Origin of the sequence: Henriciella sp. AS95 (assembly GCF_038900055.1) — a bacterium.
In the GTDB taxonomy this organism is placed as follows: Bacteria; Pseudomonadota; Alphaproteobacteria; order Caulobacterales; family Hyphomonadaceae; genus Henriciella.
In genome coordinates this window covers 1803234-1857902 of the sequence record NZ_JBBMQM010000001.1, presented here as the reverse complement: position 1 = coordinate 1857902, position 54669 = coordinate 1803234, and the positions used below count along the sequence as shown (strand labels likewise).

Below are 54669 nucleotides of genomic sequence, written 5' to 3'. Positions count from 1 at the left end.
TACAGGCCAGGAACTGGCGGCTGATGGCACTCGGGTTGCTGGTCCTTCTGACGGCCTCTTCAGCCGCCCTTGTTTGGCGCAGCCTGCAATCCACGGTGACGCCATATGTGGTCGAAGTGGACGACACAGGCTCTGTGAAAGCCGTTGGTCCCGCGCTTTCCAATTACGACCCGACCGATGCGCAGGTCGCGCATCACCTTGCCAACTTCATCTCCGATGTCCGGAGCCTATCCATTGATCCCGTCATCGTCCGGCAGAACTGGCTTGCCGCCTATGACTATGTGACTGACAAGGCGGCCATCACACTCAGTGACTATGCGCGCGACAATGACCCGTTCGCCGAGATCGGTCGGCGCTCGCGCAGTGTTGATGTCGTCAGCGTGGTGCGCGTCTCAGACGAGTCCTTCCAGGCCCGCTGGCTCGAGAAGACCTATGAGAATGGCGCGCTGACGGGGGTCAAACGGTTCACCGGCCTCTTCACGCTTGTCCATTCCCCGCCGCGCGATGCCGGGGCGCTGCGCGCCAATCCGCTCGGCCTCTACATCCACAGCCTCAATTGGGGCGAAGACCTTGTCACAGGAGACAACAAATGATCCGCACTCTCACACTGGTATCCACATTGGCCCTTGCCACCGCCTGCGCCAGCGTTCCGGAGGCCGCGCCGATCCAGCCGGAACTGTTTGTCGCCGCCGCGCAGGTCGAGGACGCAGAGCCCCGTCCTGTCGAGATCGTCGAAACACCAACACCTTTGCCGCTTCCCGGCCAGATGAAACCGGTCGACGGGGTCAAGCGCACGGTAACCCGTGTCTATACCTCGCCCTCCGAGACGATCCGCAAGGGCACATCAGAAGCCCGGATCGAACCATCCGTGGACGGCTATGTAAATGCCATTCAGGTCTATCCCTATACAGAAGGGGCGCTGTACAGATTGTATGCCGCGCCGGGACAGGTCTCCGACATTGCGCTGCAGCCCGGCGAGACGCTGGTCTCTGTCTCGGCTGGCGATACGGTGCGCTGGATTGTGGGAGATACATCCTCCGGTTCAGGCGGAACAGCACGCGCACATGTTCTGGTCAAACCGATCGGCGCCGGCCTCTCGACCAATCTCATGATTGCGACAGACCGGCGGACCTATCATCTGGAACTGGAGAGCGGTGACGGCACCTATATGGCGGCGTTGTCTTGGCGCTATCCGGCCGACGAGCTCTCGCAACTCATCTCTCGCAACAGCGCAGCGCTCGCGCGGGAAGAGACATCAATCATGCCGGGTGTTGCTCTCGACCGGCTGGACTTTGATTACCTGATCGATGGTGACCGTCCAGACTGGCGACCCGTCCGCGTGTTCGATGATGGGCGGCAGGTTTTCATCCAGATGCCGGAAGGGTTGTCGACCATGGAGGCCCCGCCCCTCTTTGTCCTTGGCGCTTCTGGCGAGGCCGAACTCGTCAATTATCGCCTCAAGGGCAATTACTACATCGTCGATCGTCTCTTCCGTGCCGCCGAACTTCGGCTCGGTGAGAAACCCCAGACCGTCGTGCGCATCCGCAAACGCAAGCCGCGGTCGGGTTTGGTCAGCCTGTTCGGGAGCAAGGGATGAGCGAGCCAGCCCCTTTCCCGCAGCAGGCCGATGCCCTGAAACTGCGCGCGCGGCCGCGACCCGTCACACGGATCAACCGGAAAGTCCTGATGGTCGGCGCCGGGCTCGGTGTGCTGGGGCTCTTTGCTGCCGCCTCCATTGCGCTCGATCCGCCCAAGGCCGTCGATCCCGCGGATCGCCAGGAACTTTACAACACGGCCACGAAGCGCGCGCCGGATGGACTGGCAGAACTTCCCTCGTCCTATGCGACCTGGACGCCGTCGCCCGGAACGCCAAAGCTTGGCGCACCCATGGCCGGCGACCTCGGCGGGACAGTGGTTTCGGAGGAACGCGAATGGGGGCTCGATCCGGAGTGGGATGTCGCAGCCTCGGATGATTTCAGGCCCTCGCCTGAAGATGAAGCCCTTCGGGCCGAACGTCTTGTCGCGGCTAAGCTTGCCGACGCAGCGGGCAAATCCTCCGTATTCTTTGACATTGGCGCTGGGCCGAGCATCGGGCCGGCATCCCTGCCGTCTGCCGGAGTTCCGGCCTCGTTCGGCTCTGAGCTGCTGGCGCTCGCTAGCCAAAGCGCCGGTGCCTTGCCGACAGGTCCAGGTAAGGATGACAACTTGCAAGCCCGCAAGATCGCCTTCGCGGACGAGGCACGCGATGGGGCGATTTACAACCCGCATGATCTCGAGACACCGGTCTCGCCCTACCAGGTCATGGCGGGCACGCTTATCCCGGCTTCGCTTGTGACAGGCCTCAACTCGGATCTGCCGGGTTCGATCATCGGACAGGTCACCCAGCCGGTCTATGACACCGTCACCGGAGCTTATCTTCTCATTCCGCAGGGTACCCGGCTGATCGGGCGCTACCAGTCCGAAATCTCATTCGGCCAGCAGCGCGCACTATTGATCTGGGACCGAATGATCTTCCCGGATGGCAGTTCTGTGCAGATATCTGAACCTGCCGCAGACAAGCAGGGTTTTGCGGGCCTTTCTGACCGCACAGACCATCACTGGGACCGGGTATTTGTCGCCGCTGGTCTTGCGACCGTTCTCGGCATCGGCGCGGAACTAGGATCAGACGAGGATGATATCGAACGTGCCATACGGCGCGGGTTCGGCGACAGCGTGTCTGAGGCCGGGGAGCGCGTCGTTGATCGCAACCTCGGCATCCAGCCGACCCTTCGTATCCGGCCCGGCTGGCCGGTGCGGGTCATCGTGACGCGTGATCTTGTCCTGCGGCCTTATTCTCAGGGAGGCCGCTGATGAGCCTTCGCATTGCCCAACTGCCGGATCGCACGCCGGTCAAACTGACCCTCTCTGTTGAACCCGATCTCGCGTCCGCGCTTGCCGACTATGCGGCGATCTATGCCGAGACCTATGGCACCGAAGAGAAACCCGAAACCCTGGTTCCTGTCATGCTGGAAACCTTCCTCGCATCGGATGCCGGGTTCAAGCGGGCCCGCAAGGCCCTTCATGCCAGAGCCAGCAAAGGAGACTAGAGATGGCAACAATTGGTACCTTCAGCCAGAAGGACGGAAAATGGACCGGGACGATCCGGACCATGACGATCAATGTGAAAGCGCAGATGGTGCCGGTTGCCGAACCGGCAGAAGGCGGGCCGGCTTACCGCATCTTCGCAGGCGGCGCCGAGCTAGGTGCGGCCTGGCAGGAAGAGAGCAAGGATGGCGAAACCCCCTACCTCGCCGTGAAGCTGGATGATCCGGGGTTCGACAAGCCAATCCGGGCTGCCTTCTTCGAGAAGGAAGAGGATGGTAGCGGCGTGCTGGTCTGGAACCGGCAGAAGCTGAACTGAACCGGAGACGTGTCGTCATGGGATATGAATTGCGGACAGGCGGACTGGAGTCGCTCAAGCACCTCGCAAAGGATGTCTATTCCTTTGGTCCGGGGCCCGGGTCCAACGCGAAATCGTCCCGTGACGACACGTTTCGCCAGCTCATCGCCAACAACAGGACTGTGCGGCGCCCCGAATTGCGCAAACTGGTTCCCCTGTCTGACACGACGATCTACGAACTTGAACGTCGGGGGAAATTTCCAAAGCGCTTCTACCTAACACCCAAATGCGTCGTCTGGCCGCTCAAGGACGTGCTCGAATGGATCGAGGAGCGTCGGCGTATTACTGAAGACGGGCGGCCCGAAGACACGCCTGTTCCCGACGTTCATCAGCGGAAGAGCCGCCCGACATGTAATTGAGCGCCACAAAACAGGTAGCGGCCTGTTTACAAAATATTTTAAATAAGGATATAGCCTGTTTTTAGAATCGTAAAAAACAGGTTGCAGCCTTATGAAAAAGACCCGCCAACGCTCGCGCCAGGCCCTGGACCAGCGTTTCTCGACCATTCGGGAAGCGGTAGATTTTGCGCGGCCAAAGTCAGGTTGGGTACGGACGCTTCGGGAGGCGCTGGGCATGACCCGTATCCAGCTCGGAAAACGCATGTCGATCACGCCGCAAAGTCTTGCTGACATCGAACGCTCTGAAACCGAGGGGAAGATCCGCTTGGAAACGCTTGAACGTGCTGCCGACGCGCTTGATTGCGAAGTTGTCTACTTCCTCCTGCCGCGGGACCGGCTAGAGCAACGCGTCATGAACCGCGCCCGTGAAATCGCGGCGAAACAGATCCGAGCCATCTCTCATACAATGGCCATGGAAGATCAGGCTGTGCCTGACAAGGAACTGAATGAGCGGATCGACCGGTTCATACGAGAGAGCCTCGATGAGCGCGACCTCTGGGAGTCCTGATGACTGACCTGTTTCAGGAACCAGACGACGCAACGCCCCTCGATCCTGACGAACGGGCAGGACTTCTGCAGGACTGGATCGCAACACGCGCTGAACTGAACGCTGCAGAGCAGGACAATATCGATACCGCCGCCGCCTGGGTCTTCCGGCGGCGGCGCGCACCCATCCTCAGCGTCGAATTCACGAACGACCTGCATCGCCGGATGTTCAATGACGTCTGGGCGTGGGCAGGCACTTACCGCGCGACCGAACGCAATGTCGGCGTCGCGCCTTATATGATCGGCGTCCAGATGGCCCAGCTATTCGACGACGCAAATTACTGGGTCGACCACGAGACCTATCCCGCCGACGAGATTGCAGTTCGCCTGCATCACCGGCTCGTCGCCATTCACCCTTATCCCAATGGGAACGGGCGCCTTTCTCGCATGATGGCCGACCTCCTGATCCAACGCTTGGGCCAACCAGCCTTCAGCTGGGGCAGCGAGGTCCTGGGTGGCCAGATTGCTGACATGGGCGAGCTCAGAGGCCAATACATTGCAGCCCTGCGTGCGGCGGACCGCCATGACATCACTGCCCTGATGGAATTTGCACGGTCATGAGGCCAACATTGGCGCTTGCGAGCAAGATTATGGATCGAATTTAGGATCAAGCTGGAGATCAAAACCCAATTCAGCCGATGCCGGCGGCGTAAGCACCGGTTGCCTTTGATGCCCTTGTGACCACGCATCGATTGTGTCCGCCCATTCCTGCATCATGTGACGCCGGCCATCGGCATACTCGGCCTTGTTATAGACACCGCGTGACGTGCGACGGTCTTCATGGGCGAGCGCCTTTTCGACCCAGTCCCGATTGAAGCCGAGCTCATTCAGAAGCGTAGAACCGGTGCGCCTCAGATCGTGGACGGTGAACCGTTCCAGCGGCAACCCCGCCTCCTGAGCCGTTTCCCAGGCCGCCGAGGTTAGTCGATTGAGCGTGGCGTTTGAGATCGGCTTGTAGCAGTCGTAGCGGGACGGAAAGACATAGCGCGATCCTCCAGCGCAGGTCTTGAGTGCCACAAGAATATCAAGCGCCTGACGTGACAGATAGACATTGTGAGGCAGTCCCGTCTTCATCCGCTCCTTCGGGATGGACCAGACCGCGTTGTCGAAACTGATTTCGTCCCAGGTCGCCAGGCTGACTTCGGATTTCCGCTTCATGGTAAGCAAGATGAATTTCAGCCCGAGCTTGAGCGTTGGGGTCGCGATCAGCTCTTCGAGCACGCTGTAGAAGATCCTGATCTCGAGCGGTGAGAGAGACCGGTCCCGCGGGCGCACTTTGGCGATAGAGGCCGGCGCAACTTCGTCAGCAGGATTATCGACCTTCACGCCATGCAGCCTGGCATATTTGTAGATCAGATGGACAAATTCCCGAACGTGAAGCGCCGTAGACGGAGCGCCACGCTTCTTCACCTTCCCGCACAGGGCCCGGAGATCCTCCGGTGTAACCTCACTCAGCAGGTAGCTCCCAAAAGCGGGAAGGATGTCCCTGTTCAGAATGTGCCGGCGCATGTCGCGCGTGCTCTCGGCCATGTCATCGCTGTCGATCCATCGATTGGCCATGTCGGAGAATGAACCCGCTTCGGACAGGCGCGTCTTTGACCGCTTCTTCTCCTTGGCCGGCGAAACACCAGACTCTACGAGCCGCCTCGCATCCATGCATTTCTCGCGAGCCGCTGCCAAACCGACGCCCCCGCTCCCGTAACGCCCGATGGTCAGCGTCTCTCGACGCCCATTGATCCGGTAGTCATACCGGAACGTCACAGTCCCTACAGGTGAGACGGTTACATACATGCCATCCCGATCCGCGACCTTGTAAGTTTTATTCTTTGGTTTCAACGCCTTGATGGCTACGTCTGTCAGCATCCTAACCCTTTCCGGTCATTTTTACCGTCACTCGAAATGGCGACGGTAAAACCTGACTTTTCCCTGTTCTTTCAATTGCCTAGCTCTCTATTTTTACCGTCAGGGGCAATTTTGGCTTGACGGTAAATGGCAATTTAGAGGGATAGGCCGGGAACGCATACCGTCAGCTTTACCGTCACCGGCTCGCATTTGGCGGTAAAAAATGGTGATAGGAGTCGAAAGAAATACGCCACTAAGCGTTTGAACCTAATGGCGTTTTTAAAAGATTTCGAAAGATCATGAGAGTGATGAAATCATTCCCACTCAATCGTGCCGGGCGGCTTGCTGGTGACGTCGTAGACCACCCGGTTTACGCCGCTCACTTCATTGATGATGCGCGTCGCGACGCGGCCAAGGAAAGCGTGCTCGAACGGATAATAGTCTGCCGTCATGCCATCGGTGGACGTCACCGCGCGCAGCGCCAGCACCGCCTCATACGTCCTGACATCGCCCATCACGCCAACCGTATTGACCGGCAGCAGCACCGAGAAGGCCTGCCAGATCTCGTCATAGAGCCCGGCGGCCTTGATCTCTTCAATGTAAATCGCGTCAGCCTTGCGCAGCGTATCCGCCTTTTCGCGGGTGATCTCGCCCGGAATACGGATGGCGAGGCCGGGCCCGGGAAACGGATGCCGGCCGACAAAGGCTTCAGGCAGGCCAAGTTCACGGCCAAGCGCGCGCACCTCGTCCTTGAACAGCTCGCGCAGCGGCTCGACCAGCTTCATGTTCATCCGCTCGGGCAGCCCGCCGACATTGTGGTGGCTCTTGATGGTGACGCTCGGCCCGCCGGTCGGTGACACGCTCTCGATAACGTCCGGGTAGAGCGTCCCCTGGGCGAGAAAATCGGCACCTCCGATCTTCTTGGCCTCTTGCTCAAAGACATCGATGAAGAGCTTACCAATCGTTTTGCGCTTTTTCTCCGGGTCGCTGACGCCAGCCAGCTCACCCAGGAACAGTTCGCTCGCGTCCACATGCACGAGCGGGATATTGTAGTGGTCTCTGAACAGACCCACGACCTGCTCACTCTCGTTCAGGCGCATCAGGCCATGATCGACATAGACGCATGTCAGCTGGTCTCCGATCGCCTCGTGGATCAGAACCGCCGCCACAGAACTATCAACGCCGCCGGACAGCCCGCAAATGACTTTGCCCTGGCCGACCTGGGCCCGGATTTTTTCAATGGCTTCAGCGCGATAGGCCGCCATCGTCCAATCCCCCTTCAAACCAGCGACATCCATTATGAAGTTGCGTAGAATCTGCTTGCCATTGGTCGTGTGGACGACTTCCGGGTGGAACTGAGTGCCATAGAAGCGCCGTTCCGGGTCCGCAATGATCGCATAGGGCGCACCCGGCGATTTCGCGATCACGCCAAATCCCGGCGCCATCTCCGCGACATGGTCACCATGGCTCATCCAGACCTGCTCATGTTCACCGCTTTCCAACAGTCCGGTCAAAAACGGATCATCGACAACCTTTTCGATGAAGGCGCGGCCGAACTCGCGGCTTGTGCCACCTTCGACACGCCCACCGAGCTGGTGCATCATCACCTGCTGGCCGTAGCAAATCCCGAGCACGGGAACGCCGCGCTCGAAAACAGACTGATCTGTCATCGGCGCGTCGTCCCAATACACTGAAGCCGGCCCTCCAGACAGGATGATTGCCTTCGGCTCAAACGCATCCAGCATCGCTGTGTCGACACGGTTGAAGGGGTGGATTTCGCAGTACACGCCAAGCTCGCGCAGTCGCCGGGCAATGAGCTGCGTCACCTGGCTGCCAAAATCGACGATGAGGACGTGTTCGTGCTTGTCTGCAACGGAATCAGAAGGATTGGCCATGGCAGCCTCCTAGCCGCTATTGGCCAATGCTGGAAGAGCCGCGCTCGCTGAAAACGCCGCGAACGGTGCCCTACCCACCGATCTTGCTTTGACCCTCGCCGAGAATACGCCGCCTGCTGCGCCGCGGACGGTCACCGCGCGGCGCTGCGCCAGCCATGCATTCCTGGAATCAGGAGCGAAAAATAGCAGTCGTCGGTAAAAGCTCACCAGTTTTCTTAACACAAAGGCAGGATCCGTTAATGCATTCAAACCGTCTTCTGAGGAACAAGTGCTGAACTGGCCTCTTCTTTTTTTGTGAGACACCCGAGTATCCCCTTCATGAATTGCATGCCTTCACTTTCTGCGATGTGCCTCGCTGCGGCGTTCAGCCCGCTGGCGGCAGCATCCGAGATGCAGAATGAGCTGGATGCCTGCGAAGCGTACTCACCGCTTCTGGCGACCTTGTCGACGGTCCGCGCCATCCAGGCCAGTCCGCCAGAACACATGTCGGCGACAGAATACCAGGCGCTGGGCGCTGCGCTCGAGAGCGTCTCGCTGGCGGAAATGTACGGAGATGCAGCTCAAGCCGAGCTGGCGCAGGAATATGCGCGCACCTCCACCTTCATCGAGAACCTGTCAACGGCGATCGGTTATTATGATTTCGGTGATGCGAAGGTCGCGGGGATTCGCGCGAATGCGACCGTGCCGCCAGAAGTCGGCTCCGGCCTCGCCGAACTGATGCGGCGCGAGGGCTGCAGCCTGAAAAACTCGGTTGAGGTGTTGGAACGGCCGCCGCGAAGCAGTCTGCCTGTGGGAACCGGTCATACGACCGCCGCCTCACCCCAGCCGCTGATACATAGAAGAAACAAGACGGTAGGAGCCGAAACTTCCTCGCACACCGACCAATCCAATCTGCAACGAGGCCCCGTTCAAGAAGGTCGGAGTATTTTCGATTACACGCTGGCGAATGCCGCCCTGATCGGTTGCTTGTTGTGTCTAGCCTGGATTGCGCGATTGGTGTTTCACAGCCGGAAGAAATCCGGCACCAAGAGGCGTCGGGCGCGCCAGGTATGCCATAAGCCCGTGCCCGTCCGGATGAGCGGGCGAACCGCTATTCTTACGATCGTAGACATTAGCAATAGCGGGATGAAGCTCAGGCACGACAATGATCTGGAAGGTGAAAGCCGGCTCGAATTCAAAGTGCAAGACAAGTGGTTGCGCGCGACGGTAACGTGGCAAAACAACATTTATGCAGGCGCCAAATTCGCACGTCGGCTTAGAGGCAGCGAGTTCCGCTTCATTACCGGCCAGCAAAAACGCAATGCCACTTCGGAAATCCCATCAAAGGCGAGTCCGGCAGCAGCACGCTAGGCCTCGTCCATCAATGCCGGAACCATCCGTACCAGTCGAATCTCGGCCAGGAGTGTCGTAAAAGAGCTCCTCGCATCGTCCCGTTACCCAGCGCATGAAACGCTGCTCGAAGGGGCGGTGCCAAACCCGCTTCGGTCAGAGCCGCCGCATCACCGCAAAGAAAAACCCGTCCGTTCCTGCACTGCGGGGTGTGAGGCGCACCGAAGTGCCCGCCTTGCACCCTGCCTTTACGGTGGCCGCGCCCTCATCGGTCAGCAGCTCCGACGCGACCGCCTCCTCGGCGGCGTTCAGCTGCTCAAAGCCATCATGACGCGAGAGGAAGTCCGCCACCCGGTCTTCATCCTCCTCGATCAGGAAGGAACAGGTGGCATAGACCAGCTTGCCGCCCGGTTTCACAAAGGCTGAGGCCGCCTCAAGAATTTCGGTCTGCTCTTCGGTCCGTTTTTCAAGCTGCTTGGCCTTAAGGCGCCATTTCGCATCAGGCCGCCTGCGCCAGGTGCCTGTTCCGGTGCACGGCGCATCAACGAAGACAACATCCATTTGCCCTTTCAGCGCCTCAAGCGCTTCGGGTTCGCGCGGATGCACAAGCTGGACGTTGTGAGCGCCGGAGCGTTTCAGCCGTGGGATAAGCGCAGACAGCCGCCGACCATCAATGTCATAGGCGTGAATTTGGCCTTTTCCTTCCATCATCGCGGCAATGGCGAGCGTTTTACCGCCCCCGCCTGCGCAATAGTCGAGCACTTGCTCGCCAGGCTTTGCGTTGGCCGCAGCCGCTGCGATCTGCGAGCCCGCATCCTGCACTTCGACCCAACCTTTCGAATAAGCCGGAATGCTCTCCAGCGACGTTTCACGCTGAGAAGGATCTCGTGCTGGGATATGGAAAGCGTTTTTGAGGAGCGTTGAGGTCTGGGCATCGGCAGACCGCATCGGCCCGCCAGCTTTCTCAGCATCAACTTTCAAAGTATTGACCCGGATATCGACATCGGCGCGCACCGCCATGGCCTGCGCTTCAATCACTTTTTCCTCACCGAAGACGCGGTCCATCATGGGTTCCATCCACTCCGGATAATCGCCGGACACCCATGGCTCCGCCATCACATCCGGCGCCATGACGAGGCGCTCGCGTTCATCGAGGGTGAGTTTCGACGGCGCATGGTCCTCATCCATGGCACTGTCGATCTTCATGATATCCCAGCCCCAGGCATGCGCCAGTGCGCCAAGGATCAGCGCGCGTGGCTCATCAGAGCCCATGGCATGCGCGATGGAATTCTTCTTGCGCAGCGCGTCGAGCACCAGGCCCGACACGAAGGCCCGGTCCTTAGACCCGGCATACCGCGCCCGCTTGCCCCAGTCGCGCGCCGCCGACTTCACCGGTTGATGCCGGTTGAGAACATCCGTCAGGACGTCGATTGCTGCTGCTATTCTTCCGCCATCGCGCATGTTCGAAATGTCTCTCTTGCTGAAAGCGTCGTGTTAGCGTCCAATCACAGCTGAGGAAACCGGGGGGCGCACATCGCATGAAAATCCAGCTGCCATCGCACATGCGCCGCGCCGGCAGAGGCGACTGGCGAGACGTTGGCGAGATAACTGCAGAAGCGTTTCGGGACGATCCGGTCAACCGCTACCTCTTCGGCACGGCCGAAGGCGTGCGCGCCGCGATGATGGCGCTCGCCCACCATGTCTATGTGCCAGTGGGTGAGAGCTTCCTCATCGAGGACAAGGGCGCGACCATGTGGCTGCCGCCCGGCTCCGCCCCGACATTCGGCCTCTGGCCGCAGATCGTCTTCGCCATCGGCCAGCTGCGCCACGGCTCGAAAGGCGCGATGAAGCGCGCGCTTCACCTCGCGGACCTCATGGAACAGCACCACCCGGCTGAGCCGCACATGTACCTCTTCTCCATCGGCACGACGGCCGCGGCCCGCGGCAAGGGTGTGGGTAAGGCGCTGATGCGCCCGATGCTGGAGGCCTGCGACCGCGCGGGCCTGCCCGCCTATCTGGAAAACTCCAACCCGGCCAATCACGGCTTCTACGCCGCCCATGGCTTTGAGAAGATCAACGAATTCGCCGTCGGCCCCGACGGGCCCCCCATGGCGCCGATGTGGCGGGCGCCGCAACCTGCCTCATGACCTTCCTCATCGATGAGAGAGTGTTCAGCGCCATTGCTGCGGCGCTGACCTTTCTCGCTTTCTATCCCTATATACGCGCCATTCTGAAAGGCAGAACGCGCCCGCACGTCTTCTCGTGGTTCATCTGGGCGGCGGTTACGTTCACTGTCGCCATCGCACAGCTGGCGGGCGGCGCCGGCGTCGGCGCCTGGCCGATCGCGCTCTCTGGGCTCATCACCGGCGGCGTTGCCCTGCTCGCCCTGTCGAAGGCGGCCGACACCTCGATCATCCGTATGGACTGGGTATTCCTGATCCTTGCCGCGACGGCCCTGCCCCTCTGGTGGCTAACTTCGGACCCGCTCTCCGCCGTGCTCATCCTGACCAGCGTCGACCTCCTCGGCTTCGGCCCGTCGATCCGCAAGGCGTGGGCGCTTCCACACGAAGAAAACGCGCTCTTCTTCACCATCGGCGCCATCCGCAACGGCTTCGTCATCCTCGCCCTGGAGCACTATTCCTGGACAACAGCCCTCTTCCCCGCCGCCGTCGGCATAGCGTGTCTAGCATTCGTTGGCTTCGTACTGGTCAGGCGGTCATCACGCACCTCAAGCGAGAAGAGCTGGCACCGTCAGGATTCTGCTCGTCGCGGCTTGTGACCGAACTCTTCGACAATGCTCTCTGCAGTCTCGTAGTCGATCTCATCATGCGCCCGAAGGAACTCGCCGCGCCGGATCAAGGCCTTGACCACATCGGCCACCCGCGCGCCCATCAGGGCAGCAAGCTGGCCAAGCCTAATCCGGTCCGGCAAGGCAATATCCAGGACGACAGGCTCAGGCTTCGGGTTGAGCGCTTCCCGGCGAGCTCTTTCTCTCTCACGAGCGGCCTTTAGCACCGCTAGCGAGCGCATATTCTCGGGTCTAAGAGGTCCTGTGGGGCATTTAGCCATGGTCTCTCCTTCAAAGCCGGATGTATAGGCGCAGTGAGCGCGGCATGGCCACTGGCGAAGCCATAGAAAAGCACCACCCGAAAGAGCCGCACGTCTATCTATTCACCATCGGCACATGCCAGGCCGTGCGCGGCAAAGGCCTCGGCAAGGCCATGTTTCCCCCTGTTCTGGCGGCTGCAGACAAGGCAGGCTTGCCAGTCTATCCGGAAAACTCAAATCTCGCCAATCACGGCTTCTACTCCACCCATGGCGCCCATGTGGCGAGAGCCACAGCCAGCTCCATGACCTTCCCCATCGATGAGAGAGTGATCAGCGCGATTGCCATGGCGCTGACCTTCCTTGCCTTCTATCCCTATATTCGCGCCATTCTGAAAGGCGGAACGCGCCCGCCCGTCAGCAACGCACCGGTCTGGAGCCGGGCGTTTTTGGAAGGGTCCGCTTTCGCGCGCAAGTGAAGTTCTTGGGCTTCAACTCGGTCGTGCCCGCCAGATAGCATCAGCCAGTTCCACCAATCCGTACCGGTCCGGCGTCTGCCAGGGACGACACCCCCAGGCTAACAGGGCTGCCGGCGCGCCAATGACCAGCGCGCCGATCGCATAGAACGGCCCACCTGGTTCAGGCAGAACCAGTATGCCGAATAGCAAAACGAAAAATGCTGGAACGCCCATGATCAAAAACATCGCCAGACTGGTCGCGACGCTGGTCCCGTAGCGCACTTGCAGCTCGGGTCGCACTTCGGCCAGCTTCCACAGGACGCCTGACACTGCTGCGCGAAATTGGGTCTGGTCCTCGTCCGGAACGACATCAGATGAGCTGACAACAAGTTTGCGCCGTGCGCCCTGCACCACAAGGCCAAAATCGGTTCTGTTCAGCGATGTCGTGCGATGCCAGCGCACGCCCGTCACATCCGTCAGCGCGATCGTCTTCGTCGACTTGCCAACCCTCACAGTCACGCGGTCGCCCTCCATACCAACCTTCATTTTCGGTCCGATTTGTGAACGGGCAAAAACGTGATGTTCCATGACTTCCGCCTTGTCGCTGCCTATCAGAAGAGGCGCGGCGAAAGGTCAAATCGGGTCAGGCAGGCATCAATGTCGGTTCAGCAAGGGTCTCCCGTACGCACCCATCTGGACCGCGTGTGCACTGTCATTTCGCCACTGCCGGTATCGATCGTGAAGAGGCTCGATACATTGACCAGCACATTGGAATACTTGACCACGAGCGTTCCGGTGAGTGGCCCGCACGTCAATTGCCCGTTCATAGCGGTCAGGTTTTCCGTTGCGGCTTCGAATGTCAGATCGGAGATCGTGCACTGACGGTCGGAATACACTTTGAGGAAGGTGTCTTCGATTGACGAGACCATATCGTTGCCCGCATCGATACAGACAGAGCCGACACTCGTTTCCCGCTGGGTCTCAGATCCGTCCGGCATCGTCCGCGTTTCGAACGTCTGGTCAGTCCACTTGCCCGTCCAGAAATCACCATCGCCCTGCGCGACCGCCGCTCCCGCGAACATGGTTGACGTGATGGCGGCCAGACAAAGGCCGGCGTATGCGCTTTTCATTTCAGTGTCGCCTTCAGCTGATGCGGGCCTACCGCCCGATCGAATAGTTCGGCGCTTCCCGCGTCATCGTCACATCGTGGACGTGGCTTTCTGAAAGTCCGGCGCCGGTGATCTGGACGAATTCGGCCTTCTCGTGCAGCTCGTCGATCGTTTTCGCGCCGACATAGCCCATCGCCGCGCGAAGACCGCCGACCATCTGGTGAAGGATATTGCCGATCGGGCCTTTGAACGGCACCTGGCCTTCAATGCCTTCAGGCACGAGCTTGTCGCCCTCGATATCCTTCTGGAAATACCGGTCCGCCGAGCCGCGCGACATCGCGCCGAGCGAGCCCATGCCGCGATACGCCTTGTAGCTGCGCCCCTGGAACAGGAACACCTCGCCCGGTGCCTCCTCGGTCCCGGCAAAAGCCGAGCCCATCATCGCCGTCGATGCGCCGGCGGCCAGCGCCTTGGCAAAGTCGCCAGAGAATTTGATCCCGCCATCGGCGATGATCGGCGTGCCGGTCTTGGACGCAGCATTCGCGCAATCCTCAATCGCGGTAAGCTGTGGCACGCCGACGCCCGCCACGATCCGCGTTGTGCAGATCGACCCCGGTCCGATACCGACTTTCACGCAGTCTGCGCCCGCATCGATCAGGGCCTTGGTTGCGTCGCTCGTCGCCACGTTACCGGCAATGATCTGAACCGAATTGGAAAGCTTCTTCGCCCGCGTCACCGCGTCGAGCACAGATTGCGAATGTCCATGCGCAGTATCGATCACAACCGCGTCGACCCCCGCCTCGATCAGAGCCTGGGTCCGCTCATACCCGGCATCGCCCACCGTGGACGCCGCCGCAACACGAAGCCGCCCTTGCGCATCCTTGGCCGCATTCGGGTTGAGTTGCGCCTTCTCCATATCCTTCACGGTGAGCAAGCCGACGCATTTGCCAGCGTCATCGACGATCACCAGGCGCTCAATACGGTGCTTGTGCAGCAGCTGGCGCGCGTCTTCAATTGGCGTATCCATCGTCACCGAGACGACGTTGCGCGTCATCAGCTCGGCGACCTTCGCATTCGGATCATCAAGGAAGCGCGTATCGCGATTTGTGATGATGCCGACCACGGTGCCATCGGCCTCGACGACCGGCACGCCCGAAAAGCCGGTGCGTGCCTTGATGTCGTTCAGCTCTTTCAGGCTCGCTGTCGGCGTGATGGTGATCGGGTTCATCACCACACCGCTCTCATACTTCTTGACCTGCATGACCTGTCCGGCCTGCTCTTCGAAGGTGAGATTGCGGTGGATGACGCCAATGCCACCAGCCTGCGCCATGGCAATGGCCAGCCGCGCCTCGGTCACCGTGTCCATCGCCGCAGACAGCAGCGGGATATTGAGAGGAATGGACTTCGTCAGAAACGTCGAGACGTCCACATTCGCAGGCATGACCTCGCTCGGGCCGGGCTGCAGAAGCACGTCATCGAAAGTGATAGCTTGTCGGATTTTCATGTGGGGAGCTCCCTTTTCGGCCTAATAAGGGAGTCGCGGCGGTTCGAAAAGCCCCTTTTTCTTGAAGTTTCAGATGAAGCCACCGCGCCTAGTCTACACAGAGCATACCGTCAGCGCGGCCATCTTTGACCAGTTGGAAACAGCCGAACGGATTGTCTGTCGCCGCGCATTGTCCGGTCGTTTCCGTACCCGGCTCGACCGACTCGCCGGATATCATGCAGCGGCCGACGCAGTCTGAACTGTCAGAACAGACCATCCCGTCGTCTGGCAGCGCCTGAATGCAGTGCTCCGCGCCCAGCAAACCGGCTTGCTTAACTTCGCCGCCCACCGCCTCACAGGCACTGGTTTCTGCTTCGGTCGCTTCGCGGTCTTCGAAGGTTATGCGCTGATACGTTTCGCCATCTGCCGTCTGGACAGTGTCTTCTGTGACCTCTCCAGGAATTGGGCCGGTGCAGGCCACGATACATCCGAGGGCGATAGTCGAGAACAACAGTTTCATCCGATCGGTCCTTCAAATTGAGACAAACTCAATGATTTCAGAAGCTTCTGGTTCCGCAGCTGTCACACCCTCACGTGGCGCGCTCCTGCTCATTCGTCGCGCTCTTCCTTGTAGCTCGGCGTCTCTTCGGCCTGGTCAGCGGGCCGCCCCGGAATTGCGTAACCGCCCTTGAGCCAACGCGACAGATCAACGTCGGCGCATCGTTTGGAGCAGAACGGCCGAAACTCCGGATCTACCATTCTGGTTTCGCAGACGGGGCATTTTGCTTTGCTCATGTGCGGACCACCTTGCTTGTCTCGCTCATCTCATCTGAAATTGTCACGCGACCCGAAAATCCATTCTTCAGGATCGTGTCACATTCGGCTTTGCGAAGTTTATAGGCCCCCATGGCCGCCTTAGACAGCGCGAGACTGAAAAAGCTTGTGCGATCTGCGGCAGCTTCGCGCTGTAACGCGCGCAGCACAGCCAGCAATTCCGTTTCTGGTGTTTGCGCTCCTGTGCTGTCCAGCATCAGATCACTGAGCGGCGTCCTTCCCCAGGCGACCTTGGCTTCAAGCAATCCATATTTGGAGGGTCGTAGCGCATCGATTGCATCGTTCGAACACGCCTTGTAGCCGGCCAGGAAGTCTGCCTGCAGTTTCTCGCCCGCGTCTCGATTAATTGGGGCGACGCAGTCGATGACGATCAGCCCCCCCAAGCGCCGCAATGCTATGTGTCTCGCTGATTCTGCGACCGCCTCGCGATTGATAGAATAGGCTCGGGCTCCCGCGCTGCCCCTGCCGGTCCTGCCTGCGCTATCAACATCAATCGCCGTCAAAGCAGACGTTCGATCGATATGAAGCGCCCCGCCGCCAGGCAATCCGACCGTGGGTGAAAGTACCTCATCAAAGACGCGTTCGACATCATCCGCAGCCTCAGGCGACTCATCCACGTCGTCGGTCGTGTTACCTGGCAGAGAGGTACGCCAGCGCTCAAAGCCTGGCTGGCTCGGATCAGTCGACTCTACCACCCGAGCTCGCGCCAGTTTTTCGTGACGCTGTTCCGCGACGATCAAAAGACAGGTCTCAGCCCCCAGTGTAAGGCCGTCCGGAATGGCGCCGCGCACAAATACGTCTTCGCCGCTGGCAAGCTCAAAAAAACCGCCGCCATCGGATGGCGAAACCTTTCGAAGCCGCCCAGTCATCGTTTGGCCGAGCGAAGCAGGCTGCCCCTGACCATCCCAGCGCTCGATAAAAGTCGACACGGCGCGGTCTTCGGAATCGAAAGCGACTGCGCGCACTTCACCCGGCGCATTCAATCGGGCAATTCGCGAAATGCTCATGCCTTTCCGCGGAAGCCCTGAGCGACGACGAAAAGCTCTGGTGAGCCGGTGCGACTCGCTGGCGGCTTCACATGTTTGACAGTCTTGAACATCGATTTGAGCTGTTTCTGCATGTCCGGCGTCGCGCCGCCCTGAAAGACCTTGCTGCAGAAACTGCCGCCCGGAACCAGATGCTCCCCCGCGAACCAGAGCGCCATCTCCGCAAGGGCGGCCGTGCGCAAGCTGTCAGTCTGCTTATGCCCGGTCGTGTTGGCAGCCATGTCGGAGAGAACAAGATCTGGAGGTCCTGAGAGGCCTTCCATCATCTTCGCGACGTCGTCTGGTTCATTGATGTCGCCCTGGACGATGTGGGCTCCCGGGATCGGATCCACGGCAAGCAGATCGATACCGACAATCTCTTTCACACCTTTTCGAAGGCAGACCTGAAGCCAACCGCCCGGTGCGCTCCCCAAATCAACAACCCGGCTTACACCTTTCAGAAGGCGCGTCTTTTCATCAATTTCGAGCAGTTTGTAAGCGGCGCGCGCACGGTAGTTGTCTTTTTTGGCCTGCTGGACATATGGATCCGAGAGCTGCCGCTCGATCCAGCGTTTGGAGCTTTCATCCTTGGCGTTGTGCGCAATGATTTTCCGCTCGGTCATCCGGCGACCGGAGGATTTTTTCTCCTCCTTCGGCGGGCCCTTCCAGCGGCGCTTTCCATCATCGGTCATTCTGCCACCTTCTGTGCCTTTGCTGAGCTTGAGCTCGACTTGCCTTTGCCTCGCCCACCTCGGCGACGGCGACTTTTCTTTGGACCACGCATCATGGACAGGAGCAGGCCTTCACGAAGCCCTCTATCTGCCACTCTGATCCGCGCATGCGGCGCCAACGACCAAACGGCCTCCATCAAGGCACACCCGGCAAGCATCAGACCAGCGCGGTCTTCTCCGATCGTCGCAAACTCGGCGCGTCCCTCCGGCCCCGCCTCAATCAGGGCCTGCATCGTCTCAAGCCCCCCTGCCCGATCCATCCATTTTCCATCAACGAGATCACGGCGGTAGCGCTCAAGGCCAAAATGAACCCCTGCAACGCACGTCACCGTGCCCGACGTCCCGATGATGTGAGATGTCTCGGACTCCAGCGCAGCTCGGATGTTATGCTGCTCCGCCCAGCGTTCCACATGGGCTTTGACCGCGTCCAGCATTGCTGGGTATGATTCGGCTTCGCCAAGATGCTGAAATTCCTCGGTCAGCGTGACAACGCCATAGGGAATACTTGTCCATGCCTTTATGGGAGCGTGCTTGAGCATACCGGCCAGGCCATTCTCGCGCGCCCGCTTTGCATCAACGAGCGACAGCTCTGTCGAACCACCACCGATATCTAACACGAGGACATGTTCGGCCGCCTGATCAATAAGGTTGTGGCAACCGATCAGCGCCAGCCGAGCCTCTTCCGAAGGACCAATGATCTTGAATGTAAGACCGGTCCGTTTGCGAATTTCAGCGATGAATTCAGCGCCGTTTTCTGCTTTGCGACAAGCCTCCGTTGCGATGCAACGAATACGCCCAACGCGTTTGGCCTTGAGCTTCTTGGAAATCGCTTCCATCGCGCTGAAAGCCCGGTCCATCGCCGCGTCCGATAGACGGCCGGTTTCGGCGAGGCCTTCTCCAAGGCGCGCAATCTGCGAATGTGAATCGACCACGCTAAAGCCGCCACGGTTGGGCGCGGCGATCAGCAGTCTGCAATTATTGGTCCCAAGGTCCACCGCCGCGTAGAGCGGTGCCCCTCCGGTTTTGCGCGCCGGCTGTCCCCTGGGCCGCCGGCTGCGCGATTTTTTTTCAGCCATGTGTGGCCCAAATCTTGTCGGTTGACGAAACCTCTATCACATTGGTTACCAATGAGCCAAGAAAGAGGCATAGCAAAGCGCATCGCAGCGCTGTTCAAACGCCGCAAGGCGTCGACGGAACCCCAAAAGGAGTCTCCGGCTTCCAGCAAACCGGAATCCGTTTCTTCAGAAACGCCGCCCGCTTATGGCGAAGACGGATACCCGCATTACGCCATTGATCGGCGCCAGGGGCAATTTCAGATCGGGCAGATCGTTCGTCACCGGCTGTTCGACTTTCGCGGTGTAATTTTCGATGTCGACCCAGTCTTTGCCAATTCCGACGAATGGTATGAGGCAATCCCGGAAGACATGCGCCCCTCAAAAGACCAGCCCTATTACCACCTCTTCGCCGAGAACGACAAAACCCATTATGTTGCGTACGTGTCGGAGGGAAATCTGCTGCCGGATGACACAGACACACCGGTCTCACATCCTGACATTCTGGATTTTTTCGACATGACGGCGAGCGGCTACATGCTGAAAAGCGTTCACGCGCATTAATTAGCCTGGCTTGACCGCATCCGGCGCAGCCTTCGCAAAAGCTGGAACCTCGCGGCATCTTGCATCCACTTCGCTCAATTTCGGAAATGGCGTGAGGTCAACGTCATATCGTCGCGCATTAGAAACCTGAGGTACCAGGCACACCTCAGCCAATGTGGGCTGATCACCGAACAGAAAGTCGCTTCCCGGGTGTCTTAGCGCGATCGCTTCCAGGGCTGTGAACCCGTTGACGATCCAGCTTCTATACCACTCATTGATCGCTTCCTGATCTGCACCGAAACTCTCCCGCAACTTCGAAAGAACGGACAGATTGTTTAGCGGGTGGATGTCGCAGGCAATGGTGTCGGCAAAGGCCCGGATTTCCAACCGGCGCCAGGCATCGCCGATAAACAATGGCGGCTCGGGATATGTTTCCTCCAGCCATTCGATGATCGCCATGGACTGGTTTGAAATGCGATCATTCAGAGCGATCGCCGGAACGCGCATTTGCGGGTTCAAAGCCCGATACGGTTCCTTCAGCTGCTCGTCCTCGCCCGGCGCGATGTTCACGGGAAGGGTGTCATATTCGACACCCTTCCAGTTCATCGCAATCCTCAAGCGATAAGAGGCCGAAGAGCGCCAATAGTCGTATAGTTTGAGTTCGCTCATACGCTGACAACTTCCTGCTCGATGGCACCGAAGATGCTGTGGCCTGACTTGTCCAACATCTCGATGCGCACCGTGTCACCGATATCCATGAATGGCGTTTTGAACTCTCCGCTCGCAATTTTTTCGATCATTCGAATTTCAGCGATGCATGAGTAACCGAGCCCGCCTTCTGCGACGGGCTTGCCTGCCCCGCCGTCAGCGCCCTTGTTCGACACGGTTCCCGAACCGATGATTGAACCCGCGACCAATGGCCGTGTCTTGGCAGCATGCGCAACGAGTTGAGCCATGTTGAAGGTCGCATCCACGCCTGCCTCGGCGCGGCCGAAAGCTTCGCCGCGATAGTCCACATGCATGGGCAAATGAATGAGCGTATCCTGCCACGCATCGCCCAACTCATCGGGCGTCACGGCCACTGGCGAGAAAGCGCAAGGCGGCTTCGACTGGAAAAAGCCAAAGCCCTTGGCGAGTTCCGCGGGGATCAACCCGCGAAGTGAGACGTCATTGCAAATCAGGATGAGCTGGATATGGTCCGCCGCGTCGCTGGCGCTCACGCCCATTGGCACGTCATCTGTGATCACGCACACCTCCGCTTCCATATCGCAACCCCATGCAGTGTCGCCGAGTGGAATGGGATCGCGCGGCCCCAAAGTCGAACCACTCACGCCCTGATACATCAGCGGGTCGGAGTAGAAACTCTCAGGCACTTCAGCGCCGCGAGCCTTTCGAACGAGTTCGACATGATTGATGTATGCTGATCCGTCAGCCCACTGATAGGCGCGCGGCAGCGGTGACGCGCAGTCATGCTCATGAAACCGCTCCGTGGGGACGGAGCCAACTTCGATTTCCTGCGCCAGAGACTGGAGCTTTGGGGCCATCACCTTCCAGTCATCGAGCGCAGCCTGCAGTGTCGGCGCTATATGGCTGGCGTCGGAATAGCGCGTGAGATCTTTCGACACGACAACAAGGTGTCCGTCCCGTCCGGATTTCAGGCTTGCAAGTTTCATGAGTGTCCTTCCTTTGCTTTCTGGCGCTGCTGAACCTCACGAGGCTCCACGAGACTGCGCCGACAATTATCATTCTATTCAGCGCGTATTGCGCTATATTAGTTGCATGAGCAACCAATTGCAGAAACCTGAACACGCTCGGGACGATTGGACCATCGACCAGGGCTGGTCAAATTACTCTTCAGACGAGCATGCCGTCTGGGACTTGTTGTACAAGCGGCAGATGGACGTGCTTCCGGGCCGGGCTGCGCCCGAGTTCATCGACGGTCTGAGAGCGCTGGACCTCGGCAAAGGTGGCATTCCCGACTTCAAAGCCATGTCTGACGAGCTGGAATCGCTGACGGGCTGGCGCGTGGTCGCGGTGCCGGGGCTGGTGCCGGACGACGTCTTCTTTGATCATCTCGCAAATCGCCGGTTTCCGGCCGGCCAGTTCATTCGCACGCGCAACCAACTCGACTATTTGCAGGAACCAGACGTCTTCCATGATGTCTTTGGCCACGTGCCGATGCTGACGAACCCTGTCTTCGCAGATTATATGGAAGCCTATGGCAAGGGCGGGCTGCGGAGCCTCAATTTCGCGGCTCTGAAGAACCTCGCCGCCCTGTATTGGTACACGGTTGAGTTTGGCCTTATCCGGACCGATGAGGGGCTCCGGATCTACGGTGCCGGCATTGTCTCATCAAAGACCGAGAGTATTTTTGCGCTCGAAGATGCTTCTCCAAACCGCATCGGATTTGGATTGGAGCGCCTGATGCAGACTGATTACCGCATCGACGATTTTCAGCAGACCTATTTCGTGATCGATTCCTATGACCAGCTTTTCCGCGCTACAGTGGATACCGATTTCGCGCCCTTGTATGACCAAATGAAGGGCAAATTCGCGTTCAGACCTGAAGATGTTCTGCCCGATGATGAGATCATCCATCGCGGCACTCAAGCCTACGCCAAAGCAGGTGGTCGTCTGGCTGATGCAGGGCACAACGGTTGAGACTTTTCGTCGGACTCCTGCCGCTTGTTCTGGCGCTTCCGGCCCTTGCCGAGTCTTCCATCGCAGACGACTGCACATTCGAAGGGATCGACCTTAGAGGCGAAGTGAAAATCGTCGAGAGCTTTGCCGACCTGGACGTGAAGATCGTATCCAGCTTTCCAGATCTCGACGTAAAGACTGTGGCGAGCTTTCCCGACGACTGCGGCGAATGGCAGTTCGTCGAGAGTTTTCCCGATTTCACGATCCGATATGTCGACAGTTTCCCGGACATCGAAATCAGGATGGTCGAGAACTTTCCAGGGCTGCCTTAGACGAGTCCGCTGAGCCCCAACGCCTCCAGCAAAGCCTCACGGGCCAGTTGGCACTCGCTTGCAAAGCTTGGATCTCCGAAATCATTCGGCGAAAGCCGGTCGCGATAGGTCCGGCGTACGATATCCTGCAGAGCATCAATCTTCTCTTCGGTCAGAAGAACCCCCTGATGACAGGCCGCGATTTCCTCAGGCGTCATCACTACCCGCAAGCGAAGACAGGCTGGACCGCCACCGTTGCGCATCGACTGGCGCACGTCGACATACTGCACCCGGCCTATCGGTCCGTTTCCAGAGGTCATGCGCTCACAGAAGGCCCGCGTTGTGTCCGTTTCCTGGGTCTCTAACGGCGCGAGCAGAACCAGCCGGTCTTCGCCGGGCCAATGCAGCAGCTGGGAATTAAACAGATAGGACTTGATGGCGTCTTCTATCGGCACTTCAGCCTGCGGCACCATCACGGGCTTTACCTCAAACCGGCCATCCGCCGCCTGAGAAAGGCTAGCCAAAGTTTCATCGGTATTCTCAAATGCGAGCTCATGGAAAAACAGCGTGTCCAGCGATCCCACACAAACAACATCGTTATGGAAGGCCCCGGCCTCAATCGCTGCTTTGGACTGACGCGCGAACACTGCGTTTTCAGCAACCAGCCCGTGAGCGCGGGCAATGCTCTCGCTTGCCATGCGGGTCTGACGGGCAGGAAAGCCGACTGCACTTTCGCCAGCCTCACGCCCGTAAACAAACAGCTCAACGCCCGATGCCCCATGCTCAGCGCAAAGGCGAACATGATTGGCTGCCCCCTCGTCCGAAAAATCGGCATGTGCCGGCAGGGCACCGTGCACGCCAAACGCCTCTTCATTCTCAAAAATGGAAAGCAGCGTCGCGGTGGTATCAGGCGCCTCGATAGACCGGTGGAGCATCGTCGACAGGTTTGCGGTTGTCAGATGAAGCCGGCCATCTTTCGTATCGGCAGACGGAGACACCGTCGCCGCGTTCGCGGCCCACATGGAGCTTGCACTATAAGCGGCCCTCAGAAGGCCGGGCGCCGTTTTTGCTGCCGATTCAATTATCTCAGCGTCGGATCCTGAGAAACCTGCCGAAACCAAGAGATCGAAATTGGGCCGAGGCAGCGGGGGAAGGATGCCTTGTACGAGGCCTGCCTTCATCAGAAGACGCATCTTTTCAAGCCCCTGGAGCGCCGCCTCCCGCGGGTTTGAGACCTCACCTTCATTGGTCGCGCTTGCAAGATTGCCATGCGACATGCCGCCATAATTATGGCTTGGCCCAATCAGACCATCGAAATTGACTTCAACTGCCGTGCTCATCAGCCGGGGAATCCCTGTGCCTTGAGGCGCTCGGCCTTGTCCGAGACCTGACTTGCCTGCGGCCATGCGCAATAGTCGGCGGCATAGTAGGCACCGGGGCGGAAATTGCCTGACAAGCCCGGCCCGCCGAAAGGCATGTTGCCAGCTGCGCCGGCCGTCGGACGATTGCGATTGAGAATGCCAGCTTTCAGTTCTCGGTGCGCCTGCAACCAGAGAGCGTCATCGTCACTCACAAGGCCACCAGACAGGCCGAAACGCGTATCATTCGCTCTCGCGATAGCGGACTCGAATGTCTTGACGCGGCATATCTGCATTAACGGCCCGAACAGCTCTTCGTCCGGGACATCGCTGGCGGAAGTGACATCAATAACGCCCGCGGTAACAAAACCGCCGCCGCGATCCATACGCTTCAGCCGGCGAAGTGGCTTGCCGCCGGCTTTCGACAACATCATCTGGAAGTCCGTTGCGGCTGCAGCGGCCTTTTCAGAAACCAACGGCCCCATGAACACATCGTCTTCGTCCCAGGCACCGATCTTCAAGCCCCGCGCACGCTCTACGATTGCCTCGACAACCTGTTCGCCAAACTTGTTGTCCGGCACAAAAACGCGCCGGGCACATGAACAACGCTGACCGCTAGTCAAAAACGCGGATTGCGCCGCGATATCGGCCGCCGCGTCGACATCGGCTGGGTCCCAGATGATCAACGGGTTATTGCCCCCCATCTCAAGCGCCAGAATGACTTCTGGCCGGCCGGCGAAGTGCCGATGGAACGCTGTGCCCGTCGCAGCAGAGCCAGTAAACAACACGCCATTGATATCGCCATCCAACAGGGCGGATCCAGTTGATCGCCCGCCATGCACGACATTCAGAACGCCCGCCGGCAGTCCCGCTGCCTCGAAACATTCCACCATGATATCAGCGACGGCAGGTGCCAGCTCGGACGGTTTGAACACACAGGTGTTACCCGCCAGGAGGGCAGGAATGATGTGCCCATTCGGGAGGTGTCCAGGAAAATTGAAGGGGCCGAACACGGCCATCACGCCGTGTGGACGGTGGCTCAGGATTGCAGATCCGAAAGCTGTTTCATCATGCCGCCCGCCAGCACGCTCGACCTGCGCAGCGATTGAGATAGCGATCTTGCCCTTCATGGCGCCTGCTTCGCCCATGGACTCCCACCGGGGCTTGCCCATGTCGCGGCTGATGGCCTCAGAAATGCGTTCGGCGCGCTCTCCCACCGCTTCGGCATATGCCTCCAGAACCGTCGTGCGGTCATGCTGAGGTAATCTGCGCCAGCTTTCGCCAGCCGCGCGGGCGGATTCTATTGCCTTGTGGACCTGGGAGGGGCTGGCCGCCTGCCCTTCCCAACTCGTATCGCCGGTTGCCGGACAGGTTTTCTCAAACCAGTCACCTTCGCCAGCGCTCCATTTCCCGTCGATGTAAGACCCTTTGGCCATAATCAGCTCCTCAACCAGATTCTTGCCCGGTCGCCTTCCTTCAGATGCAGGCGGTCAAGCGTCGCTTGCGATGTGACGAATAAGTCGTCGCTTTCAAGGGCCCCTTCAGCCATCGACACGCGGAACTCACCGAACCGGTCATTGGACATGATCCCGGCCGCGCCGCTTGCTTCACCAACTTTGACAGTCACTTCGCGACTCTCGCGAATGGTGCGGATCATGTTGCGCGGCGCCGCAACAAGCGGACCGCCATCGAAAATGTCGACAGTGCGCTCAAACCTGAACCCCTCCCACTCGAGGAGTTTCATCGCGCCAACACCATCAGAGTGACAGCGCCCGATGACTTCTCGCGCTTCAGGCGGCAAGAGATCGACATAAATGGGGTATTTCGGCATCAGGTCGAGAATGAACTGATTGTCGGTGATGGCCGACAAGATGTCCGCTTCGGTAAATTCCATGCGGAAAAAGTGCTGACCCATCGCGTCCCAGAACGGCGTTTTGCCCTCCGAATCCACAACGCCGCGCAACTCAGCAAGCACCATGTCCCCGAACCGTTCTGGATCGCTTGCCATGAGCAAGTAGCGCGATTGCGCAAGAAGGCGCCCTGCACCGCTGCCTCGATGCGTCTGACGCAGGAAAAGGGTACCAACCTCGGTGTAACCGACGAACTCATTCGTCAGAACCAGCGCATCCATGTCGAACCGTCTGTCGGCTGCCTGGCTGGCCTGCGCCAGAGTGATCACCCGGTAATTGAAGAAAGGCTGGTCGATTCCGACACCGGCTTTCACCGCGCTGCATCCGCCGATCTCGCCGGTCTCAGCGTCCTCAAGCATCATGAGATACTTGCCGTACTGCGGCTCTGGCAGAGCGCCGGCAAACGACTTCACGGATTTTTCCAACCGCTCACGAATGATGCGCTCATGCACAGGTAGGCTGGTGAATCCTGGACCCGATTCTTCAGCCAACTGCATCAGCACTTCGAAATCATCCAGCCTCGATGGCCGCATGACATAAGACGAACTCATTCCATTAGTGCCTTGATTTTCTTCGCATCGATACGACCATCCGCGAAACGATTAAGAAGCAGGCCCGACAGACTCGCGCGTTCCACGAACGAAGACATGACGACATATTCCTCGTGCGAATGGATGCGACCGCCCATCACGCCCAACGTATCAACATTGGGAACGCCAGCAGCAAAGATATTATTGCCCTCGCAAACGCCACCAGTGTCGACAAACTCCAACTCAAGACCAAGGGCCTTGCCAGTGTTGGACACAGCATCGAACAGAGCATCCTGTGCAGCATTTCGCGGCTTCGGAGGGCGGTAGAAGCCCCCATGAATATGTCCTGAAATTCCGTCCCGCGCTTTCGCTTCGCGGAAGAGGCGTTCAACTTCGCCCATGGCCCACTGCGCTGCATCTGCATCGGGTGCGCGGGCACCGAAACGAACAATGGCGAGATCCGGCACGATGTTCACGGCGCCGCCACCGTCAATCGCTCCGACGTTGAACGAAACACCGTCCCTGCGATTATTCAGGGCTTCCAGATCCACGACCATGTGAGCAGCGGCTTCTATCGCGCTTCGACCGTCTTCCTTGGACCGCCCGGCGTGGGCCGATCGTCCATGCAGAACAATATCAAAGACGGCTGAGCCTTTGCGTCCGCCGGACATGGCGCCCGTTTCCATGCAGGGCTCGTACGTCATGCCCACCATAGCGCCAGATTGCGCGGCTTCCTTGAGCGCGCCTGAGCTTGCAAAATTCCCAATTTCTTCATCGGGCGTAATGACGATTTGATAGCCAAGATTGTCCTTTAGCGGGCCAGCTTCGAACGCCTCAAGAGCGCCAATCATGACAGACAAGCCGCCTTTCATATCCGCGAGCCCAGGCCCATTCATCCGGCCGTTGCCAAGGTCTTTGATCTCCGTGAACGTGCCGTCCGGAAACACGGTATCATAGTGACCACTCATGATGACCTGCACCGGCGCGTCCGGTCGAGATTTGACACGAATGACGGGGCCTGTCTCGAAATCGACCGTCTCGCCCTTATCGTTCACATTTTCGAACGGCAGGGACTTGTCCATCCGCACGTCTGCATCGAGCGCCGAAAAGGCGTCTGCCAGCATCGGGGCCAACTGGTCGAGACCTGCTCGGTTGTGGCTGCCCGTGTTGATTGACGCCCACTCGAGCGTACGTTTCTGCAGCCGCTCTTCGGACGCGGCAATGCGCTCGCAGATAGCCTCATCTTCAGGGGTCTTTATCGCTAAATCAGTCATGCCCTTTGGTTTCACGGGAAATCAAATCCTGCAAGCCCGACTCATGCACAGAAGGCGTGTCACCACAGGCTTTCTGGTTAACGAGTTGTTTCCAGTGATTTGAGAGGAGGTGGGCAAAAGCAACCAAGAGACTGACCATGACCAAGCGTATTTCCTTAATCCTCACCGCAAGCATCTGCCTTGCCCCGTTCGCAGCGGCTGATGATGGCTGGACAGGTGAAGGCTCGTTTAGCGCAGGATACACGACTGGTAATACCGAAACGACCGACCTCGGCCTCGCAGTGAAACTGAATCGGGACGTCGGCATCTGGACGTATACCGGCGAAGCGGCGGCTGATTACGGCGAAACAGAGTCCATCGAAACAAAGAACCGTTTTTTCCTTGCGGGTGAAGTCGACCGGCAGCTTGGCGACAAGTTGTTCGGCTTTGGGCGAACTTCCTATGAGCAAGATGAGTTCTCCGGCTTTGATTCGCGATTCTTCGCTGGCGTCGGCCTGGGTTATCCGCTCATCGAAACGGAACAGACGAACTGGAGTGTACAGGGTGGTCCGGGCATCAAGATTGACGAGGTCCGCGACAGATTCGTCGACGTCAATGGCGTGCCGACACTGGTGCCAGGCTCAACCGAACAATCCTTCTCTGTTATTGCGAGTTCGGACTTCAGCCATAAATTCAACGAAGCGGTCAGCCTGACCAATTCCACCAACGCCATCTACGCCCAGGAATCGACCCAGCTCGGTAATGTCATTGCGCTCACCGCTGCTTTGACCGACACATTTTCAGCACGGTTCTCGTTTGATGTGCGCCATGACACAAACCCGCCTGAGGGCTTTGAAGCGACGGATACAGTGACCCGCGCTTCTATTGTCTACGCCTTCGGCAACTAGACTTTCTCAAGCGCCTGGGTGAGGTCGGCGATGAGGTCTTCCGGGGCCTCAATGCCGACCGAAAACCGCACCAATCCATCGGTAAATCCGATACGTTTACGGATGTCCTCTGCCACCCCCGAATGCGTCGTCGATCCCGGGTGGCACATAAGGCTCTCAGTACCGCCGAGACTGACTGCAAGTTTGACCAGTTGGAGAGAGTCGAGCAATCGGAATGCCGCTTCCTTTCCGCCCTTCACGTCAAACGAGAAGGTTGAGCCAGCCGCTTCGCACTGCTCATCAAACACCTTCTTTTGCGGATCACCCGCCTCCAGGAATGCCGGGTACATCACCTTGCCGACCTTGGCGTGGTCGCGCAGAAATTCTGCACAGATGCGCGCATTGTCGAACGCTTTCTCCATGCGCAAACGAACGGTTTCCAATGACCTTGTCACCAGCCAGCAGGTGTGAGCATCGAGCGTCGTACCGAGATAGTTTCGCACGCGCCTGATCTTGGCGATCGCATCTTCGCTGCCAATGGCCGCGCCAGCGACCAGATCAGAGTGACCACCGATATATTTTGTTAGCGAGTACAGCGCGACGTCGGCGCCGTGCTTCAACGGAACATGACCGATAGGCCCCATCATTGTGTTGTCGCACATGATGATGGGGCGATTGCCGGTTTCCTTTTCAATCGTGTCTGCGACCCGTGCGCAGGCCTCGATATCAACCAGCGCACAGGTGGGATTCGCAGGGGATTCTGTGAAGATCACACTGAGCGGCCCTTCCGCGGCGGCCTTCCGAGCCTGCTCCAGAATCTGATCCTCCGTGGCCCACGCGTCCATCTCGAATGGCGTAACACCAAAATCCGGCATGAAGGTCCGCATGAAGACTTCGGTACCGCCATAGAGCGGGCTGGAGTGCAGAATCGTCGTGCCTGCACCTGCGCACGCCAGAAGCGCGGTTGTAATCGCCCCCATCCCGGATGAGAAAACAAGCGCGTGTTCGCCAGCATCGTACAGCGTCAAGCGATCCTCGAGCACTTCCATATTCGGATTGTTGAAGCGCGTATAGATAAGGTCAGCTTCGTCCGGATCGCCCTCTTCTCTCTTTCCGGCAAGTTGACGGAACAAAGCCTCACCGTCGCGCGCAGATTTGAATGCAAAAGTCGACGTCATGAAAATTGGTGGCTTGATTGAACCCTCAGACATGGCCGGATCGAAGCCGTAGCCCATCACCAATGATTCTGGCTTGAGCTCATGTTCACCGATCTTGCGCTTGCGATAGGACTTGTCTGGTTTCGCCATCAATATCTCCCGAACTTTGGTTGCAAGTGAAACCATTTGACAGGCAGATGCAAGCAGACTTGCGAGCCGAAATAGAAAAACCCCGGCGCCAGGGCCGGGGTTCTCCGTAATTTAATTAGGCTGAAAGATCAGCTGCCGCCGAGCTTCGCCAGCTCTTCTTCTGCAGCTGCCAGTCGCTCGTCAACTGTGGCGCAAGCCTCTGGAGCGTTGCCTTCACCAAGAACTGCGAGTTGAGCACAACGCTCTTTCTCATTCTTGGTGTCCTGAACGAGGCTCTGAGCTTCAAAGCGAACCAGGGCAACTTCGGTGGCTTCCTCGGAGTCCATAAAGGCGAGCCAGCCGCGGCCACCGCGATTGTTTGCGTTCCTGAAGGCTTCGCGGGCACCAGCACGGTCATCGCGTTCATAGCGCGACTGTCCGATCAGCACCCAGGCGAGACCTTTGTCTTTCACGCCGCCCGTATTGATCGCCTTGGTCAGCGAGTCTTCCGCCTTTGCCCACTCCTGTAGCTCGGCGTAGGACCGACCCAGACGCTCATACATCGCGCCGCTATTGTTCATGCGGGCGGCTTCTTCGATGACGGGGATCGCTTTGTCGAACTCGCGAGCCACCTGATAAAGGTTGGCCAGCAATTCCATACGCTCATACGTCTTCGAGATACGACCGGCGTTCATTTCCTTTTCGAGGATACGAGCAGCCGGATAAGGCGCATTGAAGCGGTTGTAGAAGTTCACGATCCGCATCAGTTCGTCTTCGGTCTTCAGAATTCCGCCAAGGTACATGGCTTTCTGGACTTCGAACGCCTTGCGCTCTTCTTCAGCCTGGAAGTAGTCGCCAGCGATCGCATCCCAGAGTTTCCGCTCATTCGGATTCTTCGCGAGAAGCTGCTCAAGCAGCTGCGCCTTTTTAGCGCGCTGGTTGGTGGCGTCGTAGAGATAGATCAGGAAGTCGTAGACCTGACGGTCCGCATTCGGGCCGTCTTTGGCAAAGACCTGCTCTGCCCATTTGAGCGACTCCTCGTTGCGGTCCAGCTTCTGGTTGATAACAGCCAGTTGCCACATACCGTCACGATCGGGTTTGCCGCCCGCTCTGATCCACTTTTGCGAATACTCAAGCGCCTTGTCCAAGTCGTTCTGGCTGAGATAGATTTGGAAGATATTGTAGTAGGTGTTCTTCGCCTCACTGGCAGGAATGTAGCCTTGGTCGAGAGCTGCCTCGAGGTCACGCACAGCACCAGCCGCGTCGCCTGCTTCAATCTTGATCGCCGCACCGAGTTTCAGGGCAGCGCCCTGCTCATAGCAGTTAAGCTCCAGATTGCGCAGCTGGTTTAGAGCCTGAAGGGCTGCCTGGGCATTCTTGTTCTGCAGCAATTCCGATTCAGCTTTAAGATAAAGCTCGCCAGTTTTAGAGCCAAATTCAGTCGCTTCGCAGCTTGCTGCCTGAGCAATCGCTGCACCGGCGCCAAAACAAGAAATGGCGCTAGCAATGACCGCCCCTTTCAAGATCGCCTTGATAGTCATGGTGTCTCACTCCTTTTGCCGTCACCGGCGGGTCGTCGTTGGCAGACGCTGTAACTGCAACAGCGACTACGATTTGTCTGAAAGGTCCGCCCTCTTTTTATAAGGGTTATAGGCGATCACTTTCGCGAAATAATGTTCCATTAAGATATGAGCGGTCAGGCTCGCCGCGTCAACGCTTTGCGCCCGACCTTGTGCATCAAACTGCCCTCAAAGCCGAAACTCGATCGGATAGACGACATTTTGCCTTTCAACTGCCTGTCCACGACGCACCATTGGGGCGAATTGAACACGGGAAACGGCTCTGGTGGCTTCACGTTCGAATCCTGAATGGGAACAGATTGCAGACACATTGTAGGGTCGCCCCCGCGTGTCGACATCGAATCGCACTTCGCATTCACCCTCCACGCCGCGCTGAGCCAAAGACCTCGGATAATCGACAATAGGGGGACTGATCGGCTGGATGTCCCGATTTCCGATTACAGCTGGCTCGACATCGAGGCCGCTGAGAATATTCGTGTCGATGGTCGCGGGGACCGCGCCAGAAAAAGGCACAACCGGAATATTGATTGTCCCTGGCGCTGCTGCAAACTTGGGTGGCGGCGTCGGCCGTTCCGCTATCGGCAGGAGTTCGGGTCTCGTTGACGGCGCCGGGTCGTCTTTTGAAGTCGGCTTGGCGATAAACGCAGTCAGGTCACGTTCCGGCACAGGTTCTGGCGGCACATAATCTACCGCAATCATAGACTGCATGAACGAGTAAAGTCCGAAGACGATCAGACCCGCCAAGGGAAGACCGAAAGCCGGACGGAAGAACGCATTCTGAAACATGAGCTAGCCTCCAATTGTTGTTATTATGTAATAATATTACCCTTCATCTTACGTTACGTCAATTCAGCCGCTTCCACAGAATGACCAAGGCCAGTCACTGAGAATCGCTTGCGTTGATCTCCGAACAGAAAAAGGGCCCTCCAGATCTGAAGGGCCCCTTATCAATTCGTTGCTTGCGCTGCAGACTAGTTGTCGAGCTGAAACTCCAGCGGGTAAACCACGTTACGGCGTTCAGCTGGTTGTCCACGCACAATCTTCGGCGCGAACTCCACACGGCTCACAGCACGCTCGGCTTCGCGCTTGAACACGCTGTCCGAACAGTTCGCCTGGACGTTATAAGGACGCCCACGCGTATCCACATCGAAGCGAACATCACAAGTACCTTCAATCCCCCGCTCAGCAGCGCGTGACGGATAGGTCGGCACTGGTGGGCGGATCGGCTGCGCATCACGGTCCGAAATCGCCACTGGGTCGATCGCAAGCGAATCGAGACGCTGGATGTTCAGTTCGGTCGGCGCGGACCCCTGAATGTTCGGGGTTGGCAGATCGATATCTGAACGCGTCGCCGACATTTTCGGCGGTGGAGGCGGCTTGTCGGCCGACTGAATTCGCTGCGCCTTGTTACGGGCACGCGTGCGAACTTCAGTGTCTTCCTCGGACGGTGTAATCCGCGCAAGCACCCGCTCTTCTTCGACCTCAGGCTGCTGATAGTCCTGATTGATCATGGAATACATGAAGGTGAAGAGAAGATAGACAACGATCGCGGCGAGAGGGATGCCGATGACCAGTCTAATAACTGGATTGGTTAACATAGCTGTCTCCTATTCTCGCTCAACCGACACGTTGATGGCGTTTGAGCCGTCGACCTTGTTGATGACTTCCATCAACTCGATCAGAACCCCAGCCTCAGAATCCCGGTCAGCCTGAACGACGAGTTCACCCTTCGGATTATCCTCGCGCAGCTCTCGAATGCGGAAAGTAACCTCCTGCATCGGGATCTGCTCCTTGTCGATATAGATATCGCTATTGTCATCAATGGCGATAAGGATACCGAGAGGATTCTGACGCTCCAGATTATCAACGTCCTGACGAATGATATCGACGCCAGGCTCCTTGATGAACTGAGCCGTCACAATGAAGAAGATAAGAAGGATGAAGACGACGTCCAGCATCGGCGTGAGGTTGATATCCTCATCGCTGCCTTCAGAGACCAACATGCGTTTTCTACGGGCCATACTGTCTCCTACTCTTCGCTCTGAACGATGTTCACGCGATCCATCTTGGCGTTGTACGCCTCGTCACGGATCTTCACGATAATGCCTGTCCGAGCGCGGGGGTGCGCCTGGATGATAAGAGCACTGTCGGGGTTTTCCGCGCGCAGCCGCTCCATGTTCGCCCGCACACCAGCAAGTTCGGTGTAGCGACCGTTCACGGTAATCAGATTGTCTTCACCCACATAAACAAGGATCGACTGTTGCTGATCTTCCGGCGGCGTGTCCGGTGATGGAGGTGGCGGTGGCTCGAGTCCGATCGCCTCCTCCTGAATGAACGTCGAGGTCACGATGAAGAAGATGAGGAGAATAAACACCACATCAAGCATCGGCGTGAGATCGACACTGGCCTCTTCAGGCGCTTTGCCTTGTCTTCCGCGCATTAGCTGATCTCCATTTCGTCTTCGACCTGCTGGACAAGGCGGTTGACCTTACTGTCCATGCCCGAGGTGAAAATGATGCCGGAAATCGACGCAACCATGCCAGCCATTGTCGGGATGGTGGCGCGAGACACGCCGCCCGACATAGCCTTGGCGTCAGCACCATCGGTGATGGCCATGACGTCAAACACAGTCACCATGCCTGTCACCGTGCCGAGCAGACCCAGCAATGGCGCAAGGGCGACCATGGCTTTTGTCATGCTGACATTGGCTTCTGCTTTGGCGCGAACCTCAGATACCAGCTTGTCGCGGACCCAGTGAGCCAAGACGGACTTACGGTCCGCCCGGGCATTCCACTCAGCAATCGCATCTTCAGCGACTGCCTTGTGAGCGAAGCGGAAGTAGAACAGCCGCTCCAGGATCAGTGCCCACATAATGAATGTGGCCACCATGATGACAAGCAGGACTGGTCCACCCCGTGCCAGAAAGGCCTCAAGATCGTTTAGTCCTAAGTCCATGTACTAACCTCCCGAAGGAGGGAGTGGCGTTACGCCACTCCCGTGTTGGACTCTGCACGCTCGGCGACGAGGCCGGCTGCTTGCTCATCAAGGATCTGCTGATTGCCGCGAGCCAAAGAGGCCGCAACAGCGTGGAGCAGAAGCAGCGGAATAGCTGCAACCAGACCAAGAACAGTCGTCATAAGAGCAACGGAGATACCGCCTGCCATCAGCTTCGGATCGCCGGCACCAAAGTTGGTGATGGCGGTAAAGGTGATGATCATACCGATAACCGTTCCAAGAAGGCCCAGAAGCGGTGCAACAGCAGCAAGCACTTTAACGATGTCGTTGAAGCGCTCGATCTTCGGCGACTCACGCAGGATCTGTTCGTCAAGCTTCAGCTCGAGCGACTCGATGTCCTGATGACGATTGGTCTCGTAAGCTTCGAACACGCGGGCAAGCGGATTGCCCGTACCGGCCTGACGGGTTTTCGCCGTCTTGCGCATCGCTCCACCCATGAGGAACAGCGTGACAATCTTGAAGATTGCGAATGCTGCACCGATGGCGAGCAGGACGAGGATCACATAACCAACGATACCACCCTGATTAATCCGCTCACCGATCGACGGCATTTCACCTTCGACGGCGAAGAGCTGACCTTTGGTTGGATCAACTGGCGTGATGACCACTTCGCCTTCATCGGCGTTGATCAGCTTTTTCATGGCAGACGCAAAGTCGCCGCTGGGCTGAGCTTTCAGGACACGCAGATAAGGCTCATCGGTGTTTGCCGTGATGATCTCCAGGAAGCGTGTGTCGTCAGTGGTTGCAGCGGTGAAAACACCGACACGCATAACTTCGACATCAGCAACGGTTGCGTCCGGACCAGCGCCGGCAACCGACCCCGTGAAGGTTTTCACCTCAGACTGAGCGACCATTTCCTGAAGCATCGCCTTTGGCAGTGCGTCGAGGTCTTCGCGGGTCGGAAGCGACCGGGCTTCGGACACTTCAGCCAGCTTTTCAGCGCGACCGCTATACTCATAGTTTGAGAGCGATTCACGAATGATCGGCATTGTTTCACCAGCCGCCGTACGGAACTGGCCAAGAAGCTCGCCGAAGTCACCGGCTTGCGTTTCCAGCTCTGCGGAAAGCTCGGTCAGCTGACGCTCATTTTCGTCGAATTCGGCGGAGAGCGTACGGCCACGGGCTTCAGCTGCGTTGAGCTGCCCACGGGCTTCGCCCATCAGGCGAGCCTGTTCATCACGATCAGCCTTGAACTCTTGCAAACGACGCTGGTCTTCAGCGGACATCTGCTGTGAATCCTGCTGAACGCGGCGAAGGATATCGGCAAGCGACACATCCTGAGCCACCGCAGGGGCGGAAAAGGCAATTGCAGATCCCATGACCAGCGCTGTCGCGCCGAGGGCCTGCAGAGATTTTTTGAATACTTTCATCTGTATAATCCTCTGGCGCTTACTGGGCAGACACATTCAGGCGCGTCGCTGGAGCGTAAAGAACGCTCGGCGTCGTGGTGCCTTTGGCGACCTTGATGGCCTGTGCAATGTCTTCCTTGAACTTGCTTTGCACGGGCACCCAAGCGTTGGATGCACGGTCATAGCGAGCGGCGTACTTGTTGTCTGGCGACAGATAAACGAGGGCAACGCGGCCGTAGAGGAACATGTCGACCATCACCGGTTTACCGTCGATGTCGATTTCTTCCGGCCAGGTTTGGATCGTCCGACCGTACTCCATTTCACGCTTATAAGCTTCGATGATGAGGCGGTACTGCTCAACGATCGGAACCTGCGGGTTTTCCATAGCGGCCCGCAGCTCATTGATCGCTTCGGTACGCTCATTGATCTTGAAGGGAAGATCAGCCTGAAGAAAGGCTTCGAGATCCGCGATCATGTCGATCAGCATTGGCGTCGTCTGAGCCGTGATCTCATCCACGCGGCCGAGCTGCTGCTCAAGAGAGGCCAGTTCGCGGCGTTGGCTCTCGACCACTTTTTCCTGCTGGCGCGCATAGAGCTGAGCAGCCTGGGTCCGTTGAAGGAGAGTCCGGAACTCGCTGACCATATCGGAACGCTGATCGTCCAGCTGGTTAATCTGCTCCTGTACTCGCTCGGCCTTGCGAGTCGCCTGCTCTCCCGTATCCAGGGCTTGGCGCAGTTGGCCCTGGGCCACCGCGGGCATTGCCATGCCGGCAACTAGCGCCGCTGCCACGGCACCTCGCGCCGGTGTCAGTACTTTTTTCATGAGGTTTGCCTCTCACTCTCCGAATGGTCGTGCAATCAATGCACGGTGAAACTTCAATTGCGGCCCTGCCCCCTGATAATTTTGCCGGGCCGCCACTCTGCTAAATCGGACACACACACAAGTCCGCAGTCGAAGGAGGAGATGTGGAAACACCTCTGACCTCCCCCAAATTTTCCGGAGTGCTTGTTACACTCTCTTATTCTTCAGATTTACGGCTAACGCCTGAAGGTCGCCGAAGCGACCACCGCACCCGACGCTAGCAACAGCTAAGCTCCGGATCAATGGCCCTTTAGAAACCGTTTAAAAAACTTACCGAATTGTAGCGCAAGCACAATCACGCATCACAGTACTGATTTTCATGACAAAATCACGATGACAGCACAATAAGGGCCGAGTCGATGCAGGAGTGATCGATTATTGGACGGCTTGAATAGTCGAGGCACAGCGACGCGACTGCGTAAGCGCTACACGACATTTCAATGTGAAAGAAGAGTGGCTGGGGTGCCAGGATTCGAACCTGGGAATGCCGATACCAAAAACCGGTGCCTTACCACTTGGCGACACCCCAACAGCGGAAGAAGGCCGGGACATACTCAATCCGGTTTCAGCTTGCAACTCCCAAACTGAAGCAAAAGACAGCTGCGAAATCCTGTAACTCGTCAGACGGTCCGCCTTGTCAGCTGTAGCCCTCTATTATATAGGCGCTCGCCTCGGCTCGGAATATAGCTCAGCCTGGTAGAGCACCGTCTTCGGGAGGCGGGGGTCGGAGGTTCGAATCCTCCTATTCCGACCAATCTCCCTTCTTCAGGTTCCATAGCAATCCCATCGATGAGTGACATCCGCTCTTTACTTTTATTCGATAAAGATCATATCGATTATTGATAAACGTGACGGTTCGGAGGTTTTTGGTCGTGCGGACATTTTTTGTGGCACTTGGAGGCGCGGTTCTTGGCGCGCTGCTGGGAGCAGTCCTACTTTTCTTTATCGCCTCTGCTGCCATAGGCGGATGGATCAATTCAGCTGGCGCCTCGTTGTCGGGCGGAGATGAGACCCCCGCTTCAGCGGTTCTTTCCATAGATCTTCGTGACCAGCTTGCTGATCAGCCCGCAACAAGCGGATTGGGTGCGCTGTTTGGTGAGAAGGGATTCGTCAACGTTCTGACGCGCCTCGATGCCGCCAAGTCCGACCCATCGGTCAAAGGCGTCCTGATAAGAGCGAGCGAATACTCTGTCGGTTCGTCGCGTGCCGAAGAATTGCGCGACGCTATTCATGAGCTGCGCGATCAGGGCAAGTTCGTAATCGTGCATTCACAAGGCACTTATGCGGGCGGGCCGTCCATGATGCGCATCATGGCAGCAGCCGACGACATCGTTGTCCAACCGGGCGGAGATTTCCTGCCGGGCGGCATCACGTTTGAAACCATGTTCCTCAAAGGCCTTTTCGACAAGCTCGACGTCCGGGCGGAGATTGAACAGTTCTACGAGTACAAGAACGCCCCCAACGTCTACAAGCAGACCGACTACACGCCCGCGCACCGCGAAGCGATGACGGTGCTCGCCGAATCGCTCTGGGAATCGACAGTCGCGGACATCGCTGCAGATCGCGGCCTCACGGTCGAAGCGGTCAAAGACGCCTTCAATGCGGCACCGCTTAGCCCCGATACGCTTATCGACCTCGGTCTGGCTACGGAGCTCGGATGGCCGGAAGACGCAATGGACATGGCTAAGGAGCGCGGCGGCGAAGGCACTGAAATCATCGATGTTCTCTCTTACACCCCGAAATCGGCGCCGATTGGCACGCCCGCAATCGCCATCGTCGGCGGCGAAGGGGCAATCGTGACCGGCGGAAGCAATGGCGACCTATTCAATGGCGGCCCTGCATTCGCATCCGACCAAATCGCCGGCGCGATCCTCGAGGCTGGGCGTAACGACCGGGTCAAGGCGATCGTGTTCCGCGTTGACAGTCCCGGCGGCTCTCCGACCGCATCCGATCAGATCTGGCGCGCCGTGCAACGCGTTCAGGAAATGGACAAGCCGGTCGTGGTCTCTATGGGGTCAGTCGCAGCATCAGGTGGATATTATGTTTCGACGGGCGCCGACTGGATTGTTGCCAACCCTTCGACGATTACCGGTTCCATCGGCATTTTTGGCGGCAAGTTCGCCCTCGCTGACGGCCTTCGTCAAATCGGCATCAATACCGAAGCGATTACGGTTGGCGGCCCCTTCTCTGGTGCGATGACAACGCTCGAAGGCTTTGATGAAGAACAGCGCAGCCGCCTCCACGCCTGGCTCGAACGGGGTTACGACCGCTTCATCAGCCTCGTCGCGGAAGGTCGCAATATGAGCGAAGCGGATGTCCGCGAAATCGCCAAGGGGCGGGTCTGGACGGGACAGGACGGCCTGGAAGTTGGCATTGTGGACCAACTTGGCGGCTTGATGGATGCAATCGAAAAAGCCCGCGAACTCGCTGGAATTGCTGACGATGAAGAAAGCCGCATCATGTTCTACCCTGTGCCACAGGGCGGACTCCCGGGCTTCGGTCCGATGGCAGAAGCGTCAGCCAGTGATCTCGGCACGTTGGCCCGAGCCGCAGAGGTCCTGGAGGATGAGCGCGTCCAGATGCTGATCGAGCAAGGAGGCGTACTCAATGGGTCGCCCGTCCAAGCTCGCGGACCGGCCTTCATTGAGCGCTAGCAAAGCTGGTAGAACTCACTCTGCCGACTATATATGCGTCGAGCCGCCACACCACTGTGTCTGGCGGCTCGTCTTATTTGATGAGAAGTCATAGGGGTTTATCAGGAGCCGACATGTCAGATACCGCCGCCCCCGATACTCGCCGCCATACCGCGCAGACCGCGCAAACAATGGCCGATGTGCGTTACGAGATTGATCGCCTTGATCGCGAACTCGTCAAACTCCTGGAAGAACGACAGTCGTTCATGGATGCCGCCGCGCGAATCAAAGGCACCCGTAAAAGCGTGCATGACCGCGCCCGGATTGAAGATGTCATCACCAAAGTGGTCGCTGAGGCGAAACGGCAAGGACTGTCTCCAGCAATCGCCGAACCTGTCTGGCGGACGCTGATCGATCGTTGCATTGCTTACGAATTTGAAGCTTTCGATGCTCTCAAGCCCGGCTTGGACAAGGCATGAGTTGCGCGCCCGCACGCTTCCAGCGTCATGGCAATCTGATCCTTCACCTCATTTAGCAATAGGGCCGCCCCCGCCACAGTTGGTGGAAGGTCGCGTCCGGCCGCTTCCGCCTTCTTGCAAGAGTCCGCCAGGTCATTTGCTCCAATACTGAGCGCTGCGCCTTTCAGGGTATGAGCCGCATCGGCCCACTGGCCAGGCTCGGCGCGCGGATCAAGCAATCTCGACCAGATGGCCGCTTGCTGCCTGAAGATGTCGATGACCTCTTCAGCAAGATCCGCATCGCCCCCGGTCATTGAAAGCAGATGTTCGATGTCGATTTCGGTGCGCGCTGTCATGGATAAATCAGCCCTCTGATATTGCGCACACTAGTCGCAGGCTTTGCTTATCCACTCGTTAAAGATCAATCTCACAAGCGCGCTACTTTTGTAATTGCCTATGAAACCTTGTCAGCGTATAATACTTTATCGAATTTCTATTAGGTGGACAGAATCATGATTGCCGCATTGATCGCCGTACGCGACTTCTTTGTAGCCGTACTTATCAGCTGGCTCGGCGTTGCTTCAGATACGGTCGACACGCAGAAAGACACTGAGACTGTAAAGCCGAACGCGGTCTCGACCGCCATGCTGCGTTAAAGTTTAGCAGGTCCCCATCGGGGGCGCACATCAAGAGTGAGCGCAGGCTGTCGGGCCTGCGCTCTTTTTTTGTGCTCAAGCGTGGACCTTGCGATTCTGGCGCCCTTCGATGAGTTGGTCGACGACTTCGGGTTCAGCGAGGGTCGAGGTGTCGCCTAGATTGTCAAAGCTGTCTTCTGCAATCTTGCGCAGGATGCGGCGCATGATTTTCCCCGAACGCGTCTTCGGCAATCCGGGGGCAAACTGGATGAGATCGGGGCTCGCGATCGGGCCGATTTCCGAGCGTACATGTTTGACGAGTTCGGCCTTTAGCTCATCGCTCGGTTCTACGTCCGCCACGGTCGTGACATAGGCATAGATACCCTGCCCCTTGATATCGTGCGGATACCCGACCACCGCTGCTTCAGCCACGCCATCGTGAGACACCAGAGCGCTTTCGACTTCTGCCGTGCCCATACGGTGGCCCGAGACATTGATGACGTCATCGACCCGTCCGGTGATCCAGAAGAAGCCGCCCTCGTCGCGGCGGCAGCCATCTCCGGTGAAATAGTTGCCCGGATAGGCCGAGAAATAGGTTTCGATAAAGCGCTGATGATCACCATAAACGGTCCGCATCTGGCCAGGCCAGCTGTCGGTAAGAATCAGATTGCCTTCGGTGGCGCCGCGCAGTTCGTGGCCTTCGGCATCAACCAGTTTAGGCTTCACGCCGAAGAAGGGGTGTGAGCCTGCACCCGGTTTCATCTCCGTGGTCCCCGGCAGTGGCACGATCATGGTACCGCCTGTCTCGGTCTGCCACCAGGTGTCGACAATCGGGCAGCGCTCTTCGCCGACAACCTTGAAATACCATTCCCAGGCTTCCGGGTTGATGGGCTCACCCACCGTGCCCAGCAGGCGGATGGAGGACCGGTCGGTCGATTTCACGGGGCCATCGCCTTCACGCATAAGCGCGCGGATCGCCGTCGGCGCCGTGTAGAAAATCGTCACACCGTGCTTGTCGCAGGCTTCCCAGAAGCGCGACGCGGTCGGATAAGTCGGCACCCCTTCGAACATGACCGATGTCGCGCCATTCGCGAGCGGGCCATAGACGATATATGTGTGGCCCGTCACCCAGCCGACATCGGCAGAGCACCAGAAGACATCATCTTCTTTTAGATCAAAGACATATTCATGCGTCATCGACGCCCAGACGAGGTAGCCGCCGCAGGTGTGCAGCACGCCTTTCGGTTTGCCGGTCGAGCCTGACGTGTAGAGGATGAACAGCGGGTCTTCCGCATTCATCGGTTCGGGTGGACAGGTATCGGCGACGTCCGCGCCAACTTCATGCAGCCAGAGATCGCGGCCCTCTTTCATCTCGACAGCATTGCCGGTCCGGCGAACGACGAGCACCTTGTCGACCATACCATTGGCGTGATCGCAGGCTTTGTCGCAATTGGCCTTCAGCGGTACGATACGGCCGCCGCGCACGCCTTCGTCTGCCGTAATGACAAAACGGGATTCGCAATCAGTAATCCGCCCAGCCAGCGCTTCAGGAGAAAAGCCGCCGAACACGACTGAATGCACGGCGCCGATCCGCGCACAGGCGAGCATCGCCATCGCCGCCTCGACAATCATCGGCATGTAAATCGTGACGCGATCACCTTTCTTGACACCCATCTCCTTGAGGACGTTCGAGAACCGGCAGACGGCGTGGTACATCTGGCGGTAGGTCAGCGTGTGGCTATCGTCCGGCTCGTCGCCTTCCCAGATGATGGCAGGCTTGTCAGCGCGGGTCTCGAGCTGTCGATCGAGGCAGCTTTCGGTGACATTCAGCGTCCCGTCGGAAAACCATCGAACGTGTAGGTCATCCTTGTCCCAGGACACGTCTTTCACCGTGGTGAAAGGCTCCATCCACTCGATCCGCTTGCCATGTTCGGCCCAGAAGCCTTCCGGATCATCGACCGAGGCCGCATACATCTCCTTATACTTCTCCGGCGTCAGATTGGCCTTTGCCGCAAAGTCTTCCGGGACAGGGTAGGATTTGGCGTGATCGCTCATAATGGACCTCTCAGGAGTTTCCTCTGGATTATGTCCCCTAACATGACGACGCTGGCCGCGTTTGTGAAGTGGGCGATCGGGGTCAAATTATAGGCCGATTATGGGCCGATTGCAGGCGAACAGCCCCGTCATGAGACAGAGCGCGCTTAGTCCAATACGGATTTTCCGATACATGCCGACCACATCCGTCAGATAGGATGTTGGAAAACCGAACCAATGTTCATCGGTCTCGTCGAGATGAACCCGGCAGAGACATTTCCGACAGCATGCAGACAGACCTGCGGATCAACGTTCGCTGCAAATCATCTTACTTGGCCGTTGAGCATCCATACGCATTGCCCTACCGACATTATGAACGATTCAACCGGAGCAGTGAATGGTCTTCAAGCCGCAGAACAGGGATGGTTACATCCCCGCAATTGATGGCATGCGCGCGATCGCAGTTGTGCTGGTTCTTCTCTTTCACGTCGGGTTGGAAGCATTTGCAGGCGGCTTTATTGGCGTCGATGTCTTCTTCGTGATCTCCGGCTATCTTATTACGGGGATCATCCTCCGCCAGGGTGACGATTTTTCGTTCAGCAATTTCTACAAACGACGCATAAAACGCCTGCTTCCGGCAATGATTGTAACGGTGCTAGCAACGCTGGCAGCTGGCCTGATATTGATGAATCCGCAGGAGCTGAAGAGCCTCGGCCAGGAAACCGTCTACGCGTCATTGTCCCTCGCTAACGTCCTTTACTGGTTTGATTCGGGCTATTTCGAAGCGGGCTCGGAAACCAAAGCTCTGCTCCACACCTGGTCTCTTGGCGTTGAAGAGCAGTTCTATCTGGTCTGGCCCGCCATCATTTTCCTGACGGCCAAGCTTGGAAAGCCCGTCCTCATCGCGGTTGTGACCGTCATGTTCGCGCTTTCGCTGGCTGGTGCGATTATGCTGCAACCGACAGCGCCAGAAGCTGTCTTCTTTCTCACGCCATTTCGCATTTTTCAATTCGCCTGCGGGGCCATTATCGCCATTCTCAATCTCCGTCTTGGCGGGCGGCTCGGCCTCCTGCTAGCCATTATAGCGACGCTCGCCCTCGTCGCATTGTCAATGTCGATCAATGGCTCGACGGGGACCGTCCTCTCGGCGATGCTCGCCCCAGCAGTCGCAGCTGCCGCGCTCATAGTGGCAAGCTCAGGTTCGCTCGTTGCGCATACCATTGGCAGCGCGCCAATGACCTGGATTGGTCAGCGCTCCTATTCCATTTATCTCTGCCATTGGCCAATCATAGTCTTCTGGCGCCAGGAAACCGGTCTCGAACTTAATCTGACCGAGAGCGCCGTTCTCTTCATTGCGTCCATAGTTATCGGCACTCTGCTGCACTGGCTGGTCGAAGCGCGTTTCAGATGGGCGAAGACAAGTTTCAGAGAGGGTATGATTCACACGGCTCTGGCGGTGTCGATCGCAGGTTCCGTGTTTGCAGGCGCCCACGCCTGGGCCCTCAGCGCTCCTCGCGTCAGTAGCACTACGGACCAGCCTATCATCGTCACGGACACAAAAACGATGCATTGGGACCTCGCGCCTTATTCAAGGTGGGGAACATGTTTCATTGGTCGCGGCGTACCGATGAAAAAATGGGACAAGGATGCCTGTTTCGAAATGTCGGACGTCAAGCCTAACTGGCTCATAATCGGAGACAGCTATGCTGGCGAAACCTACATGTTGCTGAAAGACGCCTTTCCCGAATTGAACTTTGTCCAAGCCAACATGGCCGCCTGCCCACCATTGATCAGGTCCGCTCAGTCGCCGCAGGAGAATCAGAACTGCGTCGATTTCGCAGACTTCGAAATCAATGAGCTCTCTCAAGACGACCGGCTGAAGGGGATTGTCGTTTCTGCACGCTGGGACCGGTACACAAAAGATGACACGCTGCCTGGCCTCGAGGAGACAATATCGCATCTTGAGGACAGCGGAAAACAGGTGCTGATCACGGGTCAGCGGCCCTGGTTCAAAGTTTCGATCCCGAAGCTTTACCTGGACGACCCCGAACTTTCCAGTGAGCTCCCGCGATCTGAAATCCTGCCACGAGTCCTCAGTCTTGAGGAATCGCTGAAGGACAAATTTGCTGACATCTGGATCGACATGTTCGAGATTCAGTGCCCGTCCAACTGCCCGATTCGCGCCGATGAGGGACAATTACTCTATCGCGACGGCGGACACCTCAGCGTTTCGGCCAAGAGCTATTTCAGGGAAGAACTGCGCGAGCAGGTGACACCGCTGATCAAATGATCTGAAATGGTGAAGATCGCCTGGCACGGGCACTAGGACTTGAACCCAGGACCTGCGGTTTTGGAGACCGCCGCTCTACCAGCTGAGCTATACCCGCTCAGGCGAAGCGGTGTAATGCCCGATCAGGGCGCGGAGTGCAACAGGCTTCGGCGCGCACACTGCAAACCATCTCAGACACTCCACGGCCCCTGGTCCCATCCAAGCAGCCGCCGGGTCTCCTCAGCATCGAGCCGATACGACTCTTCCAGCAAGGCACGATCGTCCGCCGGCATGGTTTCGCCGTCGGTGGCGCTATTGTGGCGCGGCTCCTCTGCGAAGGCGAAGCGGGAGACGCCGAGAAAGTCTGTGACCTTGTCGAGTTCGGGCTGCGCGCTTGTCGAGAGATCCTCGCTGCGCAGGAAGAGAAGCTGCTCGTCCGGAAAGAGGCGTTTCAGATTACGGACCTGATGGGCGTAAAAGCCGCGCGAGACCTGGCTGCGCTCGCGGTCCTGTTTTGGAAGCGAGCGGCGGGCGCGCTCGCGTTCGGTGCGAATCGCATTGGAAAAGGTTTCACCTTCGCGCTGCAGGCGTTTGTCCATCCGGAAGTGAGACCAGGCGCGTTCAACCGGGTCGCGCAGCAGCATGATGACCTTGATGTCCGGATTGTATTGCCAGAGCCGCTCCATGGCGCCCGTCCACCAGGTGAGGATTGGCGTTGCCTCGCCCAGCTTTACGCCGCGCGCCTGCTCGGCCCAGTGAAACTGGCGGTGGTAGATGGCATAGTCGAGCGGTCGAATGCCGGTTGGCGGGCGCTTGTCGAAGAAGTGAACTTCCTTCTTCTTCGCCATCGAGATGTCTGGGTGCTGGCGCAGATAGGCGTCAAGCGACGTCGTCCCGCCCTTCTGGACGCCAGCAATCATGAAATCGATACGCTTTGGCATAGGCCTCAAACCGTCACGAGACATTGAAAATCAGGTGTCCGCGTCATTGCAGGCGATCCAGTGCAGTTATGACGTCCTCAATAGCGGTGTGCAGGATGTTGGTGCCATGACCTTCAAGAATATGGAATTCCACGTTCGGTTTTCCTGTCATATAAGAGCGCACATCCTCGGCTGATATGATCGAGTCCTCACGGGCCTGAAGCCATATCTGACGAGCATCAACTGCCTCAAGATCGGCTGTCCAGTCGGCCATCGCCGCAGCGCCATCGCTTACCCACGCCCCGGCCCCCTGCTCGACCGCATGGTAAAGCCCCTGCGCCTGAACCTTTAGGAGTTCCGGGTCCGATAAAGTCGCAAGATCAGTCGGCGACTTCGCGAACTGCTTTTCCAGAAAGGCTCTCGTCCCGCGCCGCCGGTAGACCGGCAGACCGATGGAGGTGACCATTTTCATGATCGATGGCGCGTGACGCGTCGCCATGGCCGCAAAGCGCGTCTGCGGGTCCATATGCGAGAGATGCACCTTTTCATCTATCGGTATGCCGCCACCGATGACCAGCATGTCACCCATCCGGCATTCAAGCGCCTTGGCGATTCTGAATCCGTGCGAAGCCCCGCCCTGGTGGACGCAGAGGCTGACCTTTTCGATACCGAGATGATTGACCAGAGCGAGCGCGTCCCTGACGACCGTGTCATCAAAGTCCGCACGCGTGGCGCTGGGGCTGGAATGGCCAAATCCGGGCCTCGAAGGCGCGATCAGTCGAACATTGGTTCTGGCCAGGGCCTGTAGAAACTGCCGGGTAAAGAATGGCCCCTGAAGATAGCCGTGAATGAACAGGACTGGCTTGTCCCCTTCGCCGACACCGTACCAGGCAAGCGATCGGCCTTTTCCGCGCGGAAGGAGCTGCATATTATCCGTCGGTGTGATCCAGCTTTCAGTGCTTGGAGGGGTGGCTTGCTCTGGCAACTGGCGAATCAGGAAAGCGATGCTGCCGCACAGCTGAACAACGTCGGACATGCGCGCGCACCCGGTCTTGCGCAGGATTGCCTTTGACTGGCCCTTGACCGTCTCAACAGAACGGCCCCGCTGGTGGGCGATTTCCTTCTGGCCAAGATTTCCGAGATAGCCCTCGAGTATTTCAGTTTCGCTCGGCGTCAGACCGAAGGCCTCACCAAGACGGTTCATGAGCCCCTCTGACCAGTCGATGTAGGACAGCGATACGTGAACCATATCTGCAGTGTCTTTGGGGCGTTGAATCAATGCTAGACAAGGGTGCGCCTGCGTCTCGCCGACACTGGCAAGAATGATCCTGTCCTGTCGCTGATGTTCGGCCGAACGGAGAGTCGATCGGATCTCGCGGATGGCATCGGCGTCCAGTGGAAAGTCATCTAACGGACAAGGAAACGTGCACCCGGTAAGATGCGCCGCGGCAGGATTGCCGGTGACCAGTAAAGTGCGCGCCGAAATATCGATGATTGCGTGGAAACGCTCGCTCGTGTCCTGTTCCCGCCGTGACGCTTCCTCAATAAGCGCGCCGATACGCCTGCCGTGCGTGTCGAGCGTCTCATCGTCTCCCTTATGGCGTGGCACATCTGCTGCCAGGTGCGAGTCATCGATCTCACCGTTGAAGAAATAGGCCATGGCGGCATTCAGAAAGGCGTCAAACCTGTCAGTCTCCGACGGGACTTCATAGGCGATGCCCAGCATTTCGAAATAGCGTTGTGCGTGGGACATGGGTGAGCCTGTCTGACAGTGACGTGCCTGAGATACCTCTTCTGATGTGTCTGCACCAGATCGCAGCTATTTGCCAGTGATGGTTGGAAAGACCGCGCTTCGCGTAATCACACCAAAAACGGTCCGATGATTCTGGATTGATCCCCGCTTTGCGATGGATCGGGCTTCAGATGACCGCAACAAAAAAGGGCCGCTCCGGTATGGAGCGGCCCTGGATGCTTTGATCCCCGCTATCGCGATGGATCGGGCTCAGGGCTGCGGGGTTCGCAGTCCTGACGCCTTATCTTATTTCGTCACCGAGGAGACGACGCCGGCACCGACGGTGCGGCCGCCTTCGCGGATCGCGAAGCGCAGACCCTGGTCCATGGCGATCGGAGCGATGAGCTCGACTTCCATTTTCACATTGTCACCCGGCAGGACCATTTCCTTGTCCGCTGGAAGCTTCACAACACCGGTCACGTCCGTCGTACGGAAGTAGAACTGCGGACGGTAATTGGTGAAGAATGGCGTGTGACGGCCACCCTCTTCCTTGGTCAGGATGTAGGCTTCGGCTTCGAACGTTGTGTGCGGCGTGATCGAGCCTGGCTTACAAAGAACCTGGCCACGCTCGACACCTTCACGGTCGATACCGCGGATCAGCGCGCCGATATTGTCGCCAGCCTGGCCCTGGTCGAGCAGCTTGCGGAACATCTCAACGCCGGTCACGGTCGTCTTCTGGGTGTCGCGGATGCCGACAATCTCGACTTCCTCGCCAACCTTGATGATGCCCTGCTCAACACGGCCGGTCACAACCGTACCGCGGCCGGAGATCGAGAACACGTCCTCGACCGGCATCAGGAATGGCTTGTCCAGCGGACGCTCTGGCGTCGGGATGTAATCGTCGACAGCCTTCATCAGCTCGATGATCTTCTCCTTGCCGATCGCCTCGTCGCGGCCTTCAACGGCTGCGAGAGCAGAACCAGCAATGATCGGAATGTCGTCGCCCGGGAAGTCATACGAAGACAGAAGCTCACGGACTTCCATCTCGACGAGTTCGAGAAGCTCTTCATCGTCGACCTGGTCAACCTTGTTGAGGAACACGACAAGCGCCGGAACGCCAACCTGGCGAGCCAGAAGGATGTGCTCGCGGGTCTGCGGCATCGGGCCGTCAGCAGCGTTCACAACCAGGATCGCGCCGTCCATCTGGGCCGCACCGGTGATCATGTTCTTCACATAGTCAGCGTGGCCCGGGCAGTCGACGTGCGCATAGTGACGGCTCTCGGTCTCATATTCGACGTGCGCGGTGTTGATGGTGATGCCGCGTGCCTTCTCTTCCGGCGCATTGTCGATGTCCGCATAGGACTTCGCTGCACCGCCATAGGTCTCAGCCATCGTCATCGTGATCGCTGCCGTCAGCGTCGTCTTACCGTGGTCAACATGGCCGATCGTGCCAATGTTCACGTGCGGCTTGTTCCGCTCAAACTTCTCCTTGGCCATGAGAGGCCTCCTCTAGTTATGTCCGGCCCGCCGGACGGGGTTCAGGTTCCTTTTGCCAGCGGGCCTTTGATTCCCGTTGAAGCGGGCGACATACACACGCGCGCGCGAGCTTTCAAGCACCCATGACAATTCCAGCGCAGACGGATGGTATCAGACTTGACAGCAAGGCGGTGCGCGTGTCCCTGCGAAGGCATGACAACAGGCACTCAATTTCACACTTTCAGCGACCGTGAGACCTTCGAAGCGGACGCAGCGCATTGGATCAAAAAGCGGCTTGAAAACGCTCTGGGGCGGCGCGGGAAAGCAACGCTTTTCTGCTCTGGCGGATCGACACCGGGCCCAATTTACCAATCCCTGTCGGGCGCGGAGCTCGATTGGGAAAATGTAACGGTCGGCCTCGCCGACGAGCGCTGGGTGCCAGAGAGCCACGAGGCGTCGAATGCGGCGCTCATCCGCCAGACATTGTTGCGCGACAAGGCCGAGGCGGCGACCTTCCTGCCGATGAAAACCGATGGCGAGTCGGCGTTTGGCAGTGAAGCCGAACTCGACAAGTCATATTCGGACGCGGCGGACGTGATCGACGTGCTCATTCTCGGCATGGGGCCGGACGGGCACACCCTCTCCTGGTTTGCAGATGCCAAGGGCCTCGGTGCTGCGACAGACCCGGGCGGCCTCCTCAGCGTTGCGCCGATTGATGCGCCGAAGAGCGACGTTACCGGAGACATCACTGAGCGCATGACGCTGACCTATCCGGCGGTTGCCCGCGCGCGGCATATCCTTCTTCTGATGACGGGCGATGAAAAGCGCAGCATTTACGAGCATGGCGAGCCGGACCTGCCGATCAATCTTCTGCGCAAGGCCGCTGGCGACGCGCTGACCGTATTCTACCGCTCCTGAGAGGATAATTTCGATGGATTTGATGACCCATGCTGACAGGCTGCGCCCTGTTCCCTTTCGTGAAATCCTCAAGGCAGGTCGAACCATCAGCGAGTTCGATGCCTGCGGCTGGGACATCAATGTCTCGCGGCAATACCTTGATGAAGCCGCAGAGCGTGCGCTGACGGAGGCTGTCGCTGAAAAGGATTTGCCAGGCGCTATCGACCGGCTCTTTTCCGGCGAAACCGTCAATCCATCCGAAGGACGCGCCGCGCTTCATTGGGCGCTGCGGGCGTATGAAACTGACTTTGCCGACGCAGACCGTGTTAGGACGTCCTCAGAGGCCGCCGAAGCCTTGGCCAGCGACATCGCCAATGGGCGAAAGACAGCGGCGAACGGCAAGCCGTTCAAAGCGATCGTCCATATCGGGATTGGTGGATCGGATTTTGGCCCGCGCCTCATCGCAGACGCATTCCATGACAGCCGCTTGCCCGGCGTCGAGCTGCGTTTCTGCGCCAATCTCGATCCGCTGGACCTTGAGCTTGCACTGGACGGCCTGAACCCGGCTGAAACCCTTGTCGTTGGCGTCTCGAAATCCTTCGGCACCGAAGAGACGCTCTACAATCTTTCTCGTGCCCGCGACTGGCTCAGAAAAGATGTGTCGGCTGACTGGGCAAAGCATTTTGTGCTGGTGACTGCCAATCCGGAACGCGCCACGGCATGGCTTGAAGGGGCCGACGGCCTGATCCTCGACTTGCCTGAAAGCGTTGGTGGCCGGTTTTCGATCTGGTCAGCCGGTTCGGTCGCCTGTTCGATCACCCTGTCGAGCGACGTGATGAAGGGCTTTCGGGACGGGGCGGCGGATATGGACGCTCATGTGCAGAACGCGCCCGCACACGAAAACGCGGCGATCCAGCTCGCCATGCTGGACTATTGGAACGCCTCTTTCATGGGCTTCGGCGCGCGCGCCCTGCTGGCCTATTCACGGCGTTTGCGGCTGCTTCCGGCCTATCTTCAGCAGCTCGAAATGGAATCGAATGGCAAGTCGGTCGGGCCCGACGGTGTTGGTGTGGGCGGTTCAACAACGCCCCTGCTCTGGGGCGGCGAGGGCACGATTGGTCAGCACTCCTACCATCAGTGGCTGCACCAGAGCCCGTCCATTGTCCCGGCAGAGTTTATCCTGGCGCCCGGCGCACGGTCTGATGATGACGGGGTAACAGGCCTGACAGCCCATGCACTCGCGCAGGCTGAAGTGCTGGCCAATGGGCGCACGCTGGAAGAAATACAGCAAGAAGAGCCTGAGCTTCCGGCGGAAATCGCAGCGCAGAAGGTCCATGCGGGCGGCCGCCCTTCGACGTTTATTTCCACCCCTGTCCTGACACCGCAAAAGCTGGGCTCGCTCATCGCGCTGTATGAGCACCGCACCTATCTCGCCGGGGTCCTGTGGGGGCTGAACAGTTTCGACCAGTGGGGCGTCGAGCGCGGCAAGACGATGGCCGGACGTCTGAAGCCGGGCGGTGAAGGGTCAAACGATCCGGTCACCAACCATCTGATTGACATGTTGCGCGGATAAAAAAACGCCCCTCGAGCAATCGAAGGGCGTTTTCTGAATTTTTCTTTTAGAGGCAAGCGCCTAGCTGATCTTGTCGACCTGTGAATAGTCGAGATCGACAGGCGTTGCGCGTCCGAAGATCGAGACCGAAACCTTCAGGCGGCCTGCTGCTTCGTCGACTTCCTCGACGCCGCCTTCGAAGCCCTGGAAGGCCCCTTCGTTGACGCGAACCTGTTCGCCAACCTCGAAGGTGACCTGCGGGCGCACGCGTTCGGCTGCCGGCTCATCAGAGGTTCCGAGGATACGATCGACTTCACGTTGCGGGACTGGAAGCGGGCGCTTGCCGCCGTCACCGCCGAGGAAGCCAGAGACTTTCGGCGTGTCACGAACGAGGTGATACACAGCGTCTGTCAGTTCAGCTTTCAGGAGGACGTAGCCTGGGAAGTAGCGCTTCTCGACCGTCTTCTTCTTGCCGCGAACGACTTCAACAACTTCTTCTGTCGGCACTTCGATCTCTTCGATCAGGGCGGACAGGTTTTTCATCTCAGCCTGGTCACGAATGGCCTGCGCGACCTTCTTTTCGAAGTTCGAGTAGGCGTGAACAATGTACCATTTGGCAGCGGCCATCTTTGGCTCTCCTTGAATTCTATGCGCCGAGACCGGTGATCAGACGGATCAGGACAGCGATAATCTGGTCAGTGAAGAACAGGAAGAGCGCGACGATGATAGACATTATCACGACCATGATCGTTGCCTGAATCGTCTCGCTCGGCGAGGTCCAGGTGACCTTGCGGCCTTCGGCTTCGACCTGGCGCAAGAATGTCACCGGGTCCACGCTTTTCTTTTTGTCCTTATCGGCCATCCATCAAATCCTGAAAGTCGGGGGTTTAAGCGGTCAGGGACGCTTCCGCCAGTGCCTTACTCTGCATTGCATCCAATGTGAAGCCATCTGGGTGCAGGAAGTCAGCTTCGCAAGCTTTGCGCCGACACAAACGCATTGTTTTAGCGCCCCGACCACTCGCCACACGGCCTTCCCTGGATATCTGTGGCGATCGCGAAAAGGCTGCCGGCAAAGGGCTGCATGTCCATCTGGAAGCTGGTAAGCCCCGTGCGAGCGGTTGTCACATAAAGCGTTTTCAGGTCTCGATCGCCGAAACAGCAGCCGGTGATCCTGCTCACAGGCAGTTTGATCGTCCGGTCAACGGCGCCCTCTGGCGAATAACGCACGATGCGAGCACCGTCCCATTCCGCATTCCAGAGATAACCTTCGCTATCGATGGTGGAACCATCCGGATAGCCTGCGCCCGAACTTGTCGTGGTGAAGATGCGCCGATTGGTCAGCCGCTCTCCGGCCTCCACATCGAAGGCGTGAATTTCCTGCTCCGTCGTATCGCAGGTGTAGAAGGTTGAGCCATCCGGAGAAAAACTTGCCGTGCTGGGAATGACGACCGGTTTCACATTTAGCGGGTGGATCTGACGGTCTGGCGTGAGCCGGTACCAGGCACTTCGCGCATCGGCCTCATTACCGTCCATTGTAACAAACCAGAAGCTGCCATCCGGCGCCACGCCGCCTGCATTGATTCGATTGCCCTCCGGTTCGCCGTCGAGTTTGGCCAGTCGCGTATATTCTTCAGTTGAAGGGTCGAAGAATCCGATCTCCTGCTCGCCCGCCATCAGAAGCTCTCCTTGAGAGAGCGCGATCACGCTGGCCTTCAGTGGCAGGTCATAGCGGCGTGCATTGCCGGTTTTGGGGTTGTAGCGGTGTAGCTTCGCGCGGTTGGGGTCGACCCACCACAGGAGGCCTTCCGACGGGCTCCAGACCGGGCTTTGACCGAGTAGACAGCTCGTCGGCGCGACGCATTGAGGCTCGAACAGGTGCATCTCACCTCCATAGGCAATTGCCGGGCAAAGAAAAAGCCAGCCCATAAAATGGACTGGCTCTTCGCACTAGGGCGATTTCGTCATCAATCAGTGAAAATCTACCGATTGGCGCTCACCAATGTCAGGCTTTTCGTCCTTGTGGTTCGCTTTTGCGATTTCCCAGGCGAACGTGATCGGGTTCTTGTCGGATGCCCAGATCGACCCGTTTTTGGGACGGAAGCAGAGCATTGTCAGGTCTGGATCGTTCTTGTCACCTTCAAACCAGGCGGCAACAACCGAGCTCCAGAACTTATCGATCTTCTGTTGGTTGTGATCGACGGTCAGGTCGCCCAGCAGGCAGGCCTGATAGTCTTTCTCCACCACGCACATGTGAACTTCGCCGCCATCCTGGCCAAGCGATTTCACGAGATCGGAAGACTTGTTGGTATAAAACCAGATCGTGCCCGTCTCTTCATCAATCTGAGGCGCCATTGGCTGCATATGTTGTTCGTGAACAGGCGAGCCGAGCATGACTGCGCGAACATCTTCAAGATGGTCGAAAAGCTGCTCTTTTGGATTTTCTTTGAGTTTGTCGAGGTTTGCCATTGGGTTTCTCCTTCTGAGAATTTTGATGAATGATGTCGGTTTGGATCAGTCAGACCGGGCTACGAGCCACACGGCGTGTACAAGGCCGGGCACATAGCCGAGCAATGTCAGCACAATATTGATGAGGAACTGCGTACCGATGCCCCGTGAAAGCGCCACGCCGACAGGCGGGAGCAACACCGACAATAGAATAATGAGAATGCCTCCCGACGAGGGGGCGACGTCCGAATTGGTAGCCATGAAGTGTCTCCGTTAATTGAAAACGGGGCGGTGCCTTCAAGACAACCGCCCCGCTGATTTCGGGTCTACTGCGTCGCTAGAGTACGCTTCGGCCTCTCAGAGCGCGTGCCACGAAGCTCAGGACGAGCAGTGCGAGGAACACGAAGAACAGGATTTGTGCGATACCGGCAGATGCGCCAGCAATACCACCAAAGCCAAAGATTGCGGCGATGACCGCCAGTACGAAAAATGTGAGTGCCCAACCAAGCATGATAATCTCCTACGGTTAGTTTTGTTTCAACGGCCTTTCGCCGATGTCTAACCAACGGACGCTCCATGAATTCGGTTCCTGAAATTCTTTTTGGAACCATTTACCATGTGTGCACGTTGCCTCTCTTCCGAAAACAAGTCAGGAGAATTCCATGAAAAAGAACATCTTTCTCGTCACCGGCCTTAGCCTTATGGCGCTCTTTGCAGCCGCCTGTAATACGGTAGAAGGCGTCGGCGAAGACGTTGAAGCGACCGGTTCAGCTGTCGATCAAGCAGCGGAAGATGCAGGCGCTAAATAGTCGCCTGACACTGACACGGGAAAAGCGCAGCTTTCGAGCTGCGCTTTTTTTATGCGTGCTTGATAATAAAAAAAATCAGTCGGCCTTACGGACCTTCGC

Annotated in this window: 61 protein-coding genes, 3 tRNA genes and 1 pseudogene (2 of these 65 running past the window's edge); 24 read left to right on the top strand and 41 right to left on the bottom strand. The window is 58.1% G+C overall.

The features are described 5' to 3' along the window. From trbF to WNY37_RS09235, 8 genes are all read left to right on the top strand, one after another. A protein-coding gene (trbF, locus tag WNY37_RS09270) for a conjugal transfer protein TrbF (RefSeq protein WP_034798582.1) crosses the window boundary here: on the top strand, positions 1-593 show its 3' portion. Its footprint begins 103 nt before the window's first position; only the last 593 of its 696 coding nucleotides appear in the window; the start codon falls outside the window, past its left edge; it ends in the stop codon at positions 591-593. Next, a complete protein-coding gene (gene trbG, locus WNY37_RS09265) occupies positions 590-1597 on the top strand; it encodes a P-type conjugative transfer protein TrbG (RefSeq protein ID WP_034798580.1) in 1008 nt (335 codons plus the stop codon). The genes trbF and trbG overlap by 4 nt, the downstream gene beginning before the upstream one ends. Beyond that, positions 1594-2850, top strand: a complete 1257-nt coding sequence (locus WNY37_RS09260; protein WP_034798578.1) for a TrbI/VirB10 family protein — start codon at positions 1594-1596, stop codon at positions 2848-2850. The genes trbG and WNY37_RS09260 overlap by 4 nt, the downstream gene beginning before the upstream one ends. Next, on the top strand, positions 2850-3086 hold the full coding sequence (locus WNY37_RS09255; RefSeq protein WP_342973166.1) for a DUF2274 domain-containing protein: 237 nt from the start codon (positions 2850-2852) through the stop codon (positions 3084-3086). The genes WNY37_RS09260 and WNY37_RS09255 overlap by 1 nt, the downstream gene beginning before the upstream one ends. Before the next feature lie 2 nt (positions 3087-3088). Continuing rightward, positions 3089-3400 (top strand): DUF736 domain-containing protein, encoded by a 312-nt coding sequence (locus WNY37_RS09250; RefSeq protein ID WP_034789507.1) that lies wholly within the window; start codon positions 3089-3091, stop codon positions 3398-3400. Between the two features lie 17 nt (positions 3401-3417). After that, a complete protein-coding gene (locus WNY37_RS09245) occupies positions 3418-3798 on the top strand; it encodes an AlpA family phage regulatory protein (RefSeq protein ID WP_081811140.1) in 381 nt (126 codons plus the stop codon). A gap of 91 nt (positions 3799-3889) precedes the next feature. Next, the gene (locus tag WNY37_RS09240) at positions 3890-4345 is read left to right on the top strand and encodes a mobile mystery protein A (RefSeq protein ID WP_034789509.1); all 456 of its coding nucleotides are present in this window, start codon (positions 3890-3892) and stop codon (positions 4343-4345) included. Continuing rightward, positions 4345-4944: a mobile mystery protein B gene (locus WNY37_RS09235; RefSeq protein ID WP_034789510.1), complete on the top strand. Its 600-nt coding sequence runs from the start codon at positions 4345-4347 to the stop codon at positions 4942-4944. Before WNY37_RS09240 ends, WNY37_RS09235 begins: the two co-directional genes overlap by 1 nt. Positions 4945-4971: 27 nt before the next feature. On the opposite strand, the gene WNY37_RS09230 is transcribed toward WNY37_RS09235, so the two are convergent. Beyond that, on the bottom strand, positions 4972-6246 hold the full coding sequence (locus WNY37_RS09230) for an integrase arm-type DNA-binding domain-containing protein (RefSeq protein ID WP_034789512.1): 1275 nt from the start codon (positions 6244-6246) through the stop codon (positions 4972-4974). A 293-nt stretch (positions 6247-6539) separates the two neighbouring features. Further along, positions 6540-8120: a glutamine-hydrolyzing GMP synthase gene (gene guaA / locus WNY37_RS09225; protein ID WP_342973165.1), complete on the bottom strand. Its 1581-nt coding sequence runs from the start codon at positions 8118-8120 to the stop codon at positions 6540-6542. A 327-nt stretch (positions 8121-8447) separates the two neighbouring features. Here guaA and WNY37_RS09220 point away from each other — a divergent pair, with 327 nt between their 5' ends. After that, a complete protein-coding gene (locus WNY37_RS09220; RefSeq protein ID WP_342973164.1) occupies positions 8448-9470 on the top strand; it encodes a PilZ domain-containing protein in 1023 nt (340 codons plus the stop codon). 135 nt (positions 9471-9605) lie between these two features. Here the strand turns inward: WNY37_RS09220 and WNY37_RS09215 are convergent, their stop codons facing one another. Beyond that, positions 9606-10910, bottom strand: a complete 1305-nt coding sequence (locus WNY37_RS09215; RefSeq protein ID WP_342973163.1) for an RsmB/NOP family class I SAM-dependent RNA methyltransferase — start codon at positions 10908-10910, stop codon at positions 9606-9608. Positions 10911-10987: 77 nt separating this feature from the next. Between WNY37_RS09215 and WNY37_RS09210 the strand changes: the two genes are divergently transcribed. Then, positions 10988-11596 carry a GNAT family N-acetyltransferase gene (locus WNY37_RS09210; protein ID WP_342973162.1) on the top strand — a complete coding sequence of 203 codons (609 nt, stop codon included), beginning with the start codon at positions 10988-10990 and terminating at the stop codon, positions 11594-11596. Next, positions 11593-12228 (top strand): hypothetical protein, encoded by a 636-nt coding sequence (locus WNY37_RS09205; RefSeq protein WP_342973161.1) that lies wholly within the window; start codon positions 11593-11595, stop codon positions 12226-12228. Before WNY37_RS09210 ends, WNY37_RS09205 begins: the two co-directional genes overlap by 4 nt. Here the strand turns inward: WNY37_RS09205 and WNY37_RS09200 are convergent. After that, positions 12201-12518, bottom strand: a complete 318-nt coding sequence (locus tag WNY37_RS09200; RefSeq protein WP_342973160.1) for a translation initiation factor IF-2 N-terminal domain-containing protein — start codon at positions 12516-12518, stop codon at positions 12201-12203. The two genes, WNY37_RS09205 and WNY37_RS09200, sit on opposite strands and share 28 nt — an antisense overlap. A gap of 44 nt (positions 12519-12562) precedes the next feature. Between WNY37_RS09200 and WNY37_RS09195 the strand changes: the two genes are divergently transcribed. After that, complete coding sequence (locus WNY37_RS09195; RefSeq protein ID WP_342973159.1) at positions 12563-12973, top strand: GNAT family N-acetyltransferase; 411 nt, start codon at positions 12563-12565, stop codon at positions 12971-12973. 12 nt (positions 12974-12985) lie between these two features. Here the strand turns inward: WNY37_RS09195 and WNY37_RS09190 are convergent, their stop codons facing one another. From WNY37_RS09190 to WNY37_RS09155, 8 genes are all read right to left on the bottom strand, one after another. Continuing rightward, a complete protein-coding gene (locus WNY37_RS09190; protein ID WP_342973158.1) occupies positions 12986-13540 on the bottom strand; it encodes a hypothetical protein in 555 nt (184 codons plus the stop codon). 77 nt (positions 13541-13617) lie between these two features. After that, positions 13618-14082 (bottom strand): hypothetical protein, encoded by a 465-nt coding sequence (locus WNY37_RS09185; RefSeq protein ID WP_342973157.1) that lies wholly within the window; start codon positions 14080-14082, stop codon positions 13618-13620. Between the two features lie 28 nt (positions 14083-14110). Beyond that, positions 14111-15565, bottom strand: coding sequence for an IMP dehydrogenase (gene guaB / locus WNY37_RS09180; protein ID WP_342973156.1), 1455 nt, complete (start codon positions 15563-15565; stop codon positions 14111-14113). 88 nt (positions 15566-15653) lie between these two features. Beyond that, positions 15654-16064, bottom strand: coding sequence for a hypothetical protein (locus WNY37_RS09175; RefSeq protein ID WP_342973155.1), 411 nt, complete (start codon positions 16062-16064; stop codon positions 15654-15656). Positions 16065-16153: 89 nt separating this feature from the next. Next, positions 16154-16339: a DNA gyrase inhibitor YacG gene (yacG, locus tag WNY37_RS09170; RefSeq protein WP_342973154.1), complete on the bottom strand. Its 186-nt coding sequence runs from the start codon at positions 16337-16339 to the stop codon at positions 16154-16156. Continuing rightward, the gene (locus tag WNY37_RS09165) at positions 16336-17385 is read right to left on the bottom strand and encodes a ribonuclease E/G (protein ID WP_342973153.1); all 1050 of its coding nucleotides are present in this window, start codon (positions 17383-17385) and stop codon (positions 16336-16338) included. Before WNY37_RS09165 ends, yacG begins: the two co-directional genes overlap by 4 nt. Further along, the gene (locus WNY37_RS09160; protein WP_342973152.1) at positions 17382-18095 is read right to left on the bottom strand and encodes an RlmE family RNA methyltransferase; all 714 of its coding nucleotides are present in this window, start codon (positions 18093-18095) and stop codon (positions 17382-17384) included. Before WNY37_RS09160 ends, WNY37_RS09165 begins: the two co-directional genes overlap by 4 nt. After that, on the bottom strand, positions 18092-19210 hold the full coding sequence (locus WNY37_RS09155; protein ID WP_342973151.1) for a Ppx/GppA phosphatase family protein: 1119 nt from the start codon (positions 19208-19210) through the stop codon (positions 18092-18094). Before WNY37_RS09155 ends, WNY37_RS09160 begins: the two co-directional genes overlap by 4 nt. A 213-nt stretch (positions 19211-19423) precedes the next feature. Between WNY37_RS09155 and hspQ the strand changes: the two genes are divergently transcribed. Beyond that, complete coding sequence (gene hspQ / locus WNY37_RS09150) at positions 19424-19750, top strand: heat shock protein HspQ (protein ID WP_342974889.1); 327 nt, start codon at positions 19424-19426, stop codon at positions 19748-19750. Here the strand turns inward: hspQ and maiA are convergent, their stop codons facing one another. Together maiA and WNY37_RS09140 are read right to left on the bottom strand one after the other, a co-directional pair. Further along, the gene (gene maiA / locus WNY37_RS09145; RefSeq protein ID WP_342973150.1) at positions 19751-20398 is read right to left on the bottom strand and encodes a maleylacetoacetate isomerase; all 648 of its coding nucleotides are present in this window, start codon (positions 20396-20398) and stop codon (positions 19751-19753) included. After that, positions 20395-21402 (bottom strand): fumarylacetoacetate hydrolase family protein, encoded by a 1008-nt coding sequence (locus WNY37_RS09140; RefSeq protein WP_342973149.1) that lies wholly within the window; start codon positions 21400-21402, stop codon positions 20395-20397. Before WNY37_RS09140 ends, maiA begins: the two co-directional genes overlap by 4 nt. Before the next feature lie 106 nt (positions 21403-21508). Between WNY37_RS09140 and phhA the strand changes: the two genes are divergently transcribed. Continuing rightward, positions 21509-22390 (top strand): phenylalanine 4-monooxygenase, encoded by an 882-nt coding sequence (gene phhA, locus WNY37_RS09135; protein ID WP_342973148.1) that lies wholly within the window; start codon positions 21509-21511, stop codon positions 22388-22390. Next, entirely contained in the window at positions 22387-22701 is a 315-nt protein-coding gene (locus tag WNY37_RS09130) for a hypothetical protein (RefSeq protein WP_342973147.1), read from the top strand. Before phhA ends, WNY37_RS09130 begins: the two co-directional genes overlap by 4 nt. Here WNY37_RS09130 and WNY37_RS09125 read toward each other — a convergent pair. The 4 genes from WNY37_RS09125 to WNY37_RS09110 are packed head-to-tail and all read right to left on the bottom strand — an operon-like array spanning position 22698 to position 27752. After that, positions 22698-24020 (bottom strand): N-succinylarginine dihydrolase, encoded by a 1323-nt coding sequence (locus WNY37_RS09125; protein ID WP_342973146.1) that lies wholly within the window; start codon positions 24018-24020, stop codon positions 22698-22700. The genes WNY37_RS09130 and WNY37_RS09125 overlap by 4 nt on opposite strands. Continuing rightward, positions 24020-25474 carry a succinylglutamate-semialdehyde dehydrogenase gene (astD, locus tag WNY37_RS09120; protein ID WP_342973145.1) on the bottom strand — a complete coding sequence of 485 codons (1455 nt, stop codon included), beginning with the start codon at positions 25472-25474 and terminating at the stop codon, positions 24020-24022. The genes WNY37_RS09125 and astD overlap by 1 nt, the downstream gene beginning before the upstream one ends. A gap of 2 nt (positions 25475-25476) precedes the next feature. Further along, positions 25477-26499, bottom strand: a complete 1023-nt coding sequence (locus WNY37_RS09115) for an arginine N-succinyltransferase (RefSeq protein ID WP_342973144.1) — start codon at positions 26497-26499, stop codon at positions 25477-25479. Beyond that, on the bottom strand, positions 26496-27752 hold the full coding sequence (locus tag WNY37_RS09110) for a hydrolase (protein ID WP_342973143.1): 1257 nt from the start codon (positions 27750-27752) through the stop codon (positions 26496-26498). Before WNY37_RS09110 ends, WNY37_RS09115 begins: the two co-directional genes overlap by 4 nt. Before the next feature lie 137 nt (positions 27753-27889). Here WNY37_RS09110 and WNY37_RS09105 point away from each other — a divergent pair, with 137 nt between their 5' ends. After that, entirely contained in the window at positions 27890-28639 is a 750-nt protein-coding gene (locus tag WNY37_RS09105; RefSeq protein ID WP_342973142.1) for a DUF481 domain-containing protein, read from the top strand. Here WNY37_RS09105 and WNY37_RS09100 read toward each other — a convergent pair. The 10 genes from WNY37_RS09100 to WNY37_RS09055 form a co-directional block, all read right to left on the bottom strand. Next, entirely contained in the window at positions 28636-29925 is a 1290-nt protein-coding gene (locus WNY37_RS09100; protein ID WP_342973141.1) for a cystathionine gamma-synthase family protein, read from the bottom strand. The genes WNY37_RS09105 and WNY37_RS09100 overlap by 4 nt on opposite strands. Before the next feature lie 128 nt (positions 29926-30053). After that, a complete protein-coding gene (locus WNY37_RS09095) occupies positions 30054-31445 on the bottom strand; it encodes a hypothetical protein (protein ID WP_342973140.1) in 1392 nt (463 codons plus the stop codon). A 207-nt stretch (positions 31446-31652) separates the two neighbouring features. Next, on the bottom strand, positions 31653-32270 hold the full coding sequence (locus tag WNY37_RS09090) for a TonB family protein (protein WP_342973139.1): 618 nt from the start codon (positions 32268-32270) through the stop codon (positions 31653-31655). Between the two features lie 185 nt (positions 32271-32455). Then, on the bottom strand, positions 32456-33082 hold the full coding sequence (locus WNY37_RS09085; protein WP_342973138.1) for a TonB family protein: 627 nt from the start codon (positions 33080-33082) through the stop codon (positions 32456-32458). 9 nt (positions 33083-33091) lie between these two features. Beyond that, positions 33092-33505 (bottom strand): biopolymer transporter ExbD, encoded by a 414-nt coding sequence (locus WNY37_RS09080; protein WP_342973137.1) that lies wholly within the window; start codon positions 33503-33505, stop codon positions 33092-33094. 8 nt (positions 33506-33513) lie between these two features. Beyond that, entirely contained in the window at positions 33514-33924 is a 411-nt protein-coding gene (locus WNY37_RS09075) for a biopolymer transporter ExbD (RefSeq protein ID WP_342973136.1), read from the bottom strand. After that, positions 33924-34439, bottom strand: a complete 516-nt coding sequence (locus tag WNY37_RS09070) for a MotA/TolQ/ExbB proton channel family protein (RefSeq protein ID WP_342973135.1) — start codon at positions 34437-34439, stop codon at positions 33924-33926. The genes WNY37_RS09075 and WNY37_RS09070 overlap by 1 nt, the downstream gene beginning before the upstream one ends. A 29-nt stretch (positions 34440-34468) precedes the next feature. Then, positions 34469-35869, bottom strand: a complete 1401-nt coding sequence (locus tag WNY37_RS09065; protein WP_342973134.1) for a MotA/TolQ/ExbB proton channel family protein — start codon at positions 35867-35869, stop codon at positions 34469-34471. A gap of 19 nt (positions 35870-35888) precedes the next feature. Continuing rightward, entirely contained in the window at positions 35889-36671 is a 783-nt protein-coding gene (locus tag WNY37_RS09060) for a DUF3450 domain-containing protein (RefSeq protein ID WP_342973133.1), read from the bottom strand. A gap of 493 nt (positions 36672-37164) precedes the next feature. Continuing rightward, positions 37165-37239: transfer RNA gene (locus tag WNY37_RS09055), tRNA-Gln, on the bottom strand. Positions 37240-37387: 148 nt separating this feature from the next. On the opposite strand from WNY37_RS09055, the gene WNY37_RS09050 reads away from it, so the two are divergent. The 3 genes from WNY37_RS09050 to WNY37_RS09040 all read left to right on the top strand — a co-directional run bounded on the left by WNY37_RS09050 (position 37388) and on the right by WNY37_RS09040 (position 39822). After that, positions 37388-37464, top strand: a tRNA-Pro gene (locus WNY37_RS09050). Positions 37465-37582: 118 nt separating this feature from the next. After that, positions 37583-39364, top strand: coding sequence for a signal peptide peptidase SppA (gene sppA, locus WNY37_RS09045; protein ID WP_342973132.1), 1782 nt, complete (start codon positions 37583-37585; stop codon positions 39362-39364). Between the two features lie 113 nt (positions 39365-39477). Then, a complete protein-coding gene (locus WNY37_RS09040; protein ID WP_342973131.1) occupies positions 39478-39822 on the top strand; it encodes a chorismate mutase in 345 nt (114 codons plus the stop codon). On the opposite strand, the gene WNY37_RS09035 is transcribed toward WNY37_RS09040, so the two are convergent. Further along, entirely contained in the window at positions 39771-40157 is a 387-nt protein-coding gene (locus WNY37_RS09035; protein WP_342973130.1) for an Hpt domain-containing protein, read from the bottom strand. The genes WNY37_RS09040 and WNY37_RS09035 overlap by 52 nt on opposite strands. Positions 40158-40313: 156 nt before the next feature. Between WNY37_RS09035 and WNY37_RS09030 the strand changes: the two genes are divergently transcribed. Further along, entirely contained in the window at positions 40314-40457 is a 144-nt protein-coding gene (locus WNY37_RS09030; protein ID WP_342973129.1) for a hypothetical protein, read from the top strand. A 75-nt stretch (positions 40458-40532) separates the two neighbouring features. On the opposite strand, the gene acs is transcribed toward WNY37_RS09030, so the two are convergent. Continuing rightward, the gene (gene acs, locus WNY37_RS09025; protein WP_342973128.1) at positions 40533-42491 is read right to left on the bottom strand and encodes an acetate--CoA ligase; all 1959 of its coding nucleotides are present in this window, start codon (positions 42489-42491) and stop codon (positions 40533-40535) included. A 376-nt stretch (positions 42492-42867) separates the two neighbouring features. Here acs and WNY37_RS09020 point away from each other — a divergent pair, with 376 nt between their 5' ends. Next, positions 42868-44760: an acyltransferase family protein gene (locus WNY37_RS09020; protein WP_342973127.1), complete on the top strand. Its 1893-nt coding sequence runs from the start codon at positions 42868-42870 to the stop codon at positions 44758-44760. Positions 44761-44781: 21 nt separating this feature from the next. Here the strand turns inward: WNY37_RS09020 and WNY37_RS09015 are convergent. The 4 genes from WNY37_RS09015 to tuf all read right to left on the bottom strand — a co-directional run bounded on the left by WNY37_RS09015 (position 44782) and on the right by tuf (position 48888). Further along, a tRNA-Trp gene (locus WNY37_RS09015) sits at positions 44782-44857 on the bottom strand. A 73-nt stretch (positions 44858-44930) separates the two neighbouring features. Next, positions 44931-45680: a sulfotransferase domain-containing protein gene (locus WNY37_RS09010; RefSeq protein ID WP_342973126.1), complete on the bottom strand. Its 750-nt coding sequence runs from the start codon at positions 45678-45680 to the stop codon at positions 44931-44933. A 43-nt stretch (positions 45681-45723) separates the two neighbouring features. Further along, complete coding sequence (locus WNY37_RS09005; protein WP_342973125.1) at positions 45724-47412, bottom strand: alpha/beta hydrolase; 1689 nt, start codon at positions 47410-47412, stop codon at positions 45724-45726. Positions 47413-47697: 285 nt separating this feature from the next. Continuing rightward, positions 47698-48888, bottom strand: coding sequence for an elongation factor Tu (gene tuf, locus WNY37_RS09000; protein WP_342973056.1), 1191 nt, complete (start codon positions 48886-48888; stop codon positions 47698-47700). A 192-nt stretch (positions 48889-49080) separates the two neighbouring features. On the opposite strand from tuf, the gene pgl reads away from it, so the two are divergent. Together pgl and WNY37_RS08990 are read left to right on the top strand one after the other, a co-directional pair. Then, positions 49081-49785 carry a 6-phosphogluconolactonase gene (gene pgl / locus WNY37_RS08995; RefSeq protein WP_342973124.1) on the top strand — a complete coding sequence of 235 codons (705 nt, stop codon included), beginning with the start codon at positions 49081-49083 and terminating at the stop codon, positions 49783-49785. Positions 49786-49798: 13 nt separating this feature from the next. Continuing rightward, on the top strand, positions 49799-51337 hold the full coding sequence (locus WNY37_RS08990; RefSeq protein ID WP_342973123.1) for a glucose-6-phosphate isomerase: 1539 nt from the start codon (positions 49799-49801) through the stop codon (positions 51335-51337). A gap of 60 nt (positions 51338-51397) precedes the next feature. Here the strand turns inward: WNY37_RS08990 and nusG are convergent, their stop codons facing one another. The 6 genes from nusG to WNY37_RS08960 form a co-directional block, all read right to left on the bottom strand. Then, positions 51398-51943, bottom strand: coding sequence for a transcription termination/antitermination protein NusG (gene nusG / locus WNY37_RS08985; protein ID WP_342973122.1), 546 nt, complete (start codon positions 51941-51943; stop codon positions 51398-51400). A 19-nt stretch (positions 51944-51962) separates the two neighbouring features. Next, the gene (gene secE, locus WNY37_RS08980; RefSeq protein ID WP_342973121.1) at positions 51963-52178 is read right to left on the bottom strand and encodes a preprotein translocase subunit SecE; all 216 of its coding nucleotides are present in this window, start codon (positions 52176-52178) and stop codon (positions 51963-51965) included. A gap of 140 nt (positions 52179-52318) precedes the next feature. Then, complete coding sequence (locus WNY37_RS08975) at positions 52319-53242, bottom strand: SMP-30/gluconolactonase/LRE family protein (protein ID WP_342973120.1); 924 nt, start codon at positions 53240-53242, stop codon at positions 52319-52321. Positions 53243-53284: 42 nt separating this feature from the next. Then, positions 53285-53782, bottom strand: coding sequence for a pyridoxamine 5'-phosphate oxidase family protein (locus tag WNY37_RS08970; protein WP_342973119.1), 498 nt, complete (start codon positions 53780-53782; stop codon positions 53285-53287). 45 nt (positions 53783-53827) lie between these two features. Further along, positions 53828-54022, bottom strand: coding sequence for a YqaE/Pmp3 family membrane protein (locus WNY37_RS08965; RefSeq protein ID WP_342973118.1), 195 nt, complete (start codon positions 54020-54022; stop codon positions 53828-53830). Between the two features lie 76 nt (positions 54023-54098). Continuing rightward, entirely contained in the window at positions 54099-54272 is a 174-nt protein-coding gene (locus tag WNY37_RS08960) for a DUF1328 domain-containing protein (protein WP_342973117.1), read from the bottom strand. A gap of 151 nt (positions 54273-54423) precedes the next feature. On the opposite strand from WNY37_RS08960, the gene WNY37_RS08955 reads away from it, so the two are divergent. Next, positions 54424-54570, top strand: coding sequence for an entericidin A/B family lipoprotein (locus WNY37_RS08955; protein WP_342973116.1), 147 nt, complete (start codon positions 54424-54426; stop codon positions 54568-54570). Positions 54571-54655: 85 nt separating this feature from the next. Here WNY37_RS08955 and WNY37_RS08950 read toward each other — a convergent pair. After that, positions 54656-54669 (bottom strand): annotated as a pseudogene (locus WNY37_RS08950) (DUF2945 domain-containing protein) (its annotated part continues 160 nt past the right edge of the window); the annotation flags it as partial.

What these genes read in the sequence shown, in the direction of transcription:
- trbG (WP_034798580.1), top strand. Translation starts at nt 590, where the DNA reads ATGATCCGCACTCTCACACTGGTATCCACATTGGCCCTTGCCACCGCC.
- WNY37_RS09260 (WP_034798578.1), top strand. Translation starts at nt 1,594, where the DNA reads ATGAGCGAGCCAGCCCCTTTCCCGCAGCAGGCCGATGCCCTGAAACTG.
- WNY37_RS09255 (WP_342973166.1), top strand. Translation starts at nt 2,850, where the DNA reads ATGAGCCTTCGCATTGCCCAACTGCCGGATCGCACGCCGGTCAAACTG.
- WNY37_RS09250 (WP_034789507.1), top strand. Translation starts at nt 3,089, where the DNA reads ATGGCAACAATTGGTACCTTCAGCCAGAAGGACGGAAAATGGACCGGG.
- WNY37_RS09245 (WP_081811140.1), top strand. Translation starts at nt 3,418, where the DNA reads ATGGGATATGAATTGCGGACAGGCGGACTGGAGTCGCTCAAGCACCTC.
- WNY37_RS09240 (WP_034789509.1), top strand. Translation starts at nt 3,890, where the DNA reads ATGAAAAAGACCCGCCAACGCTCGCGCCAGGCCCTGGACCAGCGTTTC.
- WNY37_RS09235 (WP_034789510.1), top strand. Translation starts at nt 4,345, where the DNA reads ATGACTGACCTGTTTCAGGAACCAGACGACGCAACGCCCCTCGATCCT.
- WNY37_RS09230 (WP_034789512.1), bottom strand. Translation starts at nt 6,246, where the DNA reads ATGCTGACAGACGTAGCCATCAAGGCGTTGAAACCAAAGAATAAAACT.
- guaA (WP_342973165.1), bottom strand. Translation starts at nt 8,120, where the DNA reads ATGGCCAATCCTTCTGATTCCGTTGCAGACAAGCACGAACACGTCCTC.
- WNY37_RS09220 (WP_342973164.1), top strand. Translation starts at nt 8,448, where the DNA reads ATGCCTTCACTTTCTGCGATGTGCCTCGCTGCGGCGTTCAGCCCGCTG.
- WNY37_RS09215 (WP_342973163.1), bottom strand. Translation starts at nt 10,910, where the DNA reads ATGCGCGATGGCGGAAGAATAGCAGCAGCAATCGACGTCCTGACGGAT.
- WNY37_RS09210 (WP_342973162.1), top strand. Translation starts at nt 10,988, where the DNA reads ATGAAAATCCAGCTGCCATCGCACATGCGCCGCGCCGGCAGAGGCGAC.
- WNY37_RS09205 (WP_342973161.1), top strand. Translation starts at nt 11,593, where the DNA reads ATGACCTTCCTCATCGATGAGAGAGTGTTCAGCGCCATTGCTGCGGCG.
- WNY37_RS09200 (WP_342973160.1), bottom strand. Translation starts at nt 12,518, where the DNA reads ATGGCTAAATGCCCCACAGGACCTCTTAGACCCGAGAATATGCGCTCG.
- WNY37_RS09195 (WP_342973159.1), top strand. Translation starts at nt 12,563, where the DNA reads ATGGCCACTGGCGAAGCCATAGAAAAGCACCACCCGAAAGAGCCGCAC.
- WNY37_RS09190 (WP_342973158.1), bottom strand. Translation starts at nt 13,540, where the DNA reads ATGGAACATCACGTTTTTGCCCGTTCACAAATCGGACCGAAAATGAAG.
- WNY37_RS09185 (WP_342973157.1), bottom strand. Translation starts at nt 14,082, where the DNA reads ATGAAAAGCGCATACGCCGGCCTTTGTCTGGCCGCCATCACGTCAACC.
- guaB (WP_342973156.1), bottom strand. Translation starts at nt 15,565, where the DNA reads ATGAAAATCCGACAAGCTATCACTTTCGATGACGTGCTTCTGCAGCCC.
- WNY37_RS09175 (WP_342973155.1), bottom strand. Translation starts at nt 16,064, where the DNA reads ATGAAACTGTTGTTCTCGACTATCGCCCTCGGATGTATCGTGGCCTGC.
- yacG (WP_342973154.1), bottom strand. Translation starts at nt 16,339, where the DNA reads ATGAGCAAAGCAAAATGCCCCGTCTGCGAAACCAGAATGGTAGATCCG.
- WNY37_RS09165 (WP_342973153.1), bottom strand. Translation starts at nt 17,385, where the DNA reads ATGAGCATTTCGCGAATTGCCCGATTGAATGCGCCGGGTGAAGTGCGC.
- WNY37_RS09160 (WP_342973152.1), bottom strand. Translation starts at nt 18,095, where the DNA reads ATGACCGATGATGGAAAGCGCCGCTGGAAGGGCCCGCCGAAGGAGGAG.
- WNY37_RS09155 (WP_342973151.1), bottom strand. Translation starts at nt 19,210, where the DNA reads ATGGCTGAAAAAAAATCGCGCAGCCGGCGGCCCAGGGGACAGCCGGCG.
- maiA (WP_342973150.1), bottom strand. Translation starts at nt 20,398, where the DNA reads ATGAGCGAACTCAAACTATACGACTATTGGCGCTCTTCGGCCTCTTAT.
- WNY37_RS09140 (WP_342973149.1), bottom strand. Translation starts at nt 21,402, where the DNA reads ATGAAACTTGCAAGCCTGAAATCCGGACGGGACGGACACCTTGTTGTC.
- phhA (WP_342973148.1), top strand. Translation starts at nt 21,509, where the DNA reads ATGAGCAACCAATTGCAGAAACCTGAACACGCTCGGGACGATTGGACC.
- WNY37_RS09125 (WP_342973146.1), bottom strand. Translation starts at nt 24,020, where the DNA reads ATGAGCACGGCAGTTGAAGTCAATTTCGATGGTCTGATTGGGCCAAGC.
- astD (WP_342973145.1), bottom strand. Translation starts at nt 25,474, where the DNA reads ATGGCCAAAGGGTCTTACATCGACGGGAAATGGAGCGCTGGCGAAGGT.
- WNY37_RS09115 (WP_342973144.1), bottom strand. Translation starts at nt 26,499, where the DNA reads ATGAGTTCGTCTTATGTCATGCGGCCATCGAGGCTGGATGATTTCGAA.
- WNY37_RS09110 (WP_342973143.1), bottom strand. Translation starts at nt 27,752, where the DNA reads ATGACTGATTTAGCGATAAAGACCCCTGAAGATGAGGCTATCTGCGAG.
- WNY37_RS09105 (WP_342973142.1), top strand. Translation starts at nt 27,890, where the DNA reads ATGACCAAGCGTATTTCCTTAATCCTCACCGCAAGCATCTGCCTTGCC.
- WNY37_RS09100 (WP_342973141.1), bottom strand. Translation starts at nt 29,925, where the DNA reads ATGGCGAAACCAGACAAGTCCTATCGCAAGCGCAAGATCGGTGAACAT.
- WNY37_RS09095 (WP_342973140.1), bottom strand. Translation starts at nt 31,445, where the DNA reads ATGACTATCAAGGCGATCTTGAAAGGGGCGGTCATTGCTAGCGCCATT.
- WNY37_RS09090 (WP_342973139.1), bottom strand. Translation starts at nt 32,270, where the DNA reads ATGTTTCAGAATGCGTTCTTCCGTCCGGCTTTCGGTCTTCCCTTGGCG.
- WNY37_RS09085 (WP_342973138.1), bottom strand. Translation starts at nt 33,082, where the DNA reads ATGTTAACCAATCCAGTTATTAGACTGGTCATCGGCATCCCTCTCGCC.
- WNY37_RS09080 (WP_342973137.1), bottom strand. Translation starts at nt 33,505, where the DNA reads ATGGCCCGTAGAAAACGCATGTTGGTCTCTGAAGGCAGCGATGAGGAT.
- WNY37_RS09075 (WP_342973136.1), bottom strand. Translation starts at nt 33,924, where the DNA reads ATGCGCGGAAGACAAGGCAAAGCGCCTGAAGAGGCCAGTGTCGATCTC.
- WNY37_RS09070 (WP_342973135.1), bottom strand. Translation starts at nt 34,439, where the DNA reads ATGGACTTAGGACTAAACGATCTTGAGGCCTTTCTGGCACGGGGTGGA.
- WNY37_RS09065 (WP_342973134.1), bottom strand. Translation starts at nt 35,869, where the DNA reads ATGAAAGTATTCAAAAAATCTCTGCAGGCCCTCGGCGCGACAGCGCTG.
- WNY37_RS09060 (WP_342973133.1), bottom strand. Translation starts at nt 36,671, where the DNA reads ATGAAAAAAGTACTGACACCGGCGCGAGGTGCCGTGGCAGCGGCGCTA.
- WNY37_RS09040 (WP_342973131.1), top strand. Translation starts at nt 39,478, where the DNA reads ATGTCAGATACCGCCGCCCCCGATACTCGCCGCCATACCGCGCAGACC.
- WNY37_RS09035 (WP_342973130.1), bottom strand. Translation starts at nt 40,157, where the DNA reads ATGACAGCGCGCACCGAAATCGACATCGAACATCTGCTTTCAATGACC.
- WNY37_RS09030 (WP_342973129.1), top strand. Translation starts at nt 40,314, where the DNA reads ATGATTGCCGCATTGATCGCCGTACGCGACTTCTTTGTAGCCGTACTT.
- acs (WP_342973128.1), bottom strand. Translation starts at nt 42,491, where the DNA reads ATGAGCGATCACGCCAAATCCTACCCTGTCCCGGAAGACTTTGCGGCA.
- WNY37_RS09020 (WP_342973127.1), top strand. Translation starts at nt 42,868, where the DNA reads ATGGTCTTCAAGCCGCAGAACAGGGATGGTTACATCCCCGCAATTGAT.
- WNY37_RS09010 (WP_342973126.1), bottom strand. Translation starts at nt 45,680, where the DNA reads ATGCCAAAGCGTATCGATTTCATGATTGCTGGCGTCCAGAAGGGCGGG.
- WNY37_RS09005 (WP_342973125.1), bottom strand. Translation starts at nt 47,412, where the DNA reads ATGTCCCACGCACAACGCTATTTCGAAATGCTGGGCATCGCCTATGAA.
- tuf (WP_342973056.1), bottom strand. Translation starts at nt 48,888, where the DNA reads ATGGCCAAGGAGAAGTTTGAGCGGAACAAGCCGCACGTGAACATTGGC.
- pgl (WP_342973124.1), top strand. Translation starts at nt 49,081, where the DNA reads ATGACAACAGGCACTCAATTTCACACTTTCAGCGACCGTGAGACCTTC.
- WNY37_RS08990 (WP_342973123.1), top strand. Translation starts at nt 49,799, where the DNA reads ATGGATTTGATGACCCATGCTGACAGGCTGCGCCCTGTTCCCTTTCGT.
- nusG (WP_342973122.1), bottom strand. Translation starts at nt 51,943, where the DNA reads ATGGCCGCTGCCAAATGGTACATTGTTCACGCCTACTCGAACTTCGAA.
- secE (WP_342973121.1), bottom strand. Translation starts at nt 52,178, where the DNA reads ATGGCCGATAAGGACAAAAAGAAAAGCGTGGACCCGGTGACATTCTTG.
- WNY37_RS08975 (WP_342973120.1), bottom strand. Translation starts at nt 53,242, where the DNA reads ATGGGCTGGCTTTTTCTTTGCCCGGCAATTGCCTATGGAGGTGAGATG.
- WNY37_RS08970 (WP_342973119.1), bottom strand. Translation starts at nt 53,782, where the DNA reads ATGGCAAACCTCGACAAACTCAAAGAAAATCCAAAAGAGCAGCTTTTC.
- WNY37_RS08965 (WP_342973118.1), bottom strand. Translation starts at nt 54,022, where the DNA reads ATGGCTACCAATTCGGACGTCGCCCCCTCGTCGGGAGGCATTCTCATT.
- WNY37_RS08960 (WP_342973117.1), bottom strand. Translation starts at nt 54,272, where the DNA reads ATGCTTGGTTGGGCACTCACATTTTTCGTACTGGCGGTCATCGCCGCA.
- WNY37_RS08955 (WP_342973116.1), top strand. Translation starts at nt 54,424, where the DNA reads ATGAAAAAGAACATCTTTCTCGTCACCGGCCTTAGCCTTATGGCGCTC.